Origin of the sequence: Brevundimonas sp. BAL450 (genome assembly GCF_015767455.1) — a bacterium.
GTDB lineage: Bacteria > Pseudomonadota > Alphaproteobacteria > Caulobacterales > Caulobacteraceae > Brevundimonas > Brevundimonas abyssalis.
Window position 1 is genome coordinate 55071 of the sequence record NZ_JADWOW010000050.1, and the last position, 53902, is coordinate 108972.

At 69.1% G+C, this 53902-nt stretch carries 61 protein-coding genes, 1 tRNA gene, 2 pseudogenes and 1 riboswitch (2 of these 65 only partly in view); of the genes and pseudogenes, 36 read left to right on the top strand and 28 right to left on the bottom strand.

Annotated elements, in window-relative coordinates:
• The 3 genes in view from lysA to argH are tightly spaced (at most 35 nt apart) and all read right to left on the bottom strand, a layout consistent with a single transcriptional unit that may run on beyond the window.
• On the bottom strand, window positions 1-134 hold the start of the coding sequence (gene lysA, locus IWC96_RS08290) for a diaminopimelate decarboxylase (RefSeq protein WP_196838712.1). The gene continues 1144 nt to the left of window position 1, outside the view; 134 of the gene's 1278 nt are visible here — the first part of the coding sequence; its start codon is at window positions 132-134; its stop codon lies beyond the left edge, outside the window.
• Between the two features lie 35 nt (window positions 135-169).
• Window positions 170-397, bottom strand: a complete 228-nt coding sequence (locus tag IWC96_RS08295; protein ID WP_021698177.1) for a hypothetical protein — start codon at window positions 395-397, stop codon at window positions 170-172.
• Window positions 394-1812 (bottom strand): argininosuccinate lyase, encoded by a 1419-nt coding sequence (argH, locus tag IWC96_RS08300; RefSeq protein ID WP_021698176.1) that lies wholly within the window; start codon window positions 1810-1812, stop codon window positions 394-396. Before argH ends, IWC96_RS08295 begins: the two co-directional genes overlap by 4 nt.
• Between argH and IWC96_RS08305 the strand changes: the two genes are divergently transcribed.
• Window positions 1811-2440, top strand: a complete 630-nt coding sequence (locus IWC96_RS08305; RefSeq protein ID WP_021698175.1) for a TlpA disulfide reductase family protein — start codon at window positions 1811-1813, stop codon at window positions 2438-2440. The two genes, argH and IWC96_RS08305, sit on opposite strands and share 2 nt — an antisense overlap.
• On the top strand, window positions 2437-2727 hold the full coding sequence (locus tag IWC96_RS08310; RefSeq protein ID WP_148291523.1) for a hypothetical protein: 291 nt from the start codon (window positions 2437-2439) through the stop codon (window positions 2725-2727). The genes IWC96_RS08305 and IWC96_RS08310 overlap by 4 nt, the downstream gene beginning before the upstream one ends.
• 330 nt (window positions 2728-3057) lie before the next feature.
• Here IWC96_RS08310 and IWC96_RS08315 read toward each other — a convergent pair whose 3' ends face one another.
• The 3 genes from IWC96_RS08315 to IWC96_RS08325 all read right to left on the bottom strand — a co-directional run bounded on the left by IWC96_RS08315 (window position 3058) and on the right by IWC96_RS08325 (window position 5435).
• Window positions 3058-3813 carry a hypothetical protein gene (locus IWC96_RS08315; RefSeq protein ID WP_196838713.1) on the bottom strand — a complete coding sequence of 252 codons (756 nt, stop codon included), beginning with the start codon at window positions 3811-3813 and terminating at the stop codon, window positions 3058-3060.
• A 95-nt stretch (window positions 3814-3908) separates the two neighbouring features.
• Window positions 3909-5012 carry a DUF5694 domain-containing protein gene (locus IWC96_RS08320; protein WP_196838714.1) on the bottom strand — a complete coding sequence of 368 codons (1104 nt, stop codon included), beginning with the start codon at window positions 5010-5012 and terminating at the stop codon, window positions 3909-3911.
• A 117-nt stretch (window positions 5013-5129) separates the two neighbouring features.
• Entirely contained in the window at window positions 5130-5435 is a 306-nt protein-coding gene (locus IWC96_RS08325) for a hypothetical protein (RefSeq protein WP_021698170.1), read from the bottom strand.
• Between the two features lie 124 nt (window positions 5436-5559).
• On the opposite strand from IWC96_RS08325, the gene IWC96_RS08330 reads away from it, so the two are divergent.
• On the top strand, window positions 5560-6222 hold the full coding sequence (locus IWC96_RS08330) for a Fe2+-dependent dioxygenase (protein ID WP_021698169.1): 663 nt from the start codon (window positions 5560-5562) through the stop codon (window positions 6220-6222).
• A gap of 18 nt (window positions 6223-6240) precedes the next feature.
• Here the strand turns inward: IWC96_RS08330 and IWC96_RS08335 are convergent.
• Window positions 6241-6317: transfer RNA gene (locus IWC96_RS08335), tRNA-Met, on the bottom strand.
• Between the two features lie 103 nt (window positions 6318-6420).
• A complete protein-coding gene (locus tag IWC96_RS08340) occupies window positions 6421-6672 on the bottom strand; it encodes a hypothetical protein (RefSeq protein ID WP_196838715.1) in 252 nt (83 codons plus the stop codon).
• An 85-nt stretch (window positions 6673-6757) separates the two neighbouring features.
• On the opposite strand from IWC96_RS08340, the gene IWC96_RS08345 reads away from it, so the two are divergent.
• From IWC96_RS08345 to hisIE, 14 genes are all read left to right on the top strand, one after another.
• Window positions 6758-7750 carry a YafY family protein gene (locus IWC96_RS08345; RefSeq protein ID WP_021698167.1) on the top strand — a complete coding sequence of 331 codons (993 nt, stop codon included), beginning with the start codon at window positions 6758-6760 and terminating at the stop codon, window positions 7748-7750.
• Window positions 7751-7824: 74 nt separating this feature from the next.
• On the top strand, window positions 7825-10254 hold the full coding sequence (locus IWC96_RS08350; RefSeq protein WP_148291522.1) for a ligase-associated DNA damage response DEXH box helicase: 2430 nt from the start codon (window positions 7825-7827) through the stop codon (window positions 10252-10254).
• A gap of 41 nt (window positions 10255-10295) precedes the next feature.
• Window positions 10296-10970 (top strand): ligase-associated DNA damage response endonuclease PdeM, encoded by a 675-nt coding sequence (gene pdeM / locus IWC96_RS08355; protein ID WP_196838737.1) that lies wholly within the window; start codon window positions 10296-10298, stop codon window positions 10968-10970.
• A gap of 101 nt (window positions 10971-11071) precedes the next feature.
• Window positions 11072-11638 carry an elongation factor P gene (gene efp / locus IWC96_RS08360; RefSeq protein ID WP_021698163.1) on the top strand — a complete coding sequence of 189 codons (567 nt, stop codon included), beginning with the start codon at window positions 11072-11074 and terminating at the stop codon, window positions 11636-11638.
• 4 nt (window positions 11639-11642) lie between these two features.
• Window positions 11643-12449, top strand: coding sequence for an inositol monophosphatase family protein (locus IWC96_RS08365; protein ID WP_021698162.1), 807 nt, complete (start codon window positions 11643-11645; stop codon window positions 12447-12449).
• 44 nt (window positions 12450-12493) lie between these two features.
• Complete coding sequence (locus tag IWC96_RS08370; protein ID WP_021698161.1) at window positions 12494-13525, top strand: glycerophosphodiester phosphodiesterase; 1032 nt, start codon at window positions 12494-12496, stop codon at window positions 13523-13525.
• Between the two features lie 41 nt (window positions 13526-13566).
• Window positions 13567-13878, top strand: coding sequence for a YerC/YecD family TrpR-related protein (locus tag IWC96_RS08375; RefSeq protein WP_196838716.1), 312 nt, complete (start codon window positions 13567-13569; stop codon window positions 13876-13878).
• Window positions 13879-13889: 11 nt separating this feature from the next.
• The gene (gene hisG / locus IWC96_RS08380; RefSeq protein ID WP_045319256.1) at window positions 13890-14771 is read left to right on the top strand and encodes an ATP phosphoribosyltransferase; all 882 of its coding nucleotides are present in this window, start codon (window positions 13890-13892) and stop codon (window positions 14769-14771) included.
• On the top strand, window positions 14771-16066 hold the full coding sequence (hisD, locus tag IWC96_RS08385; protein ID WP_021698158.1) for a histidinol dehydrogenase: 1296 nt from the start codon (window positions 14771-14773) through the stop codon (window positions 16064-16066). Before hisG ends, hisD begins: the two co-directional genes overlap by 1 nt.
• Window positions 16063-17487 (top strand): imidazoleglycerol-phosphate dehydratase HisB, encoded by a 1425-nt coding sequence (hisB, locus tag IWC96_RS08390; protein WP_021698157.1) that lies wholly within the window; start codon window positions 16063-16065, stop codon window positions 17485-17487. The genes hisD and hisB overlap by 4 nt, the downstream gene beginning before the upstream one ends.
• Window positions 17484-18083: an imidazole glycerol phosphate synthase subunit HisH gene (gene hisH, locus IWC96_RS08395; RefSeq protein ID WP_196838717.1), complete on the top strand. Its 600-nt coding sequence runs from the start codon at window positions 17484-17486 to the stop codon at window positions 18081-18083. Before hisB ends, hisH begins: the two co-directional genes overlap by 4 nt.
• Window positions 18080-18811 (top strand): 1-(5-phosphoribosyl)-5-[(5-phosphoribosylamino)methylideneamino]imidazole-4-carboxamide isomerase, encoded by a 732-nt coding sequence (gene hisA, locus IWC96_RS08400; protein WP_021698155.1) that lies wholly within the window; start codon window positions 18080-18082, stop codon window positions 18809-18811. The genes hisH and hisA overlap by 4 nt, the downstream gene beginning before the upstream one ends.
• Window positions 18808-19575 (top strand): imidazole glycerol phosphate synthase subunit HisF, encoded by a 768-nt coding sequence (gene hisF / locus IWC96_RS08405; protein ID WP_196838718.1) that lies wholly within the window; start codon window positions 18808-18810, stop codon window positions 19573-19575. Before hisA ends, hisF begins: the two co-directional genes overlap by 4 nt.
• Window positions 19572-20171, top strand: coding sequence for a bifunctional phosphoribosyl-AMP cyclohydrolase/phosphoribosyl-ATP diphosphatase HisIE (gene hisIE, locus IWC96_RS08410; RefSeq protein WP_021698153.1), 600 nt, complete (start codon window positions 19572-19574; stop codon window positions 20169-20171). The genes hisF and hisIE overlap by 4 nt, the downstream gene beginning before the upstream one ends.
• An 85-nt stretch (window positions 20172-20256) precedes the next feature.
• Here hisIE and IWC96_RS08415 read toward each other — a convergent pair whose 3' ends face one another.
• Window positions 20257-21783 (bottom strand): M17 family metallopeptidase, encoded by a 1527-nt coding sequence (locus IWC96_RS08415; protein ID WP_021698640.1) that lies wholly within the window; start codon window positions 21781-21783, stop codon window positions 20257-20259.
• Between the two features lie 195 nt (window positions 21784-21978).
• Between IWC96_RS08415 and thrC the strand changes: the two genes are divergently transcribed.
• Window positions 21979-23361 (top strand): threonine synthase, encoded by a 1383-nt coding sequence (thrC, locus tag IWC96_RS08420; protein WP_306302042.1) that lies wholly within the window; start codon window positions 21979-21981, stop codon window positions 23359-23361.
• Here thrC and thrB read toward each other — a convergent pair.
• The 3 genes from thrB to IWC96_RS16090 form a co-directional block, all read right to left on the bottom strand.
• Window positions 23358-24323 carry a homoserine kinase gene (thrB, locus tag IWC96_RS08425; RefSeq protein WP_196838719.1) on the bottom strand — a complete coding sequence of 322 codons (966 nt, stop codon included), beginning with the start codon at window positions 24321-24323 and terminating at the stop codon, window positions 23358-23360. The genes thrC and thrB overlap by 4 nt on opposite strands.
• Complete coding sequence (locus tag IWC96_RS08430; protein ID WP_021698643.1) at window positions 24324-26051, bottom strand: homoserine dehydrogenase; 1728 nt, start codon at window positions 26049-26051, stop codon at window positions 24324-24326.
• An 82-nt stretch (window positions 26052-26133) separates the two neighbouring features.
• A complete protein-coding gene (locus IWC96_RS16090) occupies window positions 26134-26268 on the bottom strand; it encodes a hypothetical protein (protein ID WP_021698645.1) in 135 nt (44 codons plus the stop codon).
• Between the two features lie 193 nt (window positions 26269-26461).
• Window positions 26462-26573: riboswitch (SAM riboswitch) on the top strand.
• A gap of 78 nt (window positions 26574-26651) precedes the next feature.
• Here IWC96_RS16090 and IWC96_RS08435 point away from each other — a divergent pair.
• Window positions 26652-27698 carry a homoserine O-succinyltransferase gene (locus IWC96_RS08435; protein WP_196838720.1) on the top strand — a complete coding sequence of 349 codons (1047 nt, stop codon included), beginning with the start codon at window positions 26652-26654 and terminating at the stop codon, window positions 27696-27698.
• On the top strand, window positions 27695-28882 hold the full coding sequence (metB, locus tag IWC96_RS08440) for a cystathionine gamma-synthase (protein WP_021698647.1): 1188 nt from the start codon (window positions 27695-27697) through the stop codon (window positions 28880-28882). The genes IWC96_RS08435 and metB overlap by 4 nt, the downstream gene beginning before the upstream one ends.
• Window positions 28883-29073: 191 nt before the next feature.
• On the opposite strand, the gene IWC96_RS08445 is transcribed toward metB, so the two are convergent.
• The 8 genes from IWC96_RS08445 to IWC96_RS08480 form a co-directional block, all read right to left on the bottom strand.
• Complete coding sequence (locus tag IWC96_RS08445; RefSeq protein ID WP_196838721.1) at window positions 29074-29928, bottom strand: hypothetical protein; 855 nt, start codon at window positions 29926-29928, stop codon at window positions 29074-29076.
• A gap of 162 nt (window positions 29929-30090) precedes the next feature.
• On the bottom strand, window positions 30091-30657 hold the full coding sequence (locus tag IWC96_RS08450) for a hypothetical protein (protein ID WP_021696071.1): 567 nt from the start codon (window positions 30655-30657) through the stop codon (window positions 30091-30093).
• A 137-nt stretch (window positions 30658-30794) separates the two neighbouring features.
• Window positions 30795-31340, bottom strand: coding sequence for a hypothetical protein (locus tag IWC96_RS08455; protein WP_196838722.1), 546 nt, complete (start codon window positions 31338-31340; stop codon window positions 30795-30797).
• Between the two features lie 154 nt (window positions 31341-31494).
• Window positions 31495-31851: a hypothetical protein gene (locus IWC96_RS08460; RefSeq protein WP_045318616.1), complete on the bottom strand. Its 357-nt coding sequence runs from the start codon at window positions 31849-31851 to the stop codon at window positions 31495-31497.
• Between the two features lie 130 nt (window positions 31852-31981).
• A complete protein-coding gene (locus IWC96_RS08465; RefSeq protein WP_021696073.1) occupies window positions 31982-32947 on the bottom strand; it encodes a WD40 repeat domain-containing protein in 966 nt (321 codons plus the stop codon).
• A complete protein-coding gene (locus IWC96_RS08470; RefSeq protein WP_021696074.1) occupies window positions 32944-34017 on the bottom strand; it encodes a GTP-binding protein in 1074 nt (357 codons plus the stop codon). The genes IWC96_RS08465 and IWC96_RS08470 overlap by 4 nt, the downstream gene beginning before the upstream one ends.
• 43 nt (window positions 34018-34060) lie before the next feature.
• On the bottom strand, window positions 34061-34990 hold the full coding sequence (locus tag IWC96_RS08475; protein ID WP_021696075.1) for a cation diffusion facilitator family transporter: 930 nt from the start codon (window positions 34988-34990) through the stop codon (window positions 34061-34063).
• Between the two features lie 147 nt (window positions 34991-35137).
• Complete coding sequence (locus tag IWC96_RS08480) at window positions 35138-35800, bottom strand: hypothetical protein (RefSeq protein ID WP_021696076.1); 663 nt, start codon at window positions 35798-35800, stop codon at window positions 35138-35140.
• A gap of 146 nt (window positions 35801-35946) precedes the next feature.
• Between IWC96_RS08480 and IWC96_RS08485 the strand changes: the two genes are divergently transcribed.
• Window positions 35947-36798 (top strand): ion transporter, encoded by an 852-nt coding sequence (locus tag IWC96_RS08485; protein WP_021696077.1) that lies wholly within the window; start codon window positions 35947-35949, stop codon window positions 36796-36798.
• A 1-nt stretch (window position 36799) separates the two neighbouring features.
• Here the strand turns inward: IWC96_RS08485 and IWC96_RS08490 are convergent, their stop codons facing one another.
• The gene (locus tag IWC96_RS08490) at window positions 36800-37375 is read right to left on the bottom strand and encodes a hypothetical protein (protein WP_021696078.1); all 576 of its coding nucleotides are present in this window, start codon (window positions 37373-37375) and stop codon (window positions 36800-36802) included.
• 225 nt (window positions 37376-37600) lie between these two features.
• Between IWC96_RS08490 and rplU the strand changes: the two genes are divergently transcribed.
• The 8 genes and pseudogenes from rplU to IWC96_RS08530 form a co-directional block, all read left to right on the top strand.
• Window positions 37601-38188 carry a 50S ribosomal protein L21 gene (gene rplU, locus IWC96_RS08495; RefSeq protein WP_021696079.1) on the top strand — a complete coding sequence of 196 codons (588 nt, stop codon included), beginning with the start codon at window positions 37601-37603 and terminating at the stop codon, window positions 38186-38188.
• Window positions 38189-38285: 97 nt separating this feature from the next.
• Window positions 38286-38561, top strand: a complete 276-nt coding sequence (rpmA, locus tag IWC96_RS08500; RefSeq protein WP_021696080.1) for a 50S ribosomal protein L27 — start codon at window positions 38286-38288, stop codon at window positions 38559-38561.
• Window positions 38562-38730: 169 nt separating this feature from the next.
• On the top strand, window positions 38731-39264 hold the full coding sequence (locus IWC96_RS08505) for a GNAT family N-acetyltransferase (RefSeq protein ID WP_021696081.1): 534 nt from the start codon (window positions 38731-38733) through the stop codon (window positions 39262-39264).
• 88 nt (window positions 39265-39352) lie between these two features.
• A complete protein-coding gene (gene rsmI / locus IWC96_RS08510) occupies window positions 39353-40228 on the top strand; it encodes a 16S rRNA (cytidine(1402)-2'-O)-methyltransferase (protein ID WP_021696082.1) in 876 nt (291 codons plus the stop codon).
• Complete coding sequence (locus IWC96_RS08515; protein WP_081703366.1) at window positions 40228-40644, top strand: YraN family protein; 417 nt, start codon at window positions 40228-40230, stop codon at window positions 40642-40644. The genes rsmI and IWC96_RS08515 overlap by 1 nt, the downstream gene beginning before the upstream one ends.
• 7 nt (window positions 40645-40651) lie before the next feature.
• Complete coding sequence (locus IWC96_RS08520) at window positions 40652-41467, top strand: SirB1 family protein (protein WP_021696084.1); 816 nt, start codon at window positions 40652-40654, stop codon at window positions 41465-41467.
• A gap of 84 nt (window positions 41468-41551) precedes the next feature.
• Window positions 41552-42493 carry a glutathione synthase gene (gene gshB / locus IWC96_RS08525; RefSeq protein ID WP_045318617.1) on the top strand — a complete coding sequence of 314 codons (942 nt, stop codon included), beginning with the start codon at window positions 41552-41554 and terminating at the stop codon, window positions 42491-42493.
• Between the two features lie 71 nt (window positions 42494-42564).
• A pseudogene (locus tag IWC96_RS08530) lies at window positions 42565-43482 on the top strand (YifB family Mg chelatase-like AAA ATPase); the annotation flags it as partial.
• Between the two features lie 41 nt (window positions 43483-43523).
• On the opposite strand, the gene IWC96_RS08535 reads toward IWC96_RS08530, so the two are convergent.
• Window positions 43524-43733 (bottom strand): hypothetical protein, encoded by a 210-nt coding sequence (locus IWC96_RS08535; protein WP_196838723.1) that lies wholly within the window; start codon window positions 43731-43733, stop codon window positions 43524-43526.
• Between the two features lie 651 nt (window positions 43734-44384).
• Window positions 44385-45458 (bottom strand): IS1595 family transposase, encoded by a 1074-nt coding sequence (locus IWC96_RS08540; RefSeq protein ID WP_370541121.1) that lies wholly within the window; start codon window positions 45456-45458, stop codon window positions 44385-44387.
• 108 nt (window positions 45459-45566) lie between these two features.
• Here IWC96_RS08540 and IWC96_RS08545 point away from each other — a divergent pair, with 108 nt between their 5' ends.
• Window positions 45567-45824: a DUF6471 domain-containing protein gene (locus tag IWC96_RS08545; RefSeq protein WP_196838725.1), complete on the top strand. Its 258-nt coding sequence runs from the start codon at window positions 45567-45569 to the stop codon at window positions 45822-45824.
• Window positions 45825-46264: 440 nt separating this feature from the next.
• Window positions 46265-46690 (top strand): hypothetical protein, encoded by a 426-nt coding sequence (locus tag IWC96_RS08550; RefSeq protein WP_196838726.1) that lies wholly within the window; start codon window positions 46265-46267, stop codon window positions 46688-46690.
• Between the two features lie 50 nt (window positions 46691-46740).
• Here IWC96_RS08550 and IWC96_RS08555 read toward each other — a convergent pair whose 3' ends face one another.
• Together IWC96_RS08555 and IWC96_RS08560 are read right to left on the bottom strand one after the other, a co-directional pair.
• Window positions 46741-47256 (bottom strand): hypothetical protein, encoded by a 516-nt coding sequence (locus IWC96_RS08555; protein ID WP_196838727.1) that lies wholly within the window; start codon window positions 47254-47256, stop codon window positions 46741-46743.
• Window positions 47257-47352: 96 nt separating this feature from the next.
• Window positions 47353-47556, bottom strand: coding sequence for a helix-turn-helix domain-containing protein (locus IWC96_RS08560; RefSeq protein WP_196838728.1), 204 nt, complete (start codon window positions 47554-47556; stop codon window positions 47353-47355).
• Between the two features lie 103 nt (window positions 47557-47659).
• On the opposite strand from IWC96_RS08560, the gene IWC96_RS08565 reads away from it, so the two are divergent.
• Together IWC96_RS08565 and IWC96_RS08570 are read left to right on the top strand one after the other, a co-directional pair.
• Window positions 47660-48181, top strand: coding sequence for a hypothetical protein (locus IWC96_RS08565; protein WP_196838729.1), 522 nt, complete (start codon window positions 47660-47662; stop codon window positions 48179-48181).
• Window positions 48182-48224: 43 nt separating this feature from the next.
• Entirely contained in the window at window positions 48225-48452 is a 228-nt protein-coding gene (locus IWC96_RS08570) for a hypothetical protein (protein WP_196838730.1), read from the top strand.
• Here the strand turns inward: IWC96_RS08570 and IWC96_RS08575 are convergent.
• Window positions 48449-48637, bottom strand: a complete 189-nt coding sequence (locus tag IWC96_RS08575) for a hypothetical protein (protein WP_196838731.1) — start codon at window positions 48635-48637, stop codon at window positions 48449-48451. The two genes, IWC96_RS08570 and IWC96_RS08575, sit on opposite strands and share 4 nt — an antisense overlap.
• On the bottom strand, window positions 48634-49083 hold the full coding sequence (locus IWC96_RS08580) for a hypothetical protein (protein ID WP_196838732.1): 450 nt from the start codon (window positions 49081-49083) through the stop codon (window positions 48634-48636). Before IWC96_RS08580 ends, IWC96_RS08575 begins: the two co-directional genes overlap by 4 nt.
• 68 nt (window positions 49084-49151) lie before the next feature.
• Between IWC96_RS08580 and IWC96_RS08585 the strand changes: the two are divergent.
• The 3 genes and pseudogenes from IWC96_RS08585 to IWC96_RS08595 all read left to right on the top strand — a co-directional run.
• Window positions 49152-49811, top strand: a pseudogene (locus IWC96_RS08585) (ATP-binding protein); the annotation flags it as partial.
• A 94-nt stretch (window positions 49812-49905) separates the two neighbouring features.
• Entirely contained in the window at window positions 49906-51471 is a 1566-nt protein-coding gene (locus tag IWC96_RS08590) for a response regulator (RefSeq protein ID WP_231378971.1), read from the top strand.
• 40 nt (window positions 51472-51511) lie between these two features.
• A complete protein-coding gene (locus IWC96_RS08595; protein WP_081703367.1) occupies window positions 51512-53251 on the top strand; it encodes an MFS transporter in 1740 nt (579 codons plus the stop codon).
• A 4-nt stretch (window positions 53252-53255) separates the two neighbouring features.
• Here IWC96_RS08595 and IWC96_RS08600 read toward each other — a convergent pair whose 3' ends face one another.
• Window positions 53256-53902, bottom strand: partial view of an NADP-dependent malic enzyme gene (locus IWC96_RS08600; RefSeq protein WP_196838733.1) — the end only. 1633 nt of this gene lie beyond the right edge of the window; only the last 647 of its 2280 coding nucleotides appear in the window; its start codon lies off the right edge, out of view; its stop codon occupies window positions 53256-53258.

Below are 53902 nucleotides of genomic sequence, written 5' to 3' on the forward strand. Positions count from 1 at the left end.
CGCAACACCCGGGCGTGCCGCCGCAGGGTGGCTGCGGAATAGACATAGGCGGGCGTGCCGATCTCGGCCGCTATGGCCTCCAGCGACACGCCTTCGGCGTGCATTACGCCGTCCCGGATCTCGAAATGGTTCACGGTCGGGGAGGACCTTCAGGCTCGGCGGCTTGGGCCTACTGGGGCTCGCGCCCGGCCGCCGTGCCGCCGATGGGGTTGCTGGGTCCGCCCTCGATGGCCTGCTGGCTGGACGGGCGGTTGATGGTGGCCGGCTCGGGCAGGGCCGGCGCGCCGGCCGATCGCGGCGCCCGCTCGGTCTCGCGGTGCGGCGATTCCAGTTCGCCCATGCGGCCGCAGCCCGACAGGACCACCGCGGCGGCGGCGAGGATCAGCACGGTTCTCATGACAGGCGCTCCTTCCATTCGGCGATGCGCGCCCGGACCTGTTCCGGCGCCGTCCCCCCGAAGCTTTGACGACTGGCGCATGAAGCCTCAGGCGTCAGCACCTTGTAAACATCAGCGGTGATCCCCGCCTCCAGCTTTTGCAGCTCTTCCAGCGGCAGCCCGGCCAGATCGACGCCCAGCGCCTCGGCCTGTTTCACCGCCGCGCCGGTCACATGGTGCGCCTTGCGGAACGGCAGGTTCAGTTCGCGCACCAGCCAGTCGGCCAGGTCCGTGGCGGTTGAGAAGCCATAGCCCGCCGCCTCGGCCATGCGCGCCGTGTCCGGCTTCAGGGCCGCGACCATGGCGGTCATGGCGCCGACCGCCAGATCCAGGGCGTCGAACGCCTCGAACACCGGCGGCTTGTCCTCCTGCATGTCCTTGGAATAGGCCAGCGGCAGGCCCTTCATGACCGTCGACAGAGCGATGAAGGCCCCCATGACCCGCCCGGTCTTGGCCCGCACCAGCTCGGCGGCGTCCGGGTTGCGCTTCTGCGGCATGATGGACGAGCCGGTGGTCAGGTCGTCGGGCAGGGTCACGAAGCCGAACTGCGGCGTCATCCAGATCACGATCTCCTCGGCCAGCCGCGACAGGTGCCCGGCGCAGATGCTGGCCGCCGCGATCACCTCAAGGGCGAAATCCCGCGCCGACACCGCGTCCAGCGAGTTGCGCATGGGCCCGTCGAAGCCCAGCGCCTTCGCGGTCGCATGGCGGTCGATGGGGAACGGCGATCCGGCCAGGGCCGCGGCGCCCAGCGGGTTCTCGTTGAGGCGGGCGCGGGCGTCTGTGAAGCGCCCCACGTCCCGGCCGATCATCTCCACATAGGCCATCAAATGGTGGCCGAAGGTCACCGGCTGGGCGGGCTGCAGATGGGTGAAGCCGGGCATCAGGTCGCCCGCATGGGCCTCGGCCCGGGCCAGCAGCGCCCGTTGCAGGCCGGTCAGCTGGTCGATGGTCCGGTCGCAGGCCGCGCGGGTCCACAGGCGGAAATCGGTGGCCACCTGATCGTTGCGCGACCGGGCGGTGTGCAGACGCCCCGACGGCTCGCCGATCAGCTCACTGAGGCGCGCCTCCACATTCATGTGGATGTCTTCATAGGCGTCGCGGAACGGGAAGGTCCCGGCCTCGATCTCGGCCTGGATCGCATCCAGTCCGCCCAGGATCGCCTCGGCGTCGGGCGCGGCGATGATCCCCTGGTCCGCCAGCATGCGACAATGGGCCCGCGACCCCGTCAGATCCTCGCGCCACAGGCGTTGGTCGACGCCGATGGAGACATTGATGGCCTGCATGATCTCGGCGGGCTTGGCGGAGAAGCGCCCGCCCCATAGACTTTGGCCCTTGGCCTCATCCTGGGGGGTCGTTTCGGGGCGGTCGGTCATGGCGGAAAACTCGGGGAAGAAGCGTCTGGTCGTCGGGCTGGTCGCGGCCGCGGTGCTCGTCGTCGGCGCCGCAGGGGCCCTATACGCCATGCGCAGCGGCGCTTTCCAAGGGAATGGCGCCGCCTCCGCCGAGAAAAGCGACCTGGCCCGCCACGCGCGCGGCGGCCTGACGGCGCTGGAGACCCCCGTCGAACTGGCCGTCGCCCCTGATCAGGTCTTCACCGACAGCGAGGGTGAAGAGGTCACCTTCGCCGATTTCCGGGGCCGGGTGGTGGTGGTCAACCTGTGGGCCATGTGGTGCGCGCCCTGCCGCACCGAGATGCCGACCCTGGCCGCGCTCCAGCAAGGCTACCCCGAGGACCGGATGCTGGTGCTGCCGATCAATGTGGACACGGGCGATGAGGCCGTGGCCGACGCGGTCAGCTTTCTGGAGGTGCACGAGCCCCTGCCCTTCTATTCGGACCGCAGCTTCCGCCTGCCCTTCGTCTTCCCCGGCGCCGGCAAGATGCCCCAGACCATCCTGCTGGATCGTCAGGGCCGCGTCCGCGCCTGGATGGCGGGCGAAGCCGACTGGAACAGCGCCGAGGCCCGCGCCCTCGTCGACGCCCTGCTGGCCGAAGAGCCTTGATCGGCTCGATGCCAAGCTCAAGGAAGACAGCGGCGGCGACCAGGAAAAATTTCCTTGTCGTCTACGATTACCAGACGGGCGGAGTCTGGGGTCTCGTCGCAGCACGCTCAAAAGAGGAGATCGAAACCAGGTATTGTAACCTGGCCGTTGTGGAGCCCGTCCCTGCCTGGATTTCCGATGATCAGTATCGTCGGATCGTCAGCACCTCTTCATGGGACATTGATGACCCCTCACCACCTGCCTGGGTGGCAGTTCGTTCAACGGAGAACGACCCGGCCGCCGACTGATCGCGCGCGCTCTACCCGCTGGCCAGCGTTCAAATCCCCGCTTTTCGCGTGGACAATCCCAAGGCCGGCAAGGCATTTCGGTCGAATGACGATCGTTTTCCGCCCCCTGTTCCAGCCGCCCTTATAATGCTGGCGATCCGAAACCGAACGCGATGGGGCGCTCACCGAATGAGACTCTCATTGCACTGTTTTTCACGCCGGGAGTCTCATCGGCCGGCCATTTGGAAAAGGGAGGCTGACAAGGAAATACAATGACTTGTCCGCCAAGATGAGACTCTCATTGCACTGTTTTTTTGCATCCGGAGTCTCATTTCGCCGAAGCTGAAGTCCTCAGACCCCCGACAGGCTCAGCTCGATGCGCGAGGCCTGGGCCTGAAGCTCGCCCGGCGCCCTGGCCTCGGCCGGATCGGCCGGGGCGGTGACGTCGGTCCAGTTGGCCACGAAGGCGTCGATTTCGTCGCGGGCCGGGCGCAGGGCACCGTCGCGCGCCGCCACCTGCTGCGCCGCCAGGGCCGCGCCGTAGGAGTGCTGCCACTCGATCGGGTCGACCCCGTCCTCGGTCACCACCAGGGCGTACAGGCCGGTGGAGATGTTCAGCAGGCCCCTCACCACGGCGCCGGCGTCGCCGCCCGCCAGACGCGCGGCGCGGTCCAGCTCGGTGATGGCGGCGTTCAGGGCGCCGGTCGAGCCGCTCTCGGCGGCCCGGCGCAGCACGACCTCGTCCACGCCCGCGGCGTCATAGTCGGCCTTGGCCGGGTCATAGACCTCCAGCATGCCCTGTCCGGCCAGGGCGGCGGCGGACGCCTCGCCCTCCACCGGGCTGGCCGCCTGGGCCACCAGGAAGAAGCCCTTCAGGTGCTGCAGCCGCAGCGCCAGCAGGCTTTCGGCCGGAACGGCGCCATAGGCGCTCACCGCGCCCGCCTCGCCGCCTTCGCCCTCGCCTTCCTCCGCCGCGCTGGCGGGCGGAGTGGCCGCCTGGGCCGGGGCCTCGCCGCCCTGGTCGGAGCAGGCGGCGACGCCCGCGATCAGCAGGGCGGAGCCGGCGGCGGTCCACAGGCGGGGGCGGAACAGGCGGGTGTCGGACATGGGAAGGGCGCTCCGGTCGGAAAGGTCCGTGACCTATAGACCGCAGCGCCAAAGATGCAAATGCTTCTCAGACGCCGAAGTGACCCGGCACAAAGTCAGCGCAGCACCTCGCCCGCATCCACCACCGTCATATCGATCATCATGCCCAGATAGGCGTCAAACCAGGGCTTGTGCGCGCTGCCCACGATCACCAGCACCCGCCCGCCCGGCGACTGGGCCGCGGCTTCGCGGATATGGGCCACCTGACGCAGGTTGCGGGTTTCCCACTCTGCGATGCGGACCCGTCCCACGCTATTGGGGCTGGCGCGGTCGATCATGCTGACCCACTGTCCCAGTACATCTGTGATCCCGGCCTCGGGGCTGTTCAGAAACCGGTAGGTCTCCAGTGCATCTTCAGGCGTTCCGAGGCGCTCGGACGCCTCGGCCAGATACTGGAATTCCGGCGAGGCGATATGGGCGGCGAAGTCCGCCTGCTCCATGAAGACCCGCATATCGTCGATCACGGCGTCACCCATGATGTCGTCGCCGTGGTGGTCGTCAACGGGATAGACGCGGTCCAGACCCAGACGGACCGCCAGACGCACAGCGATCATATGGCTTTCGTTGCGGCGCGTTTCGTATTCATCAAGCAAAACAGCGAGCTCGCCCGAAATCCCATCCCCGGCGCGGCGCTCGGCTGCGTCCAAACGCCACCACTGCACCAGAGCCGAATAGGCGTCACCCGCAGCCGTCAGCACGGCCGCCAGTCGGCGGCGCTGGGCGGGCGTCGGGTTTTCGGGCAACGCGGCCAGCAGGCGGCGCGCCTCCGCCTCGGCGGCAGGCATCCCCAGGCCGGTCTCCGCTTCCGCAACGGCGGCCAGACGCAGGAACCGGCCACCGAACCAGTCGGCGCTTTCCGGATAGACGGCTTCGTAGGTCTTGAGCGCATGTACACTCTCGCCCGACAGGTTCTCGATGGCGATGATATCGGGCCCGAACGCCGCCAACCTCTCCAGAATCGGCTCCAGAACAGCGGGGTCAAAATCGTCCGGCGCCCCGGAAAGATGGGGCGTGCCGATCACCAGAACCTGGGTTGGCGCCCCGTACAGGTGCTGGCGGTGCTCGCGCGGGTCAAAAGCACCCGGCGCCTGGGCGGAGGCGGATGCAGCGGCCAGACCCAGCAGCATCGGAATCACGGCGAAAGCGGCGATGACGCGCATTGCGGTCCTTCCTTCGATCTTCGAAAGAGGAGCCCTCGCGTCAGCCGGATGGATGCAAATTACAGGAATTTAATGGCGACCGGCTCCCGTCTGGCCGTCGGGATGCGAAACCGAAGTTTACTCGACCCGCTCGCCGGTGTCCGGGTTCACCGCGCCCTCACGGCCCTCGGCGGCGGCTTCGCGCTGGTTTTCCTCCAGAGACGAGGCGGCGTCTCCGGCCATGTTCTCGACCCCGCGCGCGGCTTCCATGGCGCCCGATTCGATCCGCTCGCCCAGTTCGGCGGCGCCCTGCTCAAGGGTCTCGCCCGCCTCGGCGGCATCCCGCTCGGCCTGGGCCTGTTCGGCGTCCGTGCAGGCGACGCCCCCCAGGGACAGGGCTGCGGCGGCGGCCACGGCCAGCCAGGGTTTGGTGCGAATGGTCATGGGCATGCCCTCCTCAAAATGAATGCTATCACAGCAACGCTCAAGCTGGACCCCGGGTTGCGCCCCTTTCGTCCGGGGCCGCGGGGCGCTAACGCTCCGGCGTGTCCCCATCCGGAGTCCTGCCGTGATCGTCCTGGCCGATGTCCTCTCCGCCGAAGACCTTGAGCGTTTGCGCGGCGGGCTGGCCAAGGCCCCGTTCCGGGACGGCAAGGCCACGGCAGGGTCTGCGGCTCGCAAGGTCAAGGACAACCTGCAGGCCCGGGGCGACGACGCCACGGTCCAGGCTCTCGCCCGCTTTATCCGGGACGCGTTGGAGCGGCACCCGGTGTTCCACCCGCTGGTGCGCCCCGCCCGCTGGTCGAACCTGATCTTCTCGCGCTACTCCAGCGGCCAGCAGTACGGCCTGCACACCGACGACGCCGCCATGCGCGGCGAGGACGGCGAGCGCCTGCGCACCGACCTGTCCTTCACCCTGTTCCTGACCGATCCCGAAACCTACGAGGGCGGCGCCCTGCTGCTGGATGATCTGGACGGAGAGCGCGAGTTCCGCCCCGCCGCCGGCTCAGCGGTGATCTACCAGACCGGCCGCCTGCACCGGGTCACGCCGGTCACCGCGGGCGAACGCCTGGCCTGCGTGGGCTGGATCCAGTCCCTGGTCCGCCGTCAGGACCAGCGCGAGATCCTGTTCGATCTGGAGCGCGTCCGCCGGGCCACGCCCGAGGGCGAGCCCCGCCTGCTGGCCGACAAGACCATCGGCAACCTGCTCCGGATGTGGGCCGAAACGTAAAGAGGAGACTTAATCTTGTGGTGGCTGGGGGCGGGATCGAACCGCCGACCTATGGGTTATGAATCCATCGCTCTAACCACCTGAGCTACCCAGCCGCCGGAGACGCCCGTAGCCGGGCGCGTGGTCAAGAGAGACGCGCCTATATAGGGCCTGCCAGCCCGGTTCAAGACTGTCGCGGCGTTCCGTGCGCCGACCGCTTCAGGCGGCCGCGCGCCACTGGCGCGAAGGCTGGGCCGGGCGGAAGGTTTCGGCCTTGAACTCGTCCCAAAGGGCGTCCTCGTCCGTATAGCGTCCGGCGGCCGCGTCGATCACGTCCACCACCTGTTCCTCCAGCCGGTCCCAGATCACCGCCAGATCGGCGCAGCCCTCGGCCTCGCAGGGCACGATCAGATAGCGGGCGTCGTTGACGATGCGGGCGGGGGCGTAGCGGGCGGCGATCTGGCTGGCCATGGCGGGGTCCTTCGGAAATCTGTGTGGCGTCTTGCTGATGAAACCACCCTATGACAGGGTTGCGCCAAAATCGGACGTAGGTGAAATGAGACACGACAAGGCCGCCGTGGTCATCGAACTGGCCCGCCGCATGGCTGGCAGCGCCGAGGGCCTGACCCTGGACGACATGGCGCGCGACCTGGACGTGGGCCGCCGCACCGCCGAGCGCCTGCGCGACGCGGTGCTGATGCTGTTCCCCGGCGCCGAGGAAGTGTCGGACCCGCCCACCAAGCGGTGGCGCATCCGCGGCGGGCTGTCCGCCTTCGAACAGGCGCCCACCACCACCGAGCTGGTCGAGCTGAACCGCGCCGCCCTGGCCCTGCGCCGGGCGGACGAACCGGTGCGGGCCGCGGCCCTCGAAAGCCTTGAGCGCAAGATCAAGTCGGCGGTGCGCTCCACCACCCTGAACCGGCTGGCCCCCGATCTGGAGGCGCTGGTGCGGGCCGAGACCATCGCGGTGCAGGCCGGGCCCCGCCCCACGGCGGACGAGTCCATGCTGGCGGCCATCCGGGGGGCGGTGCTGGCGGAGCGGGCGCTGGGCTTCATCTACAGCCGGCCGGGCGCCGAGGCCCGCCGCCGCACCGTCGCGCCCTGCGGCCTGATGTTCGGCCGCGCCAACTATCTGGTGGCCGCAGATCTGGGCACGCAGAAGGTCCAGACCTTCCGGCTGGACCGCATGAGCGCGGTGGAGCCTCTGGATCAGACCGCCCGTCCGCCAGCGGGCTTCGATCTGGCCGCCTTCGCCAACCGCTCCTTCGGCATCTATCAGGACGATGTGGAGGACGTGGCCCTGCACGTGACCGCAGAGGGCGCGGCCGAGGCCCGGGCCTGGCGCTGGCACCCCACCCAGACGCTGGAGGACCAGCCGGACGGCTCGGTCATTGTGCGCTTCACCGCCAGCGGCATGCGCGAACTGGCCTGGCACCTGTTCACCTGGGGCGAGCGGGTCCGCATCCTGGCCCCCGACCGGCTGAAGACGGTGATGGCCGACGAGCTGGCTGCGGCGATGCGCGCCCACGGGGATGCACAAGGCAGGTGAAACGTAACGGGAACGTCGCTAAGAGATGACGGATACTCCCTTGAGGAAGCGTCGCCATTTCGTCCGCCCAGCCGCTGTTGCCTGATCAAGGATTGCCGCCCCGCTTCGCCGACTGGTTCGCCGGGCGGGGTTGGAGCGTGCGTGATCACCAACTGGCCATGGTGGCCAAGGGGCGCGAGGACGCTGACGTCCTTCTGGTGGCGCCCACCGGCGGCGGCAAGACCCTGGCCGGCTTCCTGCCCAGCCTGATCGACCTGGCCGAGCGGGGCCCCCGAAATGGGCCCAAGAGCGTCCACACCCTCTACATCTCGCCGCTGAAGGCGCTGGCGGTGGACGTGGAGCGCAATCTGATGACCCCGGTGCGCGAGATGGACCTGCCCATCGTGGTGGAGTCCCGCACCGGCGATACGGGCCAGGCGCGCAAGCAGCGCCAGCGGATCACCCCGCCCGACATCCTGCTGACCACGCCCGAGCAGCTGGCCCTGTTCTGCGCGTGGGAGGGTGCGCGGGGCTATTTCGAGGACCTGCGCTGCGTGGTGGTGGACGAGATCCACGCCATTCACAGCTCCAAGCGCGGCGACCTGCTGTCGCTGGGGCTGGCGCGGCTCCGGCAGTTCGCCCCCCACGCGCGGTTCGTGGGCCTGTCGGCGACGGTGGATGATCCCGTGGCGGTGCGGCGCTGGCTGTCGGACCGAGGCGACGATCTAGTGCTGGGCCGCCCCGGCGCGCCGCCGGTCATGGAGGTGCTGCTGTCCGAGAACCGGGTGCCCTGGGCCGGCCACACCGCCCAGCACGCCATGGACGAGGTCTATGAGACCATCAAGACGGCGACCACCACCCTGATCTTCGTCAATACGCGCTGGCAGGCCGAGTTCGCCTTTCAGGAGCTGTGGCGGCTGAACGAGGACGGCCTGGCCATCGCCCTGCACCACGGCAGCCTGTCGGCCGAACAGCGCCGCAAGGTGGAGGCCCGCATGGCCAAGGGCGAGCTGCGGGCCGTGGTCTGCACCTCCACCCTGGACCTGGGCATCGACTGGGGCGCGGTGGATCTGGTGATCCAGCTGGCGGCGCCCAAGGGCTCCTCCCGTCTGGTCCAGCGCATCGGCCGGGCCAACCACCGGCTGGACGAGGCCTCCCGCGCCATTCTGGTGCCCGCCAGCCGCTTCGAGATGCTGGAGTGCCAGGCGGCGGTGGAGGCGGTGGCCGAGAATGCGCTGGACGGCGAGCCGATCCGCGTCGGCGCGCTGGACGTGCTGGCCCAGCACGTCATGGGCTGCGCCTGTTCGGAACCGTTCGATCTTCAGGCCCTTTACGACGAGGTGCGCCGCGCCGCGCCCTACGCCGAGCTGTCGTGGGAGGACTGGGAGCGGGTGGTCGATTTCGTCTCCACCGGCGGCTACGCCCTGAAATCCTATGACCGCTATCGCCGCATCGTGCGGGGGCAGGATGGGCTGTGGCGGGTGCGCAATGAAGAAACCGCGCGCCGCCACCGCATGAATGTGGGCGCCATCATCACCGCCCAGACCCTGTCCCTGCGCCTGCCCGGCCGCCACGGCTCGGGCCGCAAGATCGGCGAGGCCGAGGAATGGTTCTTCGAACAGATGACGCCCGGCGACACCTTCGTCTTCGGCGGCGAGATCTGGCGCTTCATGGGCATCGAGGGGACCAACGCCATCGTCACCCGCGCGGCGGACAAGGAGCCCAAGGTGCCCAGCTGGGGCATGTCCAAATTCCCCCTGTCCACCTTCCTGGCCAGCCGGGTGCGGCGGATGATGAGCGATCCGTCCGCATGGTCCGTCCTGCCCGCCGACGTGCAGGAGTGGCTGGAAGCCCAGCGCGACCATTCCAGCCTGCCGGGCATCGACGACCTGCTGATCGAGACCTTCGCGCGGGGCAATCGCCACTTCATGGTGGCCTATCCGTTCGAGGGGCGCATCGCGCACTCGACCCTGGCCATGCTGCTGACCCGGCGGCTGGACCGGGCGGGGGTGGGGCCCATCGGCTATGTGGCCAATGACTACATGCTGGCCATCTGGTCGGTGAAGTCCATGGACGGAGTGGATTTCGACGCCCTGTTCGAACAGGACATGCTGGGGGACGATCTGGAAGCCTGGCTGGACGAGAGCTTCATGATGAAGCGCACCTTCAAGGACTGCGCCCTGATCGCCGGCCTCATCGAGCGGCGCATGCCGGGCCATGAGAAAAACAGCCGTCAGGTGACTTTCTCGGCGGACCTGATCTACGACACCCTGCGTCGCCATGACCCGGAGCATCTGTTGCTGCAATGCGCGCGGGCGGACGCGGCGCGGGGCCTGCTGGACGTGGCGCGGCTGGGCGAGCTGCTGTCGCGCATCCGGGGCCGCATCCGGGTCCAGCGGCTGGAGCGGGTCTCGCCCTTCGCCGTGCCGGCAATGATGGAGATCGGCCGCGAACGCGCGCCCGGCTCCTCGGCCGCCGAGATGATGCTGGAGCAGGCCGCCCTGATCGAGGAGGCCATGGCGTGACGGCGTGGCGGGTTCAGCAGCGGTCGTGCGGCTCGGCGGTCATGGCGGTCAATGACGCCGAGGTGGGCATGCGACCCTCCGGCGCCCTGTGGCTGGAGGGCGAGCGCGCGCTGGTGGTTGCGGATTTGCACCTCGAGAAGGGCTCGGCCTACGCCGCGCGCGGCCAGATGCTGCCGCCCTACGACACCCGCGAGACCCTGGACCGGCTGCAGGCCGAGATCGAGGCGCTGGACCCGCGCGTGACCGTGCTGCTGGGCGACACCCTGCATGACGGGTCGGCGACCACCCGCATCGCGCCCGACGACCGCGAGCGCATCGCCGGGCTGGCCCGCCGCACCACCCTGCTGTGGATCACCGGCAACCACGATCCGGACGGCCCAAAATCGTCATCCGGCGATCTGGCGGGCGAGACGGCGGTGGAGATCGGCCTGTCGAAACTGGTCCTGCGCCACGAGCCCAGCCCCGACCCCACGCCCGGCGAGGCGGCGGGGCACCTGCACCCCTGCGCACGGGTGAAGGGGACGGCCGGGTCGGTGCGGCGGCGTTGCTTCGTCACCGACGGCCAGCGCCTGATCCTGCCTGCCTTCGGCGCCTACGCCGGCGGACTGAACGTGCGCGACCCCGCCTTCTCAGGCCTGTTCGCCTGCCCGCCGCTGGCGGTGGCGCTCGGGAAGAAGGCCCATGCGGTGCGGTGGGGATTGCTGGCGGGTGATTGAGATCGGCGCCGATGCGCGCCGCTTGCCCTTTGACCGCCGTCCCTGTAGGGGTCGCGTCCAAATTTCGCGCCCGCGCGCCACCCCGAACCCAGCGACATTCGATGAAGATCAACGGCAACACCATCAAGCCCGGCATGGTCCTGCAAGTGAACGGCGGCCTGTGGGTCGTGACCAAGGCCAGCCACGTCAAGCCGGGCAAGGGCGGCGCCTTCGCCAACGTCGAGGCCAAGAATCTCGAGACCGGCAACAAGCTGAACGAACGCTTCCGCTCCGAGGACAAGGTCGAGCGCGTCACGCTGGAACAGCGCGACTACTCCTATCTGTTCGACAACGGCGACTCGCTGGTCTTCATGGACGACGAGAACTACGAGCAGATCGAACTGCAGAAGGACTGGGTGGGCGAAGACCGCATCGCCTATCTGCAGGAAGGCATGAAGGTGGTCATCGAATCCCACGAGGAGCGCCCCATCGGCCTGTCGCTGCCGGATCAGGTGGTGCTGGAAGTGGCCGAAACCGAGCCCACCGTGAAGGGCCAGACCGCCTCGTCCTCCTACAAGCCCGCCTTGGCCAACAATGGCGTGCGCATCATGATCCCGCCCTACATGTCCGCCGGCGAGCGCATCGTGGTGGACACCACCACCGGCGAATACGTCCGCCGGGCCGACTGATCGAATGGCTCTCGCTTCCGCCCTCGTCTCGGTCATCATCGACGCGGTCCGCAAGACCGGACGGCCCATGCTGCGCGACTTCGGCGAGGTGGCCGAGTTGCAGGTCTCCCGCAAGGGCCCCGCAGACTTCGTCACCGCCGCCGACACCAAGGCCGAGCAGACCCTGCGCGAGCTGCTGAACAAGGCGCGCCCGGGCTACGGCTTTCTCGGCGAGGAAGGCGGCCTCATCGAGGGCACCGACAAGACCCACACCTGGATCGTCGACCCCATAGACGGCACCACCAACTTCACCCACGCCATCCCCCACTTCGCCATCAGCGTCGGCCTTGAACGCAAGGCGCCGGACGGCTCTGCCGAGATCGTCGCAGGCGTCACCTACAATCCGGTGATGAACGACCTGTTCTGGGCCGAAAAGGGCAAGGGCGCCTATCTCAATGACAAGCGCATCCGCGTCTCAGGCCGCAAGGACCTGAGCACCTGCCTGTTCTCCACCGGCCTGCCGTTCCTCGGCAAGACCGGCCACGGCCAGTCCATCAAGGACATCCACGCTGTGGGCCAGCGCACCGCCGGCATCCGCCGCCTGGGCGCCGCCACCCTCGACCTGGCCTGGGTCGCCACGGGCCGCTACGACGGTTTCTGGGAACGGGGTCTTGAGCCCTGGGACGTGGCCGTGGGCATGCTGCTGGTCACCGAGGCGGGCGGGACGGTCACCGCCGTGGACAACGACACCGATCCTCGCTCCGGCAAGCAGATCGTCGCCGCAAACGGCGAGATCCACGGCCAGCTGCGCAAGATCCTGCAGGACGCCTGACCGCCTGAGACAGGCCCGTCACGAACGGGGTCTAGCCTCGGGGCATGATCCGCTTCATCCTGATCGCCGCCCTCGTGATCGCCGGAGGCCCGGCCCTGTCGCAATCCTTCCCCGAACCCCTCGTCATCGCCCATCGCGGCGCGTCGGGCGAGCGGCCCGAGCACACCCGCGCGGCCTATGAACTGGCCATCGAACAGGGCGCCGACTTCATCGAGCCCGATCTGGTCATGACCCGCGACGGCCATCTGGTCGCCCGCCACGAGAACGAGATCGGCGGGACCACCGACGTGGCCGACCGCGCCGAATTCGCTGACCGCCGCGCCACGAAGACCATCGACGGGGTCGAGATCACGGGCTGGTTCACCGAGGACTTCACCCTCGCCGAACTGAAGACGCTGCGCGCCCGCGAGCGCCTGCCTGCGGTGCGCCCCGCCAACGTCGCCTTCGACGGCGCCGAGCCGATCCTGACTTTCGCCGAGGTCATCGCCATCGCCCGCGAGGCCGCCGCCCGCACCGGCCGCCCCATCGGCGTGATCCCCGAGCTGAAGCACCCGGCGTATTTCGCCGCCATCGGCCTGCCCATGGAGGACGCCTTTGTCGCCGTGCTGGAGGCCGAGGGCTGGGCGGGGCCGGACGCCCCGCTGGTGGTCCAGTGCTTCGAGGTGGAGCCCCTGCGCCGCCTCAACGCCCGCATCGACGCGCCGCTGGTGCAGCTGATCGCCGCCGGTTCGGGCCCCTGGGACCGTCCCGACCTGACGCCCGCCGCGATGCTCAGCCCCGAGGGCCTGGCCGAAATCGCCGCCTATGCCGACATCCTCGGGCTGGAGAGCGGGCTGGTCATCGCCCACGACAGCGGAACGCCCACCGGCGTCGTGGAAAACGCCCATGCGGCGGGCCTTCAGGTTCACGTCTGGACCCTGCGCGCCGAGAACCACTTCCTGCCGCCGGCTTATCAGCGCGGCGACGACCCGACCGCCCATGGCGATCTGCACGCCTGGGCTCGCGCGCTCTATGACTCAGGCGTGGACGGCGTCTTCAGCGACTTTCCCGGTGTAGCCGTTCAGGCGCGCCGGTAAGGGGCTTGCGCGTACCACTGTAACAGCGTAGTGGAACGCGCATGGCCTACCAGGACCTGCCCACGGACAACGACGCCCGGACCGCGCTTTTCGACGCGATCCTGAGCCTGCGCACGCGCGAGGAGGTCGACGCCTTCCTCTCGGACCTGTGCACCCCGTCCGAAATCCGCGCCTTCGCCGAGCGGTGGGAGGTGGCGCGCCTGCTGGACGCGGGCGGCAAGTCCTATCGCGAGATCGCCGAGGAGGCCCACGCCAGCCCCACCACCGTGGTGCGGGTGGCCCGCTTCCTCAAGGAAATGCCCCATCAGGGCTACCGGCTGGTGCTCGACCGCATCAAGCGCCCCCGACACTAAGGTAAAGTCACATGAGTACTGCATCCGGGCGACTGCGCATCGCGGTCCAGAAGTCCGGCCGTCTGGCCGACCGTTCCCTCGAGCTGATCCGCGACGCGGGCCTGCGCGTCATGAAGGGCGCCAATGACCTGCTGTACCGGGTGGAGAACCACCCCATCGATCTGCTGCGCGTGCGCGACGACGACATCCCCACCTTCGTGGCGGACGGGGTCTGCGACCTGGGCGTGGTGGGCCTGAACGTGCTGGAGGAGCAGAAGAACGGCGGCCCCAATGCAGAGATCGTCATGCCGCTGGGCTTCGGTCGCTGCGAACTGAAGCTGGCCGTGCCGCCGACGCTGGATTACGCTGGTCCCGCCTCGCTGCAGGGCAAGCGGGTGGCCACGTCCTATCCGAATATCCTGCGCCGCTTTCTGGCCGAGCAGGGCGTCACCGCCGACATCATCACCATGCGCGGCGCCGTCGAGGTGGCGCCCCGGCTCAAGCTGGCCCACGCCATCTGCGATCTGGTGTCCACCGGCGCGACCCTTGAGGCCAACGGCCTGCTGGCCCGCGAGAGCGTGCTGAAGTCCGAGGCCGTGCTGATCCGCTCGCCCCAGGCGCCCGAGCCGGAACTGGCGGGGCTGCTGGAAAGCATCGTCGAGCGGGTCTCGGGCGTGGTGGCGTCCCAGGGCGCCAAATACGTCATGCTGAACGCGCCGCGTTCGGCCTTGGCCGAGATCACCGCCATCCTGCCCGGCGCCGGCTCGCCCACCGTCACCCCGCTGGCGGGCCGCGACGACGCCGTGGCCGTCCACGCCGTGTGTCAGGAGTCCGTGTTCTGGGAGACGCTGGAGAAGCTCAAGGCCGCCGGCGCCTCGGCCATTCTGGTCCTGCCCATCGAGAAGATGATGTGATGCGCACGCTCGACTGGTCATCCCTGGACGAGGTCGGGCGGCGCGCCGCCCTAGCCCGTCCTGCACGACGAACGGACGCCGCCGTCAGCGACGCCGTGCGCCAGATCTTCGACGACATTCAGGAGCGTGGCGAGGCGGCGCTGAACGACTGGTGCGTCAAGCTGGACCGCGCCCCGCCCCGGCGTCTGGCCATCACGCCGGAAGCGGTCGCAGAGGCCCGCGCCGCCGTGACGCCGGACGACGAGGCCGCGCTGAAGACCGCCGCCGACAACGTGCGCCGCTTCCACGAGGCGACGAAGCCCGCCGACAGCGACTGGATCGAGACCACGCCGGGCGTCCGCTCGCGCCGGGTCTGGCGGCCCATCGAGGCGGCGGGGCTGTATGTGCCCGCCGGCACCGCGCCCCTGTTCTCGACCCTGCTGATGCTGGCCATTCCCGCCGCCGTGGCGGGCGTGCCGGTCCGCGCCGCCGTGACCCCGCCGGGCCCCACGGGTCAGCCGCACCCCATGATGATCCTGGCCGCCGATCTGGCCGGGCTGGATGCGCTGTGGATCGTCGGCGGGGCCCAGGCCATCGCCGCCCTGACCTTCGGCGTGGGCGGCCTGCCCCGCGTCGACAAGCTGTTCGGCCCCGGCAACGCCTATGTGGCCGAGGCCAAGAAACAGGCCGCCGCCCTCCCCGGCGGCCCGGCGCTGGACATGCCCGCCGGCCCGTCCGAGCTGATGGTCATCGCGGACCGCCAGACCAACCCGACCATCGCGGCCGCCGACCTGCTCAGCCAGGCCGAACACGACGCGGACGCCCAGGTCATTCTGGTCTGTGACGACGACAGGCGCATCGACTACATCCTCGAGGAAATCGACAAGCAGCTGACCGGCCTGCCCCGCGCCACCATCGCCCGCGCCTCCCTGAACGAGGGCCGGGTCATCCGGGTGCGCGACACGGCCGAGGCCGCCGAGGTCGCCAACCTCTACGGCCCCGAGCACCTGTCCATCCAGACCGCCGACGCGGAGGATCTGGTCGACCGCATCACCGCGGCCGGCGCCGTGTTCGTGGGAACCTACGCCGCCGAGACCCTGGGCGACTACGCCGCCGGGCCCAGCCACGTGCTGCCCACCGACGGCGCCGCGCGGGCGTTCTCGGGTGTCTCCACCGGCGCCTTCATGACCGCCATGTCGGTGCAGCAGGTCAGCCGAGACGGCGCCCGCGTGCTTGGCCCCGTGGCCGCCCGTCTGGCCCGGCTGGAGGGTCTGGAAGCCCACGCCCGCGCCGCCGATCTGAGGAGCGCCCTATGAGCCTTCCCGCCCCCTTCCCGCCTCTGGTCACAGGCGGCGACGGACTGGACCGCTATCCGGCAGACGCCGACGCCCTCGCCGCGCGTCTGTCGCAAATCTACGGCCTGCCCGCCGACCGTGTCCTGCCGGTGCGGGGCGTGACCCACGGTCTGGAGCTGGTCTGGCGTCTCGCCGCCCGGGACGGCGGCTCGGTGCAGGCTCCGGACGCCGAGCCCTATTCGCAGCTGGCCGCCATCTATGGTCGCGACGGCGACACCGCCGCCATGGTCGTGCGCGCCCTGGGGTCGTCCGAGGCGGTGGCTGAAATGGCCGCCCGCACCGCGCCCGCCCTGCTGGTCGTCGACGAGGGACTGATCGAGTTCGCGCCGTTCGAGTCCGCCGCCGCCCTCACCGCCGAGCACCCCAATCTGGTCGTGCTGCGCAGCCTGTCGCTGGCCTATGGGCTGGCCGGCGTCCGCGTCGGCGCGGCCATCGCGGCGCCCGAGACCCTGGCCCGGCTGGCGGCGATGCTGGAGCCCTACGCCCTGCCCGCGCCGCTGGCCCGGCTGGCCATGCAGGCGCTGGACCCCTCGCGCATGATCGAGACCGCCCAGCGCATCGAGGCCGTGAAGGCCGAGCGCGCCCGTCTGGTGCGGGAGCTGGAGCGGGTGACCGTGATCGAGGCCGGCTTCGGTCCGGTGGTCATCGCCCGTCCTGAAGACATTCCCGCAACCCGCGCCGCGCTGGAGGCCTGGGGCATCGCCTCGGCCCCGACGGGCGAGCGGCTGCGCCTGCCGGTCTCCATCAAGCCGGAGGTCAATGACCGCCTGCTGGCCGCCTTCGGCCTGAACCCGCCCCGCGCCCGTGCGGCCCGACGCGGCGAGGCCGTGCGCGACACGAAGGAGACGCGCATCGTCTGCGCCGTCGATCTGGACGCCGCCGCGCCGGTCGCCATCGAGACCGGCGTCGGCTTCTTCGATCACATGATCGAGCAGGTGGCGGCCCACGGCGGCTTCTCCATCCGCCTGTCGTGCGCGGGTGATCTGCACATCGACCCGCACCACACCATCGAGGACTCCGCCATCGCCCTGGGCCAGGCCCTGAAACAGGCGCTGGGCGAGCGACGCGGCATCGGCCGCTACGGCTTCGTCCTGCCCATGGACGAGGCGGAAGCGAAGGTCTCCATCGATCTGTCGGGCCGTCCCTACAGCGTGTTCGAGGCCGCGTTCACCACCCCCTTCATCGGCGAATACCGCACCGACCTGACCGAGCACGTCTTCCGCTCCTTGGCCGAGCACCTGGGCGCCGCGATCCACGTCTCGGTGACGGGCGAGGACGACCACCACATGACCGAGGCCTGCTTCAAGGCTCTGGGCCGCGCGCTCCGACAGGCCATCCGCGTGGAAGGCGATGCGGTGCCGTCCACCAAGGGGGTGCTGTGACCGTCGCCATCATCGCCTATGGCGCGGGCAACACGGCCTCGGTCCAGTTCGCGCTGGAGCGGCTGGGCGCCGACGCGCGCGTGACGTCCGACCCGGTCCAGATCGCAGAGGCCGAGCGGGTGATCCTGCCCGGCGTGGGCGCCGCCGCCTATGCCATGGGCCGGCTGGACGCCCTGGGTCTGACGCCGGTGATCCGCGCCTTCGATCGCCCGTTGCTGGGCGTGTGTCTGGGCCAGCAGTTGCTGTTCGAGCGGAGCGACGAGGGCGCGGGCGCCGACCTGCTGGGCTTCATCCCCGGCGTCGTCGCCCGGCTCGATCCCGGCCCGACCCTGCCCGTGCCGCACATGGGCTGGAGCGCCCTGTCCATCGCCCGGGACGATCCGCTGCTGGAGGGCGTGGCGCCCGGCGACCACGCCTATTTCGTCCATTCCTTCCTCTGTCCCGACGGCGAGGCGACCCTGGCCCGCGCCGACTACGGCGGGCCGGTCCCCGCCGTGGTGCGCGCGGGCAACCGCTGGGGCTGCCAGTTCCACCCGGAACGCTCCGCCGCCCCCGGCGCCCGCATCCTCAAGAATTTCCTGGAGCTGCCCGCGTGATCCTTTACCCCGCCATCGACCTTAAGGACGGCGTCTGCGTCCGGCTGATGCACGGCCGTTTCGACGCGGTCACCCGCTATGACGACGTCCCCGCCGCGCGGCTGGTGTCGTTCGTGGGCGAGGGGGCAGCCTGGGTGCACGTGGTCGATCTGGACGGCGCCGAGGCCGGCGCCGCGCGCCAGCATGCCCTGATCGGCGATCTGGCGGGATCGGTCGATGTGAAGGTCCAGAGCGGCGGCGGCGTGCGGTCCATTGACGACGTGCGCCTGCTGCTGGAGGCCGGGGTCGCCCGGGTGGTGATCGGCAGTCTGGCCGTCACAGCGCCTGACATCGTGGCCGGATGGCTGGCCGACTTCGGCCCCGAGCGCATCACCCTGGCGCTGGACGTGAAGCTGGAGGATGGCGTGCCGGTTCCTGCCCTGAAGGGCTGGACCCAGCGTGCGGGCGTGGACCTGTGGGCGGCGCTGTCGGCGTATGCCCCCGGGACGCTGAACCACATCCTCGTCACCGACGTGGGCCGCGACGGCGCTCTGACGGGCCCCAATCTGGAGCTGCTGGCCGAGGTCAAGCAGCGCCGCCCTGAGCTTCAGCTGCAAGCCTCCGGCGGGGTCTCCTCGCTGGAGGATCTGGCCGCCCTCAAGGCCATCGGCTGCGACGGCGCCATCATCGGCCGGGCCCTTTACGAAGGCCGCTTCACCCTGTCCAACGCGCTGGAGGCGGTGCGATGACCGCCCGGCGCATCATCCCCTGTCTGGACGTGAAGGACGGCCGGGTGGTCAAGGGCGTGCGCTTTGTGGGGCACACCGACATGGGCGACGCCGCCGAACTGGCCGCGCGCTACCGGGACGAGGGCGCCGACGAGCTGGTGTTCTACGACATCACCGCCTCGCCGCAGGGGCGCACCCTGGACTACGGCTGGGTGCGCGACATCGCCCGGCTGCTGGACATCCCGTTCTGCGTGGCCGGCGGCATCCGCTCGGTGGATCAGGCCGCCCGCTGCCTCGACAACGGGGCGGACAAGGTTTCCATCAATTCGCCCGCTCTGGAACGCCCCGAACTGATCGGCGAAATGGCCGAGCGGCTGGGCGGCCAGTGCGTGGTGGTGGGCGTGGACAGCCAGTTTCAGGACGGCGACTGGCGGGTGCACAAATACACCGGCGACCCGGACGCCCGGCGCGGCGCCAACCGCCTGACCCTGGACTGGATCATCGAGGCGCAGGCGCTGGGCGCCGGCGAGATCGTGCTGAACTGCATCGATCAGGACGGGGTGCGCAACGGCTATGACGTGGAACAGCTGAAGGCCGCGCGGGAGCGCCTGACCATCCCTCTGGTGGCCTCCGGCGGCGCCGGCTCGCCCGACCATTTCCGTCAGGTGTTCGCCGAGGCCGACGTGTCCGGCGCCCTGGCCGCCAGCGTTTTCCACTCCGGCGCCATCCGCATTCCCGACCTGAAACGGACCCTGGACAGCGACGGCATTGAGGTGCGGCTATGAACCCCGACGATATCGATTTCGACAAGGGCGGCGGGCTGATCGCGGCGGTGGTGCAGGACGCCGCCACCCTGCAGGTGCTGATGCTGGCCTATATGGACCGCGCGGCGCTGGACGAGACGCTGGAGAGCGGCGAGGCCACCTTCTTTTCCCGCTCGCGCGGGGGGCGTTGGCGCAAGGGCGAGACCTCCGGCGACCGGCTCAAGGTGGTCTCGGTCACCCCCGACTGCGACGGCGACGCGGTGCTGGTGCGGGTCGAGCCGGTGGGCAACGCCTGCCACCTCAACCGGGTCAGCTGCTTCGGCGACGCGGACGCGCCGGGCCTGGGCCGTCTGGCCCGGCTGGAGCAGACCATTCGTGATCGTTCGGACGCCGATCCGTCCGAAAGCTGGACCGCGAAACTGCTGGCGTCCGGGCCCAAGCGCATCGCCCAGAAGGTGGGCGAGGAAGGGGTCGAGACGGCGCTGGCGGGGGCCGCCGGCGACGAGGCCGAACTGGCCAGCGAAGCCGCCGACCTGATCTATCACCTGCTGGTGCTGCTCAGGTCGCGCGACATGTCGCTTCAGGACGTGCTGGACGTGCTGGAGAGCCGGGCCTAGAGCCTGATCGGTTGAGGCGGAATCGCTTCGCGATTCCGCCGATGCCGTGAATCAGGCTCTCGCAATATGCTGGACCGATTTCGGTCTAGCGCCCGCCCTCGCCGACGCCGTGCGGCACCGGCGTCCAGTTGCGTACAAACGTCTCCAGCAGACGCACCGAATAGCCCACCGAGGCGCCGGAGCCGTCCCAGGCCACGCCCGCGATGTCCAGATGCGCCCAGGGCGTCTCGGGATCAACGAAGGCGCCGACGAAATGGGCGCCCGTTCCCGCGCCGGGTCCGCCCGACCCGGTGTTGCGAAGGTCTGCCACATTGGAGGACAGACGCCCCTGATAGGTCGGGTGCAGCGGCAGGCGCCACAGGGGCTCGTCGGCCGAGCGCCCCGCCGCGATCAGTTGATCGGCCAGGGCGTCGTGACGGCTGAACAGGCCCGCATAGTCGCTGCCCAGGGCGCCGCCGACCGACCCCGTCAGGGTGGCCACATCCACGATGGCGGCCGGGTCCAGCCGCGCTTCGGCGTAGGACAGGGCGTCCGCCAGGACCATGCGGCCCTCCGCGTCGGTGGAGCCGATCTCGATGGACAGCCCGTTCATGGCCGTGACCACATCGCTGGGCCGTGTGGCGTTGGGCCCGGGCATGTTCTCGGCCAGGGCGGCGATGGCCACCACATGCACCGGCGCGCCCTGCTGGGCGAGCGCCAGGGTCGCACCCATGACGCTGGCGGCGCCGGACATGTCCATCTTCATGGCGCCCATGCCGCCGCCGGTCTTGATGTTCAGCCCACCCGAGTCGAAGGTGATGCCCTTGCCGGCCAGCACGATGGGCTGGTCTGCAGACCCGGCGCCGCGATAGCGCACGATCATCATGCGCGGCGGCCGCGCCGATCCCTGCCCGACCGAAATGATGGCGCCCATGCCCAGCTCTTCCATCTGGCGCTCGTCCAGCACCTCGATCTGAACGCCGCGAATCCCGGCGAAGGCTTCGCGCGTCCGCTCCACGAAGGTCTCGGGGTAGATGACGTTGGGCGGCTCGTTGGACAGGTCCCGCGCCAGAGCCATGCCGTTGATCACGCCCATGCCCTGCGCGTCGAAGAGGGTCTGGGCCGCGGGAGCGATGAAGGTCAGGGCCGAGGGCTCGGCGCGTTCCGCGCGGCGGCCATAGCCGGCGAAGCGATAGGCCGACACGCCCGCGCCGGTGGCCACCCGCGCCGTCACGGCCGGATCAAGACCCTCGGCCATGATCGACACCGCGCCGGTCTCGCCCGACAGGGCGCGGGCGAGGGTCGCGCCCAGGGTGAACTGGTCCGCTTCGCTGATGTCGCCCGGCGCGCCGACCACCACGATCTGGCTCCAGTCGCCGATGCCCCGCAGGGTCAGGCTGTCGCGGACGCCATAGCCGAAGGACGCCGACGTCAGCGCCCGGGCTACGGCTGCACGCTCCGCGTCTCCCAGGGCGGCGCCGCGCTGCGCAAGATCACCCTCGGCGCCCAGCAACAGCACCAGCGCGCCCTGGTCGGCGGGCTGGGCGGCGAAGGCGATGGGCCGCTCGGCCTGGGCGGCGGGCACGGCCACCACAAGGCTGGCCAGGGCGGTGAAGACGGCGAGACGGCGCATGCGGATTCCCCAAGGATATATTGTAACAGCGAGCCACTATGAGCGGGCCGGTTTCCCGCCGCAAGCATGCCCGATCGCTTTCGCCGGCATGGCAATTTTCCACCCTGAGAAGGGATTGAAGGTGGCCTTCAGCGCATGAATTTTCTAGGCTTATCGCTTCGTCGGCCTTCCATGTCCGGCCGACGGATGGGGTCGATGATGAACTATGTGAGCACCCGGGGCGGGGCCGCCCCGACCACCTTCCGCGATGCGCTGCTGCGCGGCATGGCGCCCGACGGCGGGCTCTACATGCCCGCGCGCTGGCCGACCCTGAGCGCGGGCGACCTCCGCGCCGCCGCCGCCCGTCCCTATGTTGATCTGGCCGCCGACATTCTTGGGCTGTTCGCGGGCGAGTCCCTGCCCCCTGCGGCGGTGCGCGCCGCCGCCGACCGCCTGACCGGGACCTTCCATCACGCCGCGATCACGCCGCTGGTCCAGTTGGAGCCGAACCTGTGGGTGCTGGAGCTGTTCCACGGCCCCACCGCCGCCTTCAAGGACCTGGCCATGCAGATGATGGCGGTCATGACGGACGCCGCTCTGGAAGGCACGGGCCAGAGATTGCTTCTGCTGACGGCCACCAGCGGGGACACCGGCGCCGCCGCCGTGCGCGCCTTCGCGGGAGCCGAGTCCGTGGATCTGGCCGTGCTGCATCCGCTGGACCGGGTCTCGCCGGTCCAGCGTCGCCAGATGACCACCGTGGACGCACCCAATGTGCTGAACTTGGCGGTGCGCGGCGACTTCGACGACTGCCAGCGGCTGGTGAAGGCCATCCTGGCCGACGAGACCCTGCGCGAGGGCCGCCGGGTCAGCTCGGTCAACTCCATCAACTGGGGCCGGCTGGCGGGTCAGGTCCCCTATTACGTCGCCGCCGCCTCGGCCCTGGGCGCCCCGCACGTGACGCCGCGCTTCGTGGTCCCCACGGGCAATTTCGGCGACGCCTTCGCCGGCTGGGTCGCGCGCGCCATGGGGGTTCCCCTGACCCTGATCGCCGCAGTCAACCGTAACGACGCCCTGGCCCGCGCCCTCAACCACGGCCGTTACGAGCGCACCGCCGCCAATCCCACCGCCAGCGTCAGCATGGACGTGCAGGCGCCCTCCAATTTCGAGCGCTTGCTGTTCGAGGCCACAGGCCGCGACGCTGACGCCACGCGTGGATTTTTCGAGACCTTCGCCCGCGACGGCGCGGTGGATCTGGCGCCCGACCTGCTGGCCGCCCTGCGCGCCGACGCAGCCGCCGTGTCCATCGACGAGGATCGCACCCGCGCCGAGATCGCCCATGCGTGGAAGGCCTATGGCCGGGTGATCTGCCCCCATACCGCCGTGGCCCTGGCGGCGGCGCGGGACATGGCGCGCGAGGGCGGGCCGGTGGTCGCCCTGTCCACCGCCCATCCGGCCAAATTCCCCGAAAGCGTCGCGCCGGTGCTGGGCTTCGAGCCGCCGGTCCCGCCCGCCCTGGCCGCCATCACGGGCGGCAAGGAGCGCCTCACCGTCATCGATGCCGATCTGGACCAGGCGCTGGATGCGGTGAAGGCCCTCTAGGCCGGGGCCAGTCCGTAGTCCGCCGGGCTCGCCGCGCGGTGGAAGGCGATGCGCGCGAAGAACGGCGCGGGATCCTTGGGCGTCACCAGCCAGTCGGGATCGTGGAACAGCTGGTCGTGCAGCCGGGTCAGGGTGAAACGCACCGCCGAGGCCGCGCCCAGAACCGGCAGGGCCTCGACCTCCGCCCGCTCCAGCCGCCGCCCCTGCTCATAGCCGCGCAGGAACGCAGACAGCACCGCCTCATCCGGGCGTCCTTCGGTGTCAAAGCCCCAGGCGTTCAGGGCGATGGCCAGATCCCAGACCCAGGCGCCCACATGGGCGAAATAGAAGTCGATCACCCCGCCGGGCCGGTCGCCTTCGTACAGCACATTGTCGGGGAAATAGTCCGCATGGATCGCCCCTGACGGCAGGCCGTCGGGCAGCAGCGGCTCCAGCCGGTCCAGCTCGGCGACCAGCGCCTCCAGCATCCGTCGGCTGTCGCCCGCCGCCCGGTGATCGCATTTCTCGGCCAGCAGCCGCCACTGGGCCGGGCCCACGGGGTTGGCGCGGCGCCCGGCGAAGTCCGCCGCTTTCAGGTGCAGGTCCGCCAGCAGCCGCCCGCCCGCCGTGGCCTGAACCGCCGTGGGCGTGTGCAGCCCGGCGCCCTGAAGCCACTGGATCACCGCCGCAGGCCGTCCGTTCAGCCGGCCGATCCAGTCGCCGGAAGCGCCTCGCACCGGCCTCGGCGCGGCGAAGCCCGCGTCCGCCAGATGGTCGGTCAGGCCCAGGCAGAACGGCAGGCCCGCCGCGTCGGTGCGCCGCTCGAACAGGGTCAGCACATGGCGTCCGCCCGCCGTCTCGATGCGGTAGTTGGTGTTCTCCACCCCTTCGGCGATGGGCGCGATCTCGCTCAGCGCGCCGAGCCCGTAATCCGCGATGAAGGCGCGGGCCTGATCCGGCGTGACGGGGGTGAAGACGGCCATTCAGAGACCTTGGCGAATTCGCACGATGTCGGAAAGGTCCGCCAGCACGCTTTCGGCGGTGGCCCAGCGTCCCGCGCCGCGTCCCTTGCAGGTCCAGACCCGGCCGTCCTGACCGTAGACCTTGAGCGCGTTGCGCTCGCCTTTCAGGTCGTGGAACACCGGGTCCAGGTCGGACTCCAGCGCCACCCGGGCTTCCAGCTTGCCGCCCCTGGCGTGGCAGGCGCCGATCTGGCGCACCCCCCGGCGGCCCAGCGGCGCGTCCGGTGACAGGGCTTCCAGCGGCAGGTCCTGCGGCGCCTCGCCGAAGGCCTCATAGGCCAGCAGCCGCACCTTGGCCGCGGAATCCAGACCTTCCAGATCCGACGAGGGATCCTCTTCCGCAAAGCCCGCCGCGCGCGCCGCCGACAGGGCGTCGTCGAAGGCGTCGCCCTCGGCCAGCCGCTCCAGCATGAAGTTGACCGTGCCGTTCAGCACCGCCTCGAACCCGGCCACGGGCCCGGCCGCGCGGGCCAGACGCAGGGTCTCGATCATGGGAGATCCGCCGCCCACCGCCGCCGAATAGGCCAAGCGCGCGCCGGTGCCCCAGGCCAGATCGTTGAGGCCGGCCGGGTCGATGCTGATGGCCTGCTTGTTGGCGCTGACCACGTCCAGACCCTTGTCCAGCGCCGCGCGGATCAGGTCGTGCCCGGCCTGCCCCTCGGACATGGCCTCCAGCACCACGTGGGGCTTGCTGGCCAGAAGGTCGTCCTGCGCGGCGGTGAAGAGTTCGGCGGGACAGGCGAAGTCACGCGGCTTGGCCGGATCGCGCACCAGCACGCTGACCACCTCGAAGCGCGGATCGTTCAGCAGCCGCTTGAGCAGGCCGCCGCCCACCACGCCTGCGCCGGCCACAGCCACGCGAACGGGCTGATAGGGTTTGGCCGGATGGGGCGCATCCTCGGCGTCGCCCACCACGGTGGCGGCGGCGCGGCCAAGGGCGGCCACCTCGATCTCCACCCCCCGGGCCTGGCCCAGGTCGATGGCGTCGCGCTGGACCAGCGAGCCGCCCAGCCGGCGCGCCGTCTCCCAGCTCGCCCGGTCATAGCGCAGGGCGCCGTCGGCGTTGTTGGGGTCGCGGTCGTAGAGGCCGTCCACATCCTTGACCAGCCTCACCGTCTTCAGCCCCAGCTCGGCGGCGAGGAAGGCGGCGGTCAGGTCCGTGCCGCCCCGTCCCAGCAGCACCACCCGGCCCTCGCCCGTCACCGCGCCGAAACCGGGGACCACCACCACCTCATGGTCCTCCAGCGCCTGGCGCAGGCGCGCGTCGTCCAGCGAGCGGGGATGGGCGTGCTCCGGCTCGCCCTCGGCCACGAGGCCAAGCTCGCGCACCGTCAGGGCGACCGCGTCCAGACCCACCCGGTCGCAGGCCAGGGCGGTCAGGGCCGCCGCCTGCTCCTCGCCCTGCACCACATAGGCGGGGGCCAGCAGGTTCTCGTGGGGCAGGCCCAGCTCGCGGGCGTGGCCCAGCAGACGATCCGTCTCGCCGCCGAAGGCCGAGACCACCGCCACCACGCGGCGGCCCTGACGCACATGGCCGTAGATCTCGGACGCCGCCGCCGGGGTGTCCTGCGGTCCGTGCAGCACCGAGCTGCCGAACTTCAGCACCACCACCTCGCGGCCCCCGGCGAGGGCGGGCCGGGGCGCGGGTTTGAGTTTGTCTTCGGGTTTGAGAAGGACGGCGACGGACATGGTGTGGACCTCGGAAATGCGAAAACCCGCCTCGGGCGACCGGGGCGGGTGGTGGGTTGTGCGAACCTTTGCCGGATGCGCGCTAACCGTTCCCCGCCCGAATGGGCATGGTGGTGGTGGTGGCCATAATGGTCGTACCGAGGCCGCCGGACACGGGGCCGCCCTGACGTCCGGAGACGGTCATGGAGGCGATCGACAGGGTCGTGACGTGGGACACCGTGAGGGGTCTTTCGAGCTTCGGTTGGCGGCGAACCTGACCGATGAGCCGCCGGACGTCAACCCCGATTTGGTGAAATAGTGCGCCGTTGTATCGCTATACGCAATGAACATTCCATGACATCGGGACACACCTCATAAATAGGGATGATTATTTCACTTGACGAACGTGTGAGCTTTCCGCAGGATTTCCGGGCTCATCAAGACCGGTCGAGGGATAGGCCCTTTGACGCCGGGGCAACCTCGGGCTTTCGCCCGAAAGGTGCCAACTCCTGCGAGAGCCTTCGGGTTCGCGAGAGATGAGTGGAAGCCCCGTTCCATAGGGGTTCCACGGTCTGTCAGCAGCAGTCTCGATGAGCGGGACGATTGCGAGACGACCGACAAATGACCACCGCCCTGGCCGAAAAGACGTTCCTCGACACCGACCCCGTGTGTCGTCCCGCGCGCAAGTCCTTTGCGCCGATCCTGCCTGCGCGCGACATCATCGTTCCCATTCCCGCCGATTTCCGACTGGCGTCCGGCGAAGCCCTGACCGATCCGGTGATCCGCGCCCGCCTGCAGGGCCGCCCCGACGCGCCGCTGGTGATCGTGGCCGGCGGCATCTCCAGCGGCCGGTTCGTGCACCGCACCGAGACCAACGGCTCGGGCTGGTGGTCCGGCGCGGTGACGGCGGGCGGCCCCATCGATCTGGACCGCTTCCAGGTGCTGGCCTTCGACTTCGCCCCGGACGGCCCCACCGCGCCCGCCACGCCCCTGACGGTCACCACCGGCGATCAGGCCCGGCTGCTGGCCCTGCTGCTGGACCATCTGGAGGCGCCGCGCGCCGCCGCCTTCGTGGGCTGCTCCTACGGCGGCATGGTGGGCCTGGCCTTCGCCGAAGGCTTCCCCGAGCGTCTGGGCCAGCTGGTGGTGATCTCCGCCGCCCACCGTCCCCATCCCTTGGCCACCGCCTGGCGCGGGGTCCAGCGCCGCATCCTGCAGCTGGCGATCGAGGCCGGGCGTCCCGAGGACGGGGTGGCGCTGGCCCGCGAGCTGTCCATGACCACCTACCGCACGCCCGAGGAGCTGGACGCCCGCTTCGACACCGTCGCCCCGGAGCGCGCGGGCGGCCGCTATCCGGTGTGCGACTATCTGGGCGCGCGGGGTCGGGCCTATCCGGCGGTGATGACCGCCTCGCGCTGGCTGACCCTGTCGGACTCCATCGACCGCCATGCCGTCACGCCCGAGGCCATCACCACGCCCGCCACCCTGATCGGCTTCACCAGCGACCGGCTCGTGCCCATCGACGACATGCGCGAACTGGCCGCCCGCCTGCCCAACCTGTTCCGCCTCGTGGAGGCCCCCTCCCTCTACGGCCATGACGCCTTCCTCAAGGAAGGCGCCTTCGTCGCCGACGTGCTGACCACCGCCCTGAAAGACATCGACCAATGACCCACCGCCCCACCGATCCCCGCACCATCGCCGCGCGCACCGGCGTCGACCAGGATTCGGCCCACGGCTCGGTCATGCCGCCGCTGTACCTGTCGTCCAACTACTCCTTCGCCGGGTTCGACCAGAAGCGGCAGTACGACTACAGCCGCTCGGGCAATCCGACCCGCGACGTGCTGGCCGAGACCCTGGCCGAGCTGGAAGGCGGCGCCGGCGCCGTGGTGGTCTCCACCGGCATGGCGGCGGTGGACCTGGCCTTCTGCTCGCTGGAGCCGGGCGACCTGCTGATCGCGCCCCACGACTGTTACGGCGGCACCCACCGACTGCTGTGCGCCCGCGCCCGCAAGGGCCATTTCGAGGTGGCCTTCGTCGATCAGGGCGACCCCGAGGCGCTGGAGCGGGCCCTGACCCTGAAGCCCAAGCTGGTCTTCGTGGAGACGCCCTCCAACCCCCTGATGCGGGTGGTGGACGTGGCCGACATCTGCCGCCGCGCCCACGCCGCCGGGGCCAAGGTGGTGGCCGACAACACCTTCCTGTCGCCCGCCCTGCAACAGCCCATCAAGCTGGGCGCCGACTTCGTGGTCCACTCCACCACCAAATACATCAACGGCCACTCCGACGTGGTCGGCGGGGCGGTGATCGCGGCCGACCCGGCGGACCACGAGGCCCTGTGCTGGTGGGCCAACTGCACCGGCGTGACGGGCTCGCCGTTCGACGCCTATCTGACCCTGCGCGGGGTGCGCACCCTGTTCGCCCGCATCGAGCGGCAGCAGGCCACCGCCGGCGCCGTGGCCCACTTCCTGGACGCCCATCCGGCGGTGAAGGCGGTGCACTGGCCCGGCCTGAAATCCCACCCCGGCCACGCCCTGGCCGCGCGCCAGCAGACCGGCCCCGGCGCCATGCTGGCGTTCGAGCTGAACGGCGACGTGGACGCCGTCCGCGCCCTGGTCGAGGGGCTGGAGATCTTCACCCTGGCCGAGTCCCTGGGCGGCGTCGAAAGCCTGATCGCCCATCCCGCCACCATGACCCACGCGGCCATGACCCCCGAGGCGCGCCAGACCGCGGGCATCACCGAGGGCCTGCTGCGCCTGTCGGTGGGGCTGGAGCATCAGGACGACCTGATCGCCGACCTGTCGCGGGCCCTTGAGGCGGTGTCGGTGGCGACCGCGGAGCGGGCGGCGGCGTGAGCCACCCCGTCCGCTCATCCCGGCGAAGGCCGGGATCCAGATGGCGCGCGGGGCGGTCAGGAATTGAAGCGCGCCAGGCTTCCATCCACCCCACCTTATGATCTGGACCCCAGCCTTCGCTGGGGTGAGCGGATTAAAAAGGGCCTGACGACGGTGAGACTCTCCGGGCCAAAAACAGTGCAACGGGAGTCTCACGGGGCGCCCGGGAGGGCGTCGGAAAGCGGCGCCGCGCCCTTGAGGCTGAGGATTTCGGACTGGAGCGCGCGCATGGCCTGATCGAGGGCGTCGGGCGGGGCGTCGTGAGACTCCGGACGCGAAAAAGAGTGCAATGGGAGTCTCACGGCCTCGTCGTGAGCGGCCTGTTCGACCTGCTCGGCCACGGTTGCGAGGCGGGCGGCGAGGCGCACGAGATCGCTTGTGGAGATGGGCGTGGCGGCTTCAGCGGCGGCGGCGGGGTCGTCGATGGGGTCGTCGTCGGCGCGGTGTGGCTCGTGAGACTCTGACGCTGAAAAAGAGTGCAATGGGAGTGCAACGCTCTCCTCATCGGCGGGGGCGTTTTCCGCCGCTTCCACCGCGCGCAGGTCCGCCGCCGCCTGCTCCATGCGGGCTTCGCGGGCGGCGATTTCCTCGAAGCGGGCGAAGGGCTTCAGCTCCTTGTAGAGGCGCAGCCAGCCGCGGGCCTGGATCAGCTGCCCGGCGGCCACGGCGGCCTGAACGTGGGACCAGCATGTGTCGACCATCTGCGAGGTGGTGAGGGGCGGGGGCGCTGATGGCGCCTCCGTCGCCTCGGGGATGACAAGGGGCTCGTCCTGCTGCGGCGGTGCGGGCTCGGGCTCCGGGGCGATGAAGGGGGCGGGCTGGTCGGCGCGGCGCCAGCCCTCCTTGCTGGCGCGCCAGCGGAAGGTGCGCAGGCTGAGGCCGTGGCGTTCGCAGACCTCGGGCGCGCCGCCCCCGGCCAGATAGTCGGCCTTGGCGGCGGCCCAGCGGGCGCGGGCCTTGCTTGTGTCGAAGACGGGCGGGCTGTCAGGCAGATATCGAATGGACATCCCGCCAGTGTGAGGCGCCCGGGAGCAGCGGGATGAAAAACAGGGTCCGGAGGCGCCGACCCCTTGTGGGCTGCGGCATTGGCTCCGGAAAATGCGGGATTATCGTGGCTCTGTAGCACCGCAGTCAGGCTTCCGCTCGCGCATTGTCCACCGAAGACGGTTTCAAACGGGGTCGCTCCAGTAGGCCCGGTCAAAGACCTCGGGCGTATCGTCCTCCATGGCGGTGACGAGGGCTGTGGCCGACGGCATGTGAGGCTCCCCCCGGTGCGGCCAGCCCAATCGGGCTTCAATTTCGCAGAGGAGGCCCTCCCCGCCGTTGGCCGCATGCAGCAAGGTCGTCACAAGGAGGCCGGCGCCGGCCCTGTCCCGCGGGCCCGAGCGCAAGCCGGCGAGCCGCGCCCGCGCCAGCGCCAGATGGCCGTGCAGCTCCACCGCTCGCCCCAAGATGTCGCGCGGCATCAGCCCCGAGGACGAAACAAGGCCCGGCCAGGTCTGCGGCTCGCTGAGCGCGTGCATGTCGAGGAAAAGCTGGTCGATCGGTACACCGTCCGCCTGACGGCGCGCGAGGGCCTCGGCCAGGCCAGCGGCCTCGGCGCAGAGCCCGCGGGCCTCGGCGTGCAGGACGCCCAGAAGCGTTCGGGTCCGTCTGCGCTCCCTGAGCCATGCCGCAAGGACGGCGGCCAGCAGGATGACGACGGTCGCCGAGGTCGCGATGTCGGCCATGTCCATGGTGGAGTCTCCCCTGATGTTCCGTGAGGGAAGATGGGGGCCGTCCCAACCCGGCCAAGCCGCCGTCACGGACCGTCAGGGCCGGTGCATCAAGAGTCGGCGCGAGAACGCGCCCGGTCTGATTGCGGACGATCCGGCTAGCGACGGCCCATGCAGTCGATCCAGCTCAGCGCGCGGGTGACGCCGCCAAGGCTGAACCAGGCTTCGGCGGGGCCGACCTCGCTCTGGTAGGTCCAGCGCATGACGTTGGCGCGGCGGGCGCCCGAAACAATGGCGGAGACGGTCGCGGCGTCGGTGATCTCGAACAGGTTGAGGTTGTTGGTCTGGAGCGGGGCCTTGCCGGTCAGGTCGATCCTGCGGGAGCCGAAGGCGATCGACATGGGCTGACCGTCGTCGGCGTTCATCGGCGTGACCGCGACCAGTTCGACGACATAAGCGGCGCCAGGCGTCGGGCGGGCGATGCGGAATTGCTGGGCGTAGGCCGCCTGACCCGAGGGATCCGTCAGGGCCAGGACGACCGAGCAATAGCCGTCGGGGCGGCAGGCGCCGAGGCTGTTGTCGAAATTGGCGCGGGTCTCGTCGAAGCGGGTGTGGACGGTCGCCCCGCACTGCTGGGCGGCCTCGGCCGCGCCGGCGGCGGCGATGAGAACGGCCGCCAGAACGGTCGTGCGGATCAGGGTCATGGCGGGTCCTTTGCGTGAACCTTTGCGGTTCCCCGGCAGCGGAGCATGCGCCCCGGGGGGCGTCAATCGGGCGCCATCTGTCTGGAAGACGGCGCGGCGCCTTTGACCGGGTTCGACCCATTGCGGACACGAGAGCGGCGATTGCACGATGGAGCTACACAACCCGAATAACCAGTGTCCAGCCGGTGACTGCGACGATGACCGCTAAAGCCAGCGTCTTTGGACGCAGCTTCTTCAGTGCCTCCTTTCCGAAGTAGTTTTGCATCGTCGCGACGGCAATCATGAAAGCCGTAACGCCACCAAAGAGCGCGACCCAGAAAAGCGTTTTTTGCCAAGGATGGACAAAGAACCACTCCCCGTGATCGCTCATCCCAGCCGTCATGCCAGTTGCGGGGTCGGGGACGGACGAAGCTGCCCTTGCGATCTGGATGTAGAACCAAAACGCACCCAGTCCGACTGCCCAAGCTTGATAGGCGACGTATCCGAGGACGGCTTCTAGGCGGTTCAGCATCCCGACCCTCTCATGACGCCTTTAACTTACAGCAAAACGTCAGGGCGGGACAACGTCCGCTACCCACCCAGTGCGGACCTTCCGAACGTCCGGTCCGGGGGTGTCCGCCTCCGCCCGCGCGCTCCGTTCCTCAGAGCGTCGAGACCCCCGCCTCGCCGTCCTCGTCGGCCCAGGCCACCCGGGTTCCGTCCGGGCTCATGGCGAGGGCGGCGATGGGGGCGCCGCGGTCGGCGCGGATGTAGTTGAGGCCCTGGGCGGCGGGTTCGGCGACCCAGACGCGGCCGTCGGACAGGCCCGCGGCCAGCTTGGCGTGGTCCAGGGCGGCGGCGACCAGGAGCACCTGGGATCCGGCGTCGTAGCCGATCTCGGTGGCCTCCTTGCCCATGGGGCCGTTGGCGCCGACGAACGGCCACAGCACGGTTCCCTGGGCGCCCGAGGTGGCCAGCAGCGCCCCCTTCGAGAGGAAGGCCATGGCCCGCACCTTGGACGGATAGCCGCCCATGCGCATGTCCTTTGAGTCCTTCAGCCGCCAGCCGTGCAGCTGGGCGTCCTGCATGGTGGTGACGACGAAATTGCCGTCGGGGGAGAAGGTGACGCCGGTGTGCGACCCGGCCCATTTGAGGAAGGTCGGCTTCTGCTTTTCGATGCGCGCGAACCACAGGGCCGCGCCGCCGTAGGTGGCCGCCGCCAGCCGCCGTCCCTTGGGATCGAAGGCCAGGCCCGAGACGGTGCGCTCATGCTCGAAGGTGCGGCGGAAGGCCGGGTCCTTGACGTCCAGAACCGTCACCGTGCGCCCGGCGGAAAAGGCGATCAGGCCAGAGGCGGGCGATGTGGCCACGGCGTCGATCCAGGCGCCCTTTGCCGCGGCGAGCTGGCCCGCGTCCTCGCGCCGGCTCCACACCAGCTTGCCGTCGTCGCCGCCGGTGACGACGCCCTCGCCGGAGGGATGGATGGCGGCGGACAGCACCGGGCCGTCGTGGGCGTCCACGCGCTCGCCGCTGGCGAACCGCACCGCCCCGTCGCCGAGGGCGAAGACGGCGCCCTGATGGTCGAACAGGGCGGCGGTGGGCTGGGCGTCGAAGGAGAATTGGCTCACGCGGCGCAGGCCTCGAAGCCGGCCCTGAGCGCCGCCTCGTCGAGGTCGCGGCCGATGAAGACCGCGCGGCTCCAGCGCCGCTCCTTTTCGCCCCAGGGCTTCTGCAGGTCGCCCTCGAGGATCATGTGGACGGCCTGGAACACCAGCCGCCGGTCCTCGCCCGCCACCTCGATGATGCCCTTGGCGCGCAGGATGTCCTGGCCCTTTGTGGCCAGCAGCTCGTCAAGCCAGCGGGTGAATTTCGCCCCGTTGATGGGCCGGTCCAGCGACAGGCTGACGCCGCGGATGTCGTCGCCGTGGTCGTGGCCGCGCGGGCCGTGCCCGTGGTCGTGGTCATGATGGTGGTGGTCGTGATCATGGTCGTGATCATGGCCGCAGTGATCGTCGTGCACATGGCCCGGCTCGCCGTGGGCCGGGTTGGCGAAGGCGGGGCGGATGTCGGTGATGCGCTCCAGATCGAAGCCGCCCAGCCCCAGCACCTGATCCAGCGGCACATCGGCCCGCTGGGCCCGCATCACCGGGGCGATGGGGTTCAGGGCGCGCAGGCGGGCCTCGATGGCCACGAGCTGCGCCTCGTCCACCAGATCGGTCTTGTTCAGGATGATGCGGTCGGCGAAGGCGATCTGCTCGCGCGCCTCGCGGGAGTCATCCAGCCGCGCCATGATGTGCAGGGCGTCGGCCAGGGCCGTGACGCTGTCCAGCCGGGTCTTCTCGCGCACCTCGTCGTCCACGAAGAAGGTCTGGGCCACCGGGCCGGGATCGGCCAGGCCGGTGGTCTCGACGATGATGGCGTCGAAGGCGGGCTTCCCCGGACGCTGGCGCTTCATCAGGCCCGAGACCACCCGGATCAGGTCGCCGCGCACGGTGCAGCAGACGCAGCCGTTGTTCATCTCGAACACGTCCTCGTCGGCGCCGACCACCAGATCGTTGTCGATGCCGATCTCGCCGAACTCGTTGACGATCACGGCGTAACGCTTGCCGTGGTCCTCGGTCAGGATGCGGTTGAGCAGGGTGGTCTTGCCGGCGCCGAGGTAGCCGGTCAGCACGGTCACGGGTGTCTTGTCGGTCATGAGCGCCAGATGGCGCCTGCGGAGCCCGCGATCAAGCGCCGCTTCAGCAGTCGGGGCAGTCGGCCTGCGCCGCGTCCTCGATCTGGAAGGTGGTGTGGGCGACGCCGAAACCGGCCGCCGCCTTCTGGGCGCGGGTCAGCAGGTCGGGGGGCGCGTCCGCGCTGCGCACCAGATGGGCGGTCAGGGCGGCGTCGGTGGTGGACAGGCCCCACACATGCAGATCGTGCACCGCCGCCACGCCGGGCAGGTCCAGCAGCGCCTGACGCACGGCGCTGACATCCATGCCCGCCGGGGCCCCGTCCATCGCCAGGGTCACCGAGTCCTTCAGCAGCCCCCAGGTGGCCCACAGGATCACCGCCACGATCACCAGGCTGATCATCGGGTCGATGATGGTCCAGCCGCTGAACATGATCACCAGCCCCGCCGCCACCACGCCCAGGGACACCGCCGCATCGGCCATCATGTGCAGATAGGCCCCGCGCACGTTCAGGTCCTTGTGCTGGTCCTTCAGGAACAGCAGGGCGGTGCCCAGGTTGATGAAGAAGCCGATGCCCGCCACCACGACGATGAAGCCGGACGCCACCTCCACCGGGTTCATCAGCCGCTGGAACGCCTCCCAGCTGATCCAGCCGCAGGCGAGCAGCAGCAGGATGGCGTTGGCCAGGGCGGCCAGCACCGTGCCCTTGCGATAGCCGTAGGTGAGGGAATCCCGCGCCCGCTTGCGCGCCAGCCAGGCCGCGCCCCCGGCCAGGGCCAGGGCCAGCACGTCCGACAGATTGTGCCCGGCGTCGGCCATCAGGGCGGTGGAGCCGCTGACCAGGCCGGCCCAGAACTCGACGATCACAAAGCCCAGGTTCAGGCCCAGCGCGACCACATAGCGCCAGTCGCCGGTGTTCACCGGCCCATGATCATGGCCGTGGCCATGGGCGTGCCCGTGTCCATGCCCGTGATGATGATGGTGGTCGTGCGCCATGACGGTCAGGCTTAGAGCATGATCGTTTCGGACGGAACCGCGCAGCGGTTCCGGCTGAAGCGTGAATCATGCTCTCGCTTTCATCTGGCGCCTGATTCACGGCATCGGCGGAATCGCGAGGCGATTCCGCCTCAACCGATCAGGCGCCTAGAGCGGACCGAAGGCCACGAGAAGGCCCAGAATGATCAGGGCGGCGCCGAGGATGGCGCCCTCGAACCGCGCCAGACGCTCCAGCCTCAGCAGGGACGCGCCCATGAAGGCCGCCCCGGTCAGGAGCACCATGCCCAGGATGGTGCCCGCCGCGAAGGCCAGGGTCAGCAGGATCAGGCCGTGCAGCCCGTGCTGGGCGCCGGACAGATAGAGCGGCAGCAGCACCTCGCCCGGCGACAGGGCCAGCAGGGCCATCAGGCCCAGGAAGGCGGCCCGGTCCGACACCGCCCGCCCCGGCTTGTCCCGGCCCGGCTCATCCCGCGCCGCCGAAGCCCGCGTCCGCAACGCCCGCACCAGATAGTACGCCCCGAAGCCGAACATCATGGCCGCCGCCAGCCACGGCAGCACCCCGGCCAGCCGCTCCTCCAGCGCCAGACCGGCCGCCACGATCAGCCCGCCGACGATCGCCGTGGAGATCACATGCACCATGCCGGCAAGGGCCGCGGCGCCCAGGGTCATGCGCGCGCGCCATCCCTGGGCCCGCCCCACCAGCACGAAGGGCAGCCAGTGGGTCGGCAGGGCGGCGTGCAGGAAGGCGGCGACGAACCCGCCCCAGATCAGGGGCGCCAGCAGGCTTTCGGCGGCGGCGGGGTCGGTCATGGCCGCGCCCCATAGCGCGTTATTCTGTAACGCACGACCCCTGATCCATCGGCCGTCTCGCCGCAGGGCGCGCGGGCCGCTGGATTTCCGCCGCGGGCCGGGCCACATGGGGCTTCACGCCAACCGCCAAGCCACGGACGCCGCCCTTGCAATCCCTGCGCGCCCTTCTCGCCTCCCGCCGCACCGAGCAGGTCATCACCGCCCTGATCGTGCTGAACGCCATCATCCTGGGGCTGGAGACCAGCCCGGCGGTCATGGCCGGCTGGGGGAACTGGCTGCTGTGGGCCGACCGCATCCTGCTGACCGTGTTCGTGATCGAGATCGGTGCGCGGCTGGTGGTGCACCGGCTGGCCTTCTTCCGCGATCCGTGGAGCCTGTTCGACTTCGTGGTGGTGGGGGTGGCCCTGGTCCCGGCCACCGGCGCGTTCTCGGTGCTGCGGGCCCTGCGCGTGCTGCGGGTGCTGCGCCTGATCACCGTCGCGCCGTCGCTGAAGCGGGTGGTCTCGGCCCTGATCTCGGCCCTGCCCGGCATGGGCGCCATCGTCATGCTGCTGGCGCTGGTCTTCTATGTGTCGGCGGTGATGGCCACCATGCTGTTCGGCGAGAGCTTCCCCCAATGGTTCGGCAGCCTGGGGGCCTCGGCCTATTCCCTGTTCCAGATCATGACCCTGGAAAGCTGGTCCATGGGCATCGTGCGGCCGGTGATGGAGGTCTATCCCTACGCCTGGGCCTTCTTCGTGCCGTTCATCCTGGCCACCGCCTTCACCATGCTGAACCTGTTCATCGGGGTGGTGGTCTCGGCCATGCAGGAAGAGCACGACGATCTGCTCAAGGCCGATCACGAGGAGGTGGAGGCCCACCTGCGCCAAGCCGCGGCCGAGCGCGAACAGGCCCGCACGGAATCCGCGGCCGAGGCCCGCGCCATGACCGACGAGCTCAAGGCCATGCGCGCCGAGATGGCCGAACTGCGTGACCTTCTGGCGCGGCGGGGCGCCTGATTCAGTCCGTCCAGCCCCACGGGGCGGGCGGCGCCGCGATCTCGCGGGTCAGGTCGAACTCCACCCGATAGGCGCGCGGCGTGCCCACGCGCACGGCCGCATAGATGAAGCGGTCGTCCTGCACCTCCATGAACCAGACGCTGGGGTGGGAATTGGGCATGCGGTCCCAGGTGGCCTGATCCGCCGGGAACATCTTGATGCGGTCATTGCCCGGATTGGGCGTGAAGCCCCCGTACTGGGTGGCGTCCTCCTCGGAGCCGTCCGCGTGACGGTGGTCGTGGCGCAGTTCGATGCGGCCGTCCTCATGGCGGGTCAGCACCCAGGTGCGGGACAGGTCGTCGCCCACCACGAAGGGAATGCGGATGCGTTCCGGCGAGCAGTCCCGCACATGCATGACCAGGGCCCGGCCCTCGAAGGCCGTGTCGCCCTCGGGCGCCTGGACCAGGGTTCCGCCGAACGCCTTGCCGCACAGGGCGGTGAGATTCGCCCAGTAGGCGTCCACCGGGTCGGCCGTCGCCGGCTGGGCGGTCATGACCAGGGCGGCGGTCGCGGCGAGGGCGGAAAGACGGCGTGACATGAAGCGCTCCTTGATGGACTGGCCGGAGACAGCTTGCCCGGCCTGTCCCCGTCAGGCCATAGTCCGGTCGAACCGGCGGCGAACACCCTTGCCCGATGGGAAAATCGGGGTCCATTCCCCCGTTTCGCGTTGACTCAAACCGGCCTGTCCGTATATGTCGCCGCTCTTCGCCCGCAGGGTCACCTCGCGGGCGCACATCTTTTTGCGTTCCAGCCGAGGCTTAATATGTACGCGGTGATCAAAACCGGCGGCAAGCAATACCGGGTCCAACCGGGTGACGTGATCGTGGTCGAGAAGCTCGACGGCGACGCGGGCTCTGACGTCAGCTTCGGCGAAGTCATGATGCTGGGCGGCGACAAGGGCGTGACCCTGGGCGCGCCGCTCATCAAGGGCGCCTCCGTGGCGGCCACCCTGGTCGAAACCCGCAAGGGCGAGAAGATCAAGATCTTCAAGAAGATCCGCCGTCAGGGCTATCGCCGCACCAACGGCCATCGCCAGATGGAAAGCGTGCTGCGCATCACCGGCATCGAAGGCGACGGCCAGTCGGCCAAGTGGGACGGCAAGGCCGAGGTTCTGACCAAGGCCGAAATGAACGCTCGCGCCCGCGGCCTGGCCCCGCGCGTCGAGGCCGAGCCGAAGAAGGCCCCCAAGGCCAAGGCTGAAGCCGCTCCGGCCGAGACCGCCGAAGCGCCCGCCAAGAAGGCTCCGGCCAAGAAGGCCGCCGCCCCCAAGGCTGAAGCCAAGACCGAGGCCAAGGCCCCGGCCAAGAAGGCGCCCGCCAAGAAGGCCGCGCCCAAGGCCGACAAGGAATAGTCCGGCGCCCACCGCGCCACGTTTAGATTACACTGCGCTCAAGCAGCGAGGCTCCGCGAGCCGAGCGATAGCGCACTAGGGAAGATGGAGCAGACCCATGGCTCACAAGAAATCCGGCGGTTCGTCGCGTAACGGTCGCGACTCCGAGTCCAAACGCCTCGGCGTGAAGAAGTTCGGCGGCGAGCGCGTGCTGGCCGGCAACATCATCATCCGCCAGCGCGGCACCAAGTGGCACCCCGGCGACAACGTCGGCCTGGGCCGTGACCACACCATTTTCGCCCTCGTACAGGGTGCGGTGAAATTCACCACCAAGCAGGGCGGACGTTGTTACGTCTCCGTGCTTCCGGCCGAACAGGCCGTGGCCGCCGAATAGCGCGAATCCAGGAAATCTCCCGGATCGCGCTGGCCAGAATAGCAGCGATCCGGACCAGGGAAATATTCCGCGGGGAGTCTGGATCGACCAGGCTCCCTTTTTCGTTTCCCCGCCTCGAGAGACCGGTCCGAGCCCTCCAAGGAGACCGGCGTGAGTTGAGGCTTCGCCCATGTGCGTCATAGAAACCTCCCCCGTCATCGAGACGCGGCGCCTGGCCCTGCGCGCGCCGGGCGCTCACGACATCTCCCGCATCGCCCAGCTGGCGGGCGATCCCGAGATCGCGCGCATGACCTGCCGCATGCCCTCGCCGTTCCGCACCGAGGACGCCGAGGCCTTCGTCATGAACGTGGCCATGCAGGACCCGCGCCGGGCCAACACCTTCGTCATCGAACACGAGGACCACGGCCCCGTCGGGGTGCTGGGCCTGTTCCACGACAAGGACCGCGCGCCGGAGATGGGCTACTGGATCGGCAAGCCCTTCTGGGGCCGGGGTCTGGCCACGGAGGCGGCGCAGGGCGCCCTGGCCTGGGCCAAAACGCGCTGGAGCAAGAAGGCGGTCGTGGCCGGACACTTCACCGACAATGCCGCGTCGGGCCGGGTGCTGGAGAAGGCCGGCTTTCTCTACACCGGCGAAACCCGCCGCCAGTTCAGCCGCGCCCGCAACGCCGAGGTGGACACCCGCATGATGCTCTGGCTGGCCTGACGACGGGTCACGGGCGGGGGAGATCGCTGCTGTTTCGCTTGAGCCGCGTCGCGGGCGCTGGCACGGTCGGGGGATGACGGATCCTTCGATGATCTCCCCCTTTCCGCCCATGGCGCCGCCGCCCCGGCCGGTGCAGCCGGGCCTGTATCTGGTCTCCACGCCCATCGGGAACCTGCGCGACATCACCCTGCGGGCGCTGGACGTGCTGAAGGCCGCGGACCTGATTCTGGCCGAGGACACCCGGGTCACCGGCAAGCTGTTGTCCGCCTATGGCCTCAAGGCCCGGCTGGAGCGATGCGACGACCACGCCTCGGAACGGGCCGCCGGGGGCGCGGTGGAGCGGGTGCGCGAGGGTCAGGTGGTGGCGCTGGTGTCGGACGCCGGCACGCCCATGGTGTCGGACCCCGGCTTCGTGGTGGCCCGGGCCATGATCGCGGCGGGTCTGCCGGTGCATCCGGTGCCCGGCCCCTCCAGCCTGCTGGCGGCGCTGGCGGTGGCGGGCCTGCCCGCCGACCGGGTGCTGTTCGCCGGCTTCCTGCCCGCCAAGAGCGGCCAGCGGCGCACGGCGCTGGAGGCGCTCAAGCCCATCCGCGCCACCCTGGTGTTCTTTGAAAGCGGGCCGCGTCTGGCGGGGAGTCTCGCCGACATGGCCGCCGTGCTGGGGCCCCGCCCCGCCGCCGTGGCCCGGGAGCTGACCAAGCTGTACGAGGAGTGCGTGCGCGGCGATCTGGTCCAGCTGGCCGCCAAGCCGCAGCTGGACGGCCCGCGCGGTGAACTGGTGGTGGTGATCGGCCCCGGCGAGGACGAACAGGCCAGCGACGCCGACGCCGACGCCGCCCTGGTGGACGCCCTGAAACGGGCCGGTCCGGCCGATGCGGCCTCCGAAGTCTCCAAGGCGCTGGATCTGCCGCGCAAGACCCTCTACCGCCGCGCCCTGGCGCTGCAGGGCAAGGACCCGGCCTGATGCGGCCGCCCCCCGCTCCGGTGCGTGCGAAAGCGCCGTGGCGGATCGGGCTGGGCGCCAGGGCGCACAAGGCGGGGCACGCAGCCGAATGGCTGGCGGCGGCCTGGCTGATGGCCAAGGGCTATCAGGTGCTGGGCTTCCGCCTGAAGAGCCGGGCGGGCGAGATCGACCTGCTGGCCCGGCGCGGCGGCGTGCTGGCGGTGGTGGAGGTCAAGCGCCGCGCCACCCTGGATCAGGCCCTGACCGCCCTGAGCGAAACCCAGAAAGCACGCCTGCTGGCGGCGGGGCGGGCGGTTGCGAGAAACCGGCCCTCGCTCAAGACCCTGTCATTGCGGCTGGACATGGTGGCGCTGGCGCCCGGCCGCTTTCCCCGTCATGTTCGGGGCCTGTCGCAGGACACTCTGAGACGATCGTGAGGTCGAAGTGACGCGTGAGGAAGCGGAACAGGTTCTGACCGAGGCCGGGACGGCCGAGGACGACGCCTTCCCGCTGCTGGAGGCGGCCATCGCCTGCGCCATCCACGACTATCCGCACCGGGAGACGGCGCCGGTGCGCACCCTGGCCGCCAACGCCGCCGAGCGGCTGGCCGAGCGCATGGCCCGCGAATCCCATGACGACGCCCTGGTGGAGACCATGGCCTCGGACCTGCGGCTGAATGGCGACCTGCTGCATTACGACGACCCGGCCAACACCGACATCATCGACGTGGCCGAGCGGCGGCGCGGCCTGTCGGCGGCCCTGGCGGTGTTCTATATCCATGCGGCGGCGCAGGCGGGGCTGATTTGCCGGGGGGTGGATTTCCCGGGCCACTTCCTGCTGCGGGTCGAGACGCCGGACGGGCCGGTGGCGCTGGACCCGTTCAGCCAGGGCCGCATCGTCATGCCGTCCGAGCTGACCCGCCGGGCGCTGCTGGCCGGGCTGACCCCCCATGTGGCGGACCGGCTGGACCTGCTGATGGCCCCGGTGACGGACCGGCAGGCCCTGATCCGGCTGCAGAACATGCTGTATGTGCGCGCCCTGAGGCGTCAGGATTTCGAGGGCGCCGAGCGCTCGGCCGTCCGCCGCGTGCTGCTGGACCCCGAGGATCACCGCCCCTGGCTGGACGTGGCCACGGCGCGGGAGAAACAGGGCGCCCTGGCCGGGGCGCTGGCGGCGCTGGACCGGGCGCGGGGTCTGGACGGCCACGGCCAGATGCACGCCCGCAGCGCCCACGACCGCATCCGCCTGCGCCTGAACTGACGCTCCAGAGGCGGGTTCGCCTTGCGCCCGGGGCGTGCGGCGTCCATCTGCAAGCCCTCAACGCCACGCTTCAAGGACTTCGCCATGCTCAAGGTCGCCATCCAGATGGACCCCATCGAGGCGGTCAACATCGAGGCCGACACCACCTTCCTCCAGGCCATCACCGCCCAGGAGCGCGGCCACCGGCTTTGGGTCTATGACGTGGCCACCCTGGCGCTGGAGGACGGGCGGCTGTTCTGCCGCGCGCGGCCGGCAGCCCTGCGCCAGAAGGTCGGGGACCACGTGACCTTCGGCGACTGGTTGAAGCTGGACCTGGCCGAGGACATCGACGTGATCCTGATGCGTCAGGACCCCCCCTTCGACATGGCCTATGTCACCGCCACCTATCTGCTGGAGACGATCCATCCACAGACCCTGGTGGTCAACGATCCGACCGAGGTGCGCAATGCGCCGGAGAAGCTGTTCGCCACGCGCTTCAAGGGGGTGCAGCCGCCGACCCTGATCTCGTCGGACCCGGTGGCCCTGGCCGAGTTCCACCAGCGGCACGGGGACGTGGTGCTCAAGCCCCTGCACGGGGCGGCGGGCTCGGGCGTGGTGCGGCTCAAGGCCGACGATCCGAATCTGGAGGCGCTGGTGGAGATCCACGCCGGGATCAGCCGCGACCAGCTGGTGATCCAGAAATTCATCCCGGCGGTCGAGGCCGGCGACAAGCGCATCATCCTGATCGACGGCGAGCCGGTGGGCGCCATCAACCGGGTGCCGCTGAAGGGCCATGTGCGCTCCAACCTGCGGGTCGGCGGCCGGGCCGAGGCGGTGGAGCTGACCGCCCGCGACCGCGAGATCTGCGCGGCCCTGGCCCCCGAGCTGAAGCGGCGCGGCCTGATCTTCGTGGGCATCGACGTGATCGGCGACTATCTGACCGAGATCAATGTGACCTCGCCCACCGGCGCTGTGCAGCTGAAAGAGTTCACCGGGATCAACGCCGCCGCCCTGATGTGGGACGTGATCGAGGCGAAGGTCGGCTGATCACCGAACGCCGCTATTGCAAAACCTGACTGTTCATGCTTCGTTCTCATGCGGGAACGGAGGGCTCGGGCATGCTGGCCAGCGTGGTGACGGTGGCGTTCGACGGGGTGGACGCCCGGCGGGTGGACGTTCAGGTCCAGCAGCTGTCCGGGGATCAGGGCTTCTTCAACATCGTCGGCCTGCCTGACAAGGCGGTGGCCGAGAGCCGGGAGCGGGTGCGCGGGGCCTTTGCGGGCATCGGCCTGGCCATGCCGTCACGGCGCATCATCGCCAATCTGGCGCCCGCCGACCTGCCCAAGGAAGGCAGCCATTTCGACCTGCCCATCGCCCTGGCGCTGCTGGCCTCCATGGGGGTGATCGCACCCGATGCGCTGTCCGACTGGGCGGCGCTGGGGGAGCTGGGGCTGGACGGGCGCATCGCCCCGGTGGGCGGGACCCTGCCCGCCGCCGTGGCCGCCGCCGCCATGGGGCTGGGCCTGATCTGTCCCGAGGCCAACGGCCCGGAGGCGGCGTGGGCGGGCGAGGTGTCGGTGCTGGCGCCGCGATCGCTGATCGGGGTCATCAACCACTTCAAGGGCGTGCAGGTGCTGCGCGCGCCCGAGCCGGGGCCGGTCAAGGCGGCGACCGGCGGGCCGGACCTGCGCGAGGTCAAGGGTCAGGAGAGCGCCAAGCGGGCGCTGGAGGTGGCGGCCGCCGGGGGCCACAACCTGCTGTTCGTGGGCCCGCCCGGATCGGGCAAGTCCATGATGGCCCAGCGCCTGCCGGGCCTGCTGCCGCCCCTGACGCCGCAGGAGCTGCTAGAGACCTCCATGGTCTGGTCCGTGGCGGGGCTGATCGAGCGCGGCGGCCTGACCCGGGACCGGCCGTTCCGGTCGCCCCACCACTCCGCCAGCATGGCGGCCCTGACCGGCGGCGGGCACCGGGCCAAGCCGGGCGAGGCGTCGCTGGCCCACAACGGCGTGCTGTTCCTGGACGAACTGCCGGAATATTCCGCTCTTATGGCGCAAACACACCTAACGCATTCGGGCGTCTAACCTTGAGGGTTCGGCCCCTGCCGAAAGCGGTTGAGTTCGGCGACCTGCCGATCACCTTCATAGATATGAGCGTGGGTGTAGTCGTTCGTCAGTAGGAGGCGAATTTCTGCGAGCACTTTAGCCTGCTCTGCGTCGTCCGCATCGAGAGGCTCCACCACTGGTGTAGTTTTCTGACCATCATGCAAGCGCAGTAAGAAGCGGGCCATCGTAATCCTCCTGCGTTGGGGCGGGAGTGGGCGGCGTCACTTTCCGATCTCTCTTTAATCGCTGACGCCATGGAGTTACTCGACGTTACCCGAAATTCGGTCAGATGGCGAATCTGGTAGCGGATTTCAGCGCATCTTAAGCGTGTTTCCCAACGGTCCGGCAGGCAATCAGCCTGCATTGAACCGTCATGTCGAGCCCCCACGAAATCCTTACCGCCCTCGAACGCGACTACCGCCTCGCCCTGGGCCAGTATGAACGCGCCGAAATCCCCACGGAGACCATCGTCGGCGTTAAGGCTCTGGCGGCGGAGGACCGGCGCATCCAGGCGGAGAAACGCGTCCTGAAGGAGAAGATGGAGAAGATCGACTACCTGATCCGCCTCCAGGTCGACCCGATATGGACGCCTTATCATCTGACGCCGCTGCATCCCCGTAGGACGCGACGGCGCGGGTCGGTCTCCAAGGCGGCCTATCAGGCGCTCCGACGATCTGGCGAGGCGCTGAGGGTCAGAGAGATCAGCTACCTGATTGCAGAGGAGATGGGCGTCAGTCCGAAGGACGGAAGGGCGATCAGCAGGCTCGATTCGACTGTAGCCTCGTCGCTCAAGGCGCGCCTCGAAGACGACGCTGTGGAGAAGCTGGAGGGTACGCCTAACCGGTGGCGGGTGAAGAGTAGGCCGAAATGGGCACCTTCGAACGCCCCCGTCGCCTATGCGTCAGCGCCTTTAGTCCGCGTCGGCGATTTGCCGCGCGCAGCCAGTCAGGGCGCTTCTGCCAGTACCCAACCAGTTCGGCATCCGGGCTGAGGTTGAGCGCGCGCGTGGCGATCATGCGAAACTGCTGGCCGTTGTCTACACGGCGGAAGTCATCGCGCCAGGACAGTTCATCGGCGAACCGCTGGGCGTGGTTCCCGCTGATGTGGAGGTACACCCCACGTTCCGCGCGCCGGATGCGGCTGTGTTGGGCCTCCAGCAGATTGACGTGAATGCCATCGACGACCAGTCCCACGCTGTGGTTGACCGTCGAGTGATCTGCGAAATGCAGGAAGTAGCGCGAGAAGGCGGGCTGTTCGTCCGTGATTACGTGAGCGGCCTCATTCACCACCGACTTAATGAAAGGATCAGCGGCTTTTTCGTTCGGCACCACGAACGCGCGTGATCTGCCGCCGGCTCGCCGCTCACGCGCCGTCACGATGGTTCGGCGCCTGCCATTGTACTGCCTTCGGCCGTCTCCCGTTCGGTCGGCCTTCAGGTTTTCCGGTCGGATAAACCCGCCGATGAACACGCCGTCGATCTCGACCTCGCCGGTGGGGTTTACTTCAGCCTGCATCGACGCCATCGCGCGGCGTAGCTTCTGAACCAAAACGAACGCCGTCTTGTACGAGCACCCCAGGTCCCGGCGAAGGCGCAGGGCGGCGTTGCCGTTCACACCGTTCACGAACGTCAGCACGCCTGTGAGGATGTCTCCAAACGACATCTTTCGACTGCGGAAAGTAGTCCCCGAGGTGACCGTGAACTGCTTCTCACACCGCTTGCACTTGAAGAGCCGCCGGGCGCGGAACGTGTAGACGGCGTCGCAGCCACAATGGGGGCAGTATGGCTCTCCGTCGTTCTCCGCAAAGCGCAGCGCCTTGAACGCCTCATACGCCTCGTCGTCGCTCATACGAGCGACTTCGAGGACGCTGAGCGTCACGGCCTTCGCCGAAAGGAGAAAATGTTGCGCCAACCAGCCTTTCCGTTCATACACATCAGATGTGATGCGTATGAACGAACTTGGCGCGCGGAGTCAAGCGCGTATGCATCATCTTTGATGCGAATAATCTTGGAGTGATGCGTGGCAGAGCGAATCCCGAACAACGAATGGTCGCAACGCGCCAAGCGAATTCTGAAGGCGGAGATGCAGCGGCGGGGGGTCAGCTACAAGGAACTGGCGGAGATGCTTCGGGCGCGGGGCGCCAACACATCAGCCAACGAGGCCAATATCCGCAATCAGATCAACCGGGCCGGCTTCAGCGCTGGGTTCTTCATTGAGTGCTGCTTGGCGATGGGGAGTTATCTGGTGCGGCTTGGGGAGCCAGGAGACGACAGCTAAGTCCGTCCATATCGTGGCGCCCCGAAAAGGTTAGACGAATGAAATCTTGACATAACGCCAAATGGTGAGACAATTTGTCTATGTCATCAGAGCCTTCGAAACAACTCCCTCCCGCCGCATGCAGCGAAGGAGAGGCGTGTGAGCCGCATAGCACTCAAACTGTAGTCCATTGGCAGCCCCCGAGCGAGCATGGGCAAACTATAATCCGTCGACAAGACCCTGATAACCGCACTCTAATCTATATGTTGTTTGATGCGGTAGTCGCACTTTCGCAGCATGTCCGACCTGGATTGACGCTTCGTATCGACCCTAGCGTGGAAGGCCTGAAACTCAGGGCCGATTTGCCAGTGGGCATGTTCGATGTCTATTGGGCTGACAATAAGCCCATCAGTTAACTGGTTGTAAGCGTTAACTCAATAGGCCTCCTGAAGGAGGCCTAAATGCAAAATTCCAAAGAAGAATCCCTTCGGCGATTGAGAGCCGCAGTGGCGCGGATCACGCCTGACCCTCTAGTTGCTGAAGAGCGCGCAGAGATTGCCCGTCAGAAGCTAGGGGATGTTAAACGCGCGATGGAAGCTGTATCGGAGGGGCGCAGGGAAGTCTCGAATACCTTGAGGCAGGCCGGTTTCAATCTGACACTGGTCGGCGGGCAGGATTCAATGGTGCAATTGTCTTACCGCATGCACCCGCCGGAGGTTGCATCCGGTGCGTCTCTGACGTTCACCTTCTATACCAGCACCGTAAAAATTGCGTCGCGCGCTCCGGGCTTTAAACCCGTCGAACTCGATGTTGAAGGTTTTTCGGAGACGGATGCCGTCAATGCTTTTTCAGAGTTTCTAGAGAAGGCCATTGAGACGAAGTCCTGAGGCAACGCTTGCGTAACGACCAAGGAGTGGGCGGGAGCATCGACCCCTAATTATTCAGAAAAGTTATTTCGCTCTCGTCTTTCTTTGAATCGTTCATTCAGGATCGGATAAGAAGACTTATTCCATTCGAGATAATCTACATAAATGCGACCTATGTCACCATCTAATTCCTTTAGGACTTTGATGTGGCCCCCTTTGAATGCTTTATGGAGGTGTAGGGAGTGATTGGGACGCACCGCCCACGACTTCGGGTCCTGTTCCCACAGTTGGTGGACGGCTGCATTTCGCTTCCCCGCCACTGCTTCGGCGGCCTTTACGATAAGCTGAAAACCTTTTGCCTCCGGGGAACCTGCACCAGCGAGTTCAGACACTGCCACTAGGGCAAGCGCCCGCTGCGCTCGGTCACTTGGAATGCTGTAAAAAATGGCTCGTGCCATATCGGCGTCGAGGCCTGTACAGTCCATGAAGGTGAGGAAGAAGTAGGAGTGCACCTCATTCCATTGCATGGTGGCCTGACCAATCAACAGGGCAACGTCACGATGTTCGAGATGTTCAGCCTTCGCCATCGGCCTTCCTCTCTAATGGCGATCATTGCTGAATGATCAAAACCAGCAGGTCAGTCCCACTGCCGCGTCCGGCGAGAGTTCAATACCTGACGCCGTCTAATCGAACAACGATCCTGGCTCCACGCCCAGCGCCCCCGCCAACTTCACCAAGAACAGCAGCGACGGGTTCTCCTCACCGCGCTCCAGGCCGGCGAGATACCGCATCGACATGCCCGCCTCATGCGCCAACGCTTCTTGGCTGAGGCCTTTGGCCTTCCGCAATTGCCTTACATTGGCGCCGACTCGATCCTCCCACCGCATGCCGCCATGGGCGACGAGTGCGGCTTTGGGTTCTAGGAACTATCTTTCCTAACCGCGCCGTAACCCTTGATGGGAACTATGTTGCCCATCGAAAGGGGCAATCATGACCAAGGTGATTATGTTGGTGGGCGTCGCGCTGGCGCTGAGTTTGACAGGTGCCGGTCCAGCAGCAGCGCAGACGGACTCCTGTAGCACCACAGGAGGCTACCGAGAGGGTAGTCCAGGCGCCGTGATGGCCCGCATACAGGGGCTGTCGGATGGCAGCTATGCAGCTTGCGCAGAAGAGCGGCGATCGCGTCAGCCAGTGGTGAACTGGTCGGATGCCCAGATCAGGACCGTTGGCCGACGCGCCGTGACAGACCAACTCCGCGACCCCAACTCCGCCAGCTTCAGGAGTGTCAGTCGTCACCGTCTTCAGAACGGCACGACGGTCTTCTGTGGTGAGGTGAACGCGAGGAACGCGATGGGCGGTTACACCGGTCATGTCCGTTTCGAGGCGTCGGTGTCTAATCGTGGGACCTCATCCGCGCAGATCGATGATCGGGGCGGTCTCTCGGGCGCCTATTTTTCGGACACTTGGGCTCAACTCTGCGGCCGGGGCGGCGGCGTGGCGGTTCAGTTCTGACCTCACGCCTCCTATGGTGGCGGACGAACCGAAGGAGGTCTGAATGGACGCCGAAGCACGTGGCGCTGCGTTAGCGGCCCAAGCGACCGTTTACAGTCTGGTAGGCCATCTGAAGGCCAAAGGCGTCCTAACAGAAGGCGAAGTGGCGCACGTATTCGATCAGGCGCTGGTGCTTCTCGAAGAGCACGGAGACGACACATCGCTGAGGGTCGCGCGCGTTCTGGTGGAGTCGATGGCGTCGACCGTCGCCAGGATTCCTGCCGCGCCTTAAGGGGTTCCCCCCTCCGGCAGACCCTTGCGCCACCGCGTCGACATGATCAGAGCGCGCATGACGGCCGCCCCATCCTTCGCGGTGGCGACGGTGCGGCCGTTGCAGAGACCGATAAACCCGTCACCGGTGCGCGCAGGGGCGATCTGGTACAAATGGCGCCCGCGCCAGAACTGGATCGGGGTCATCGCGCGATCTCCCAGCCCTGGTACAAGCCGGGCAGCGGCACCACGCGGACAAAGCCGTCATTCTTCAGCTTGGTCAGACAGGCCCCGATGCGCTTCCGAAGCAGCACCACCGTTCCGTCGTCCGTCCTCAGGCCGCGTTCTTTGATCTGCTCGTGAACGATGTCGAGCGCGGTGAGCGGGCGGTCGGCCTCCTTCAGCAGCCGCACGACAAGCCTGACCACTTCACCCTTCTTGGCGCGGTGCTTGGTCGGATAACGGGTGAGGCGGACGGCGTCAGCTTCCGGGTCGAAAAACCGGATCGCCGCGTCCAGGTGATCGAGGTCGCTGACCACCTTCCGCTCTTCAGCGCGCAGATGCTTCAGCAGCTTCGCCAATTGCTGACGCTTCGCCAGAAGCCCCTGGATGGTTGCCGGCCGCTCATATTCATAGGGATCGACGTTCTTCATGAAAAAGAACGTAGCAAGAACAGATAGTTGCGTCTCAGGCCGCTAGGTGTGTTTGCGCCATAAGAGCGGAATATTCGCCCCAGGCGCTGGATTCCCTGCGCCAGCCGCTGGAGACCGGCGAGATCGTGGTGGCGCGGGCCAACGCCCACGTGCGCTATCCGGCGCGGTTCCAGCTGATCGCCGCCATGAACCCCTGCCGCTGCGGGGTGGGCGGGCCGGGCAAGGGCGCCTGCGGCAAGGCTCCACGCTGTCAGCGGGATTATCAGAACCGCATCTCCGGGCCGCTGTTCGACCGCATCGATCTGACGGTGGAGACCCCGCCGGTGACCGCCGCCGACATGGCCCTGCCCCCGCCCGCCGAGGGCACGGCCGAGGCCGCCGCCCGGGTGGCCGCAGCCCGCGAGGCCCAGGCCGACCGCGCCCGCGAACACGGTCTGGATCCGGATCAGGGAATCAACGCCCGGGCGTCCGGCGAGACCCTGGACCGGATCGGGGCGCCCGATGAGTCCGGCCGGGCCCTGCTGATGCGGGCGGCGGAGGCGGGGGGTCTGACCGCGCGGGGCTGGACCCGCACCCTGCGGCTGGCGCGCACCATCGCCGATCTGGAGGGATCGACCCCGGTCCTGCGCCGCCACATCGCCGAGGCGCTGGTCTATCGCCGCACCACCGTGGGCCCGCAGGAGGCGGGCGCGGCGCCGGTCGCGGCCGAGACGGCGCCCGCCTGGTGACTCCCGCCTGAAGCGCACCGCCTGACGCCTCGCGGGTGATTCGGCGGCCCTTAACCGTTGTCGTGCATGCTCGTCCTCCGGTGGAGGGTGAGTGATGAGCATGCGGCGAAAGACCGTGAAGACCGAGACGGCGCAAAAGGCGCTCCCGACCAACCCGGCCGCGGCCGGGACTCCCGACGCCCAGGCGGCGGAGCGGTTCCTGCGGCTGATGAGCCATGAGATGCGCACGCCCCTGAACGGGGTGATCGGCATGCTGGGCCTGCTGGCCCGCACCCGCATGGACGGCGCCCAGCGCGCCTATGTGAGCGCCGCGCGGGATTCCGCCGAACACCTGCTGGGGCTGGTCAACGACCTGCTGGATTACGCCCGCGTGGATGCGGGCCATCTGGAGCTGGACTCCGAGCCCGTGAATCTGGAGGCGCTGGTCCAGGGCGTGGCCGAGCTGCTCAGCCCGCGCGCCCACGACAAGGGCCTGTCGCTGGTGTGGACCGTGGCGCCCGACGCGCCCGACGTGCTGGCCGACGAGGGCCGCCTGCGCCAGATCCTGTTCAACCTGGCCGGAAACGCGGTGAAGTTCACCGGGACCGGCGGCGTCCGCATCGCCATCGAGCGCGCGGGCGGCCGCGACAGCCGGCCGAAGCTGGCCTTCATCATCGACGACACCGGCCCCGGCGTGCCGCCCGAGGCGCGCGAACGCATCTTCGAGGAATTCGGCCACGTGGACGCCTCCGACGCGGCGCGCTTCGACGGCGCGGGGCTGGGTCTGGCGGTGGTCCGCAAGCTGGCCGAGGCCATGGACGGCAAGGTCTGCGTCACCGACCGGCCCGGCGGCGGCGCGCGCTTCCGTTTCGAGGCCGTCTTCCCCGCAGCCCCCGGCGCCGCCGAAGGGCGGGCCACGCCCCTGAAGGGCCTCGCCGTGGCGGTGAAATCCCCCGACCCCCTGGTGGCCGAGGCCGCACGCCAGCAGGTGGAGGCCTGCGGCGGAACGGTGAAGACCGGCGCCACCGTCACCCTGGTGGACCACGCCGCCGCCGACACGGGCGCCCTCGCCGCCTGCCCCACGGGCGGCCGCTGCATCGTCCTGCTCAAGGCCGAGGAGCGCGAGCTGATCGCGCGCTATCGGTCGCAGGGCTTCCACGGCTATCTGATCAAACCCCTGCGCCGCGCATCGCTGGCGGAGCGCGTGCTGGCGGCCATCGGGCGCGGCGACGCCCCCATCGGCGGCCCGCCCCCGCCCCAGCGCGAGGACGACCGGGTCACCCCCGTGCGCTTCGCCGGGCTGCGGGTGCTGCTGGCCGAGGACAATCCGGTCAACGCCCTGCTGGCCAAGACCCTGCTGCGCCGCGAAGGCTGCGTGGTGGAGACGGCCGGCTCGGGCGACGAGGCGGTCCAGGCCCTGGCCCGCGCCCGCTATGATCTGGTGCTGATGGACATGCGCATGCCCGGCATGGACGGTCTGGCCGCCGCCCGCGCCATCCGCGCCCGGGGCGACCGCACCCCCATCGTGGCCCTGACCGCCAACGCCTTCGTGGAGGACCGCAAGGCGTGTCTGGAGGCCGGCATGGACGACCACCTGACCAAGCCCATCGACACCGATGCTCTCCGGTCGGCGCTTGCCCGCTGGACGAGCGGCGAACTCCGCGCCAAGGTCGCCTGCTGAATCGGGGCGCATGGGGGCGTCCCTGCAAAGGGACGCATCCATGACCGACCAGGGCCCAGGGGACTCCATCACGGCGGATGAAAAGCCCGCCGGGCGCTTCGGCGGGCTGGCGGTCTATCTGGAGCGCCGCTCGGCCACCATGCTGCTGCTGGGCTTCGCCTCGGGCCTGCCCAATCTGCTGATCTACGACACCCTGTCCGCGTGGCTGCGCGACGACGGGGTGACGCTGGAGCTGATCGGCTTCTTCGCCCTGGCCACCCTGACCTACGCCCTCAAGTTCATCTGGGCGCCCCTGCTCGACCGCACCAATGTGCCGATCCTGACCAAATGGCTGGGCCATCGGCGCTCATGGATGCTGCTGACCCAGGCGGTGATCATCCTCGGCCTGTGGCTGATTTCCGGGTCCAACCCGCAGACCCAGCTGGGCATGGTGGCCCTGTTCGCGGTCATGGTGGGTTTCTTCGGCGCCACCCAGGACATCGCCATCGACGCCTGGCGCATCGAGGCCGCCGACGACAGCCGCCAAGGCGCCCTGGCCGCCGCCTATCAACTGGGCTGGCGCGTGGCCCAGATCGCGGCGGGCTTCATCCCGCTGGCGCTGGCCCAGTACTACAACTGGAACCTCTCGTACGCCGTCATGGCCGGCCTGATGGGCTTCGGCGTGCTGGGCGTGCTGATGGCGCCGCGCGAGAAGCGGCACATCATTCGCGAGATTCCGGTCGCCGACATTCCCTCCAGGCCGGTGTTCGAAAAGATCGAATGGGTCGTGCGCCTGGCTCTGATCGCCCTCTCGGCCCTGATCATCGGCACGGGGCTGACCGACCGGCCCGACGCCCTGGCCTGGGCGCTGGCCCCGCTGGGCGAGGGGCTGGGCGCCGCCATCGCCGCGACCACCGATCAGGGCGACCTGCCCGGCGTCCTGATCCAGTTCGCCTATGTCATCGGCGGGTTCGTGCTGCTGGCGATCGCCTGCTGGCCGATCCCCGGCTACCGCACCCGGCCCGGCGCCTATCTGGCCGGGTCGTTCGGCGCGCCGCTGATGGACTTCTTCAACCGCTTCGGAAAGCTGGCGGGGCCGATCCTGGCGCTGATCTGTCTGTACCGTCTGGCGGACTTCGTCCTGAACATCATGAACCCGTTCTATCTCGATCTGGGCTTCAGCCTCATCGAGATCGGAGAGGTCAGAAAGCTGTTCGGCGTCATTGCGCTGTCGGTGGGCGTGTTCGCCGGGGGCTGGGCGGTGGCCAAGCTGGGCCTGATCCGCACCATGGTCATCGGCGCCTTCATGAGCCCGGTGTCCAACATCGTCTTCGCCTGGCTGGCGACCCAGGGACACGATCTGGGGGCCCTGTTCATCGCCATCGGCATCGACAATGTGGCGTCCGGCTTCGCGGGCACGGCGCTGATCGCCTACATGTCCAGCCTGACGTCCATCGGCTTCACGGCGGTCCAGTACGCCCTGTTCAGCTCGCTTTACGCCCTGCCCGGCAAGCTGGTGGCGTCACAGTCGGGCAAGATCGTGGAGGCCTCGGCCCGCTCCGCCGACGCCGGGGGGCCGCTAGCCGCCTTCAAGCCGCTGTTCTCGAACCTGCCGGCCAACTCCCTCACGACCGGCGCGCTCACCAGCGGGGTGACGCCGGCGGGGCTGGGCGCGGGCTATTTCGCCTTCTTCCTCTACTCGACCGCGATCGGCGTCTTCGCCATAGTCCTGGCCTTCTACGTGGCCGCGCGACAGGGACAGATCCCGACCGCGCCGCCTGAGGACAAGGCGTCGACCTGACGCCTCACCCCTCCTCGGCGATGCCTTCCTCGTAGGCGGCGAAGGTGGCGGCGTTGAGGATCTGGCTGACGGACGAGCCCAGCGGCACGATCTGGACCGACTTCTCCAGCCCGATCAGCAGCGGCCCGATCAGGGTGGCGCCGCCGAGCGCCTCGATCATCTGCGTCGAAATCACGGCCGAATGGATCGCCGGCATGACCAGCACATTGGCCTCCCGCGACAGGCGCATGAAGGGGTGCGAGCCGCGTGCATCGGGGGTCAGGGCCAGCTCGGGCGGCATCTCGCCCTCGTATTCGAAGTCCACGCCGCGCTGATCCAGGATGCGGATGGCCTCGCGCACCTTCTCGCCCCGGTCGCCCGGGGGGTTGCCGAAGCTGGAATAGGACAGGAAGGCCACCCGGGGGGTGCGGCCCAGCTTGCGGACCGCGGCCGCCGCCTGGATGGCGATGTCGGCCAGCTCCTGGGCGTCGGGCAGCTCGTGGATGGAGGTGTCGGCCACGAAGAGGGTGCGGCCGCGCGCCATGACCACCGACAGGCCGATCAGGGTGCTCTTCACGTCCAGAACCCGGCTGACCTCCTTCAGCGCCATGTTGAAATTGCGGGTCACGCCGGTGACCATGGCGTCGGCGTCGCCGTGGGCCAGCATGGCCG

Coding starts and splice junctions, on each gene's coding strand:
- IWC96_RS08295 (WP_021698177.1), bottom strand. CDS start 397: ATGAGAACCGTGCTGATCCTCGCCGCCGCCGCGGTGGTCCTGTCGGGC.
- IWC96_RS08305 (WP_021698175.1), top strand. CDS start 1,811: ATGGCGGAAAACTCGGGGAAGAAGCGTCTGGTCGTCGGGCTGGTCGCG.
- argH (WP_021698176.1), bottom strand. CDS start 1,812: ATGACCGACCGCCCCGAAACGACCCCCCAGGATGAGGCCAAGGGCCAA.
- IWC96_RS08315 (WP_196838713.1), bottom strand. CDS start 3,813: ATGTCCGACACCCGCCTGTTCCGCCCCCGCCTGTGGACCGCCGCCGGC.
- IWC96_RS08320 (WP_196838714.1), bottom strand. CDS start 5,012: ATGCGCGTCATCGCCGCTTTCGCCGTGATTCCGATGCTGCTGGGTCTG.
- IWC96_RS08325 (WP_021698170.1), bottom strand. CDS start 5,435: ATGACCATTCGCACCAAACCCTGGCTGGCCGTGGCCGCCGCCGCAGCC.
- IWC96_RS08340 (WP_196838715.1), bottom strand. CDS start 6,672: ATGGCCAGCCAGATCGCCGCCCGCTACGCCCCCGCCCGCATCGTCAAC.
- IWC96_RS08345 (WP_021698167.1), top strand. CDS start 6,758: ATGAGACACGACAAGGCCGCCGTGGTCATCGAACTGGCCCGCCGCATG.
- pdeM (WP_196838737.1), top strand. CDS start 10,296: ATGGCGGTCAATGACGCCGAGGTGGGCATGCGACCCTCCGGCGCCCTG.
- efp (WP_021698163.1), top strand. CDS start 11,072: ATGAAGATCAACGGCAACACCATCAAGCCCGGCATGGTCCTGCAAGTG.
- IWC96_RS08365 (WP_021698162.1), top strand. CDS start 11,643: ATGGCTCTCGCTTCCGCCCTCGTCTCGGTCATCATCGACGCGGTCCGC.
- IWC96_RS08370 (WP_021698161.1), top strand. CDS start 12,494: ATGATCCGCTTCATCCTGATCGCCGCCCTCGTGATCGCCGGAGGCCCG.
- IWC96_RS08375 (WP_196838716.1), top strand. CDS start 13,567: ATGGCCTACCAGGACCTGCCCACGGACAACGACGCCCGGACCGCGCTT.
- hisG (WP_045319256.1), top strand. CDS start 13,890: ATGAGTACTGCATCCGGGCGACTGCGCATCGCGGTCCAGAAGTCCGGC.
- hisD (WP_021698158.1), top strand. CDS start 14,771: ATGCGCACGCTCGACTGGTCATCCCTGGACGAGGTCGGGCGGCGCGCC.
- hisB (WP_021698157.1), top strand. CDS start 16,063: ATGAGCCTTCCCGCCCCCTTCCCGCCTCTGGTCACAGGCGGCGACGGA.
- hisF (WP_196838718.1), top strand. CDS start 18,808: ATGACCGCCCGGCGCATCATCCCCTGTCTGGACGTGAAGGACGGCCGG.
- hisIE (WP_021698153.1), top strand. CDS start 19,572: ATGAACCCCGACGATATCGATTTCGACAAGGGCGGCGGGCTGATCGCG.
- IWC96_RS08415 (WP_021698640.1), bottom strand. CDS start 21,783: ATGCGCCGTCTCGCCGTCTTCACCGCCCTGGCCAGCCTTGTGGTGGCC.
- thrC (WP_306302042.1), top strand. CDS start 21,979: ATGATGAACTATGTGAGCACCCGGGGCGGGGCCGCCCCGACCACCTTC.
- thrB (WP_196838719.1), bottom strand. CDS start 24,323: ATGGCCGTCTTCACCCCCGTCACGCCGGATCAGGCCCGCGCCTTCATC.
- IWC96_RS08430 (WP_021698643.1), bottom strand. CDS start 26,051: ATGTCCGTCGCCGTCCTTCTCAAACCCGAAGACAAACTCAAACCCGCG.
- IWC96_RS08435 (WP_196838720.1), top strand. CDS start 26,652: ATGACCACCGCCCTGGCCGAAAAGACGTTCCTCGACACCGACCCCGTG.
- metB (WP_021698647.1), top strand. CDS start 27,695: ATGACCCACCGCCCCACCGATCCCCGCACCATCGCCGCGCGCACCGGC.
- IWC96_RS08445 (WP_196838721.1), bottom strand. CDS start 29,928: ATGTCCATTCGATATCTGCCTGACAGCCCGCCCGTCTTCGACACAAGC.
- IWC96_RS08450 (WP_021696071.1), bottom strand. CDS start 30,657: ATGGACATGGCCGACATCGCGACCTCGGCGACCGTCGTCATCCTGCTG.
- IWC96_RS08455 (WP_196838722.1), bottom strand. CDS start 31,340: ATGACCCTGATCCGCACGACCGTTCTGGCGGCCGTTCTCATCGCCGCC.
- IWC96_RS08460 (WP_045318616.1), bottom strand. CDS start 31,851: ATGCTGAACCGCCTAGAAGCCGTCCTCGGATACGTCGCCTATCAAGCT.
- IWC96_RS08470 (WP_021696074.1), bottom strand. CDS start 34,017: ATGACCGACAAGACACCCGTGACCGTGCTGACCGGCTACCTCGGCGCC.
- IWC96_RS08475 (WP_021696075.1), bottom strand. CDS start 34,990: ATGGCGCACGACCACCATCATCATCACGGGCATGGACACGGGCACGCC.
- IWC96_RS08480 (WP_021696076.1), bottom strand. CDS start 35,800: ATGACCGACCCCGCCGCCGCCGAAAGCCTGCTGGCGCCCCTGATCTGG.
- IWC96_RS08490 (WP_021696078.1), bottom strand. CDS start 37,375: ATGTCACGCCGTCTTTCCGCCCTCGCCGCGACCGCCGCCCTGGTCATG.
- rplU (WP_021696079.1), top strand. CDS start 37,601: ATGTACGCGGTGATCAAAACCGGCGGCAAGCAATACCGGGTCCAACCG.
- rpmA (WP_021696080.1), top strand. CDS start 38,286: ATGGCTCACAAGAAATCCGGCGGTTCGTCGCGTAACGGTCGCGACTCC.
- IWC96_RS08505 (WP_021696081.1), top strand. CDS start 38,731: ATGTGCGTCATAGAAACCTCCCCCGTCATCGAGACGCGGCGCCTGGCC.
- rsmI (WP_021696082.1), top strand. CDS start 39,353: ATGATCTCCCCCTTTCCGCCCATGGCGCCGCCGCCCCGGCCGGTGCAG.
- IWC96_RS08515 (WP_081703366.1), top strand. CDS start 40,228: ATGCGGCCGCCCCCCGCTCCGGTGCGTGCGAAAGCGCCGTGGCGGATC.
- gshB (WP_045318617.1), top strand. CDS start 41,552: ATGCTCAAGGTCGCCATCCAGATGGACCCCATCGAGGCGGTCAACATC.
- IWC96_RS08535 (WP_196838723.1), bottom strand. CDS start 43,733: ATGGCCCGCTTCTTACTGCGCTTGCATGATGGTCAGAAAACTACACCA.
- IWC96_RS08550 (WP_196838726.1), top strand. CDS start 46,265: ATGCAAAATTCCAAAGAAGAATCCCTTCGGCGATTGAGAGCCGCAGTG.
- IWC96_RS08555 (WP_196838727.1), bottom strand. CDS start 47,256: ATGGCGAAGGCTGAACATCTCGAACATCGTGACGTTGCCCTGTTGATT.
- IWC96_RS08560 (WP_196838728.1), bottom strand. CDS start 47,556: ATGCGGTGGGAGGATCGAGTCGGCGCCAATGTAAGGCAATTGCGGAAG.
- IWC96_RS08565 (WP_196838729.1), top strand. CDS start 47,660: ATGACCAAGGTGATTATGTTGGTGGGCGTCGCGCTGGCGCTGAGTTTG.
- IWC96_RS08570 (WP_196838730.1), top strand. CDS start 48,225: ATGGACGCCGAAGCACGTGGCGCTGCGTTAGCGGCCCAAGCGACCGTT.
- IWC96_RS08575 (WP_196838731.1), bottom strand. CDS start 48,637: ATGACCCCGATCCAGTTCTGGCGCGGGCGCCATTTGTACCAGATCGCC.
- IWC96_RS08580 (WP_196838732.1), bottom strand. CDS start 49,083: ATGAAGAACGTCGATCCCTATGAATATGAGCGGCCGGCAACCATCCAG.
- IWC96_RS08590 (WP_231378971.1), top strand. CDS start 49,906: ATGAGCATGCGGCGAAAGACCGTGAAGACCGAGACGGCGCAAAAGGCG.
- IWC96_RS08595 (WP_081703367.1), top strand. CDS start 51,512: ATGACCGACCAGGGCCCAGGGGACTCCATCACGGCGGATGAAAAGCCC.